General features: G+C 33.9%; 46 protein-coding genes (2 of these 46 cut by a window edge). 30 read left to right on the forward strand and 16 right to left on the reverse strand.

Annotated features, from left to right (window positions below):
* From recG to IPO86_12420, 3 genes are all read left to right on the forward strand, one after another.
* Positions 1-198: the 3' portion of an ATP-dependent DNA helicase RecG gene (recG, locus tag IPO86_12410; GenBank protein MBK9728909.1), read on the forward strand. It extends 1,917 nt beyond the left edge of the window; the window shows 198 of its 2,115 coding nt (coding positions 1,918-2,115); the start codon falls outside the window, past its left edge; the stop codon is at positions 196-198.
* Positions 199-286: 88 nt separating this feature from the next.
* On the forward strand, positions 287-760 hold the full coding sequence (locus IPO86_12415; protein ID MBK9728910.1) for an ankyrin repeat domain-containing protein: 474 nt from the start codon (positions 287-289) through the stop codon (positions 758-760).
* 77 nt (positions 761-837) lie between these two features.
* Positions 838-1,794, forward strand: coding sequence for a 3-phosphoglycerate dehydrogenase (locus IPO86_12420; GenBank protein ID MBK9728911.1), 957 nt, complete (start codon positions 838-840; stop codon positions 1,792-1,794).
* Between the two features lie 214 nt (positions 1,795-2,008).
* Here IPO86_12420 and IPO86_12425 read toward each other — a convergent pair whose 3' ends face one another.
* Genes IPO86_12425 through IPO86_12440 form a run of 4 tightly spaced genes read right to left on the reverse strand, consistent with a single transcriptional unit; the run spans position 2,009 to position 6,184 of the window.
* A complete protein-coding gene (locus IPO86_12425; GenBank protein MBK9728912.1) occupies positions 2,009-3,364 on the reverse strand; it encodes a hypothetical protein in 1,356 nt (451 codons plus the stop codon).
* Positions 3,361-4,086: a type III pantothenate kinase gene (locus IPO86_12430; GenBank protein ID MBK9728913.1), complete on the reverse strand. Its 726-nt coding sequence runs from the start codon at positions 4,084-4,086 to the stop codon at positions 3,361-3,363. Before IPO86_12430 ends, IPO86_12425 begins: the two co-directional genes overlap by 4 nt.
* Entirely contained in the window at positions 4,086-5,585 is a 1,500-nt protein-coding gene (gene purH / locus IPO86_12435; GenBank protein ID MBK9728914.1) for a bifunctional phosphoribosylaminoimidazolecarboxamide formyltransferase/IMP cyclohydrolase, read from the reverse strand. The genes IPO86_12430 and purH overlap by 1 nt, the downstream gene beginning before the upstream one ends.
* Before the next feature lie 14 nt (positions 5,586-5,599).
* On the reverse strand, positions 5,600-6,184 hold the full coding sequence (locus IPO86_12440) for a thymidine kinase (protein ID MBK9728915.1): 585 nt from the start codon (positions 6,182-6,184) through the stop codon (positions 5,600-5,602).
* Positions 6,185-6,349: 165 nt separating this feature from the next.
* Between IPO86_12440 and IPO86_12445 the strand changes: the two genes are divergently transcribed.
* Entirely contained in the window at positions 6,350-6,919 is a 570-nt protein-coding gene (locus tag IPO86_12445) for a hypothetical protein (protein MBK9728916.1), read from the forward strand.
* Positions 6,919-7,647: a rhomboid family intramembrane serine protease gene (locus IPO86_12450; GenBank protein ID MBK9728917.1), complete on the forward strand. Its 729-nt coding sequence runs from the start codon at positions 6,919-6,921 to the stop codon at positions 7,645-7,647. The genes IPO86_12445 and IPO86_12450 overlap by 1 nt, the downstream gene beginning before the upstream one ends.
* A 117-nt stretch (positions 7,648-7,764) precedes the next feature.
* Here the strand turns inward: IPO86_12450 and IPO86_12455 are convergent, their stop codons facing one another.
* From IPO86_12455 to IPO86_12465, 3 genes are all read right to left on the reverse strand, one after another.
* Positions 7,765-7,938: a hypothetical protein gene (locus tag IPO86_12455; GenBank protein MBK9728918.1), complete on the reverse strand. Its 174-nt coding sequence runs from the start codon at positions 7,936-7,938 to the stop codon at positions 7,765-7,767.
* 215 nt (positions 7,939-8,153) lie between these two features.
* Complete coding sequence (gene murQ, locus IPO86_12460) at positions 8,154-8,966, reverse strand: N-acetylmuramic acid 6-phosphate etherase (GenBank protein ID MBK9728919.1); 813 nt, start codon at positions 8,964-8,966, stop codon at positions 8,154-8,156.
* A complete protein-coding gene (locus IPO86_12465; protein MBK9728920.1) occupies positions 8,963-10,414 on the reverse strand; it encodes a sodium:solute symporter in 1,452 nt (483 codons plus the stop codon). Before IPO86_12465 ends, murQ begins: the two co-directional genes overlap by 4 nt.
* A gap of 309 nt (positions 10,415-10,723) precedes the next feature.
* Between IPO86_12465 and IPO86_12470 the strand changes: the two genes are divergently transcribed.
* Both IPO86_12470 and IPO86_12475 read left to right on the forward strand, forming a co-directional pair.
* Entirely contained in the window at positions 10,724-11,956 is a 1,233-nt protein-coding gene (locus tag IPO86_12470; protein MBK9728921.1) for an MFS transporter, read from the forward strand.
* Positions 11,957-12,007: 51 nt separating this feature from the next.
* A complete protein-coding gene (locus IPO86_12475) occupies positions 12,008-13,936 on the forward strand; it encodes a glycosyltransferase family 39 protein (protein MBK9728922.1) in 1,929 nt (642 codons plus the stop codon).
* A gap of 286 nt (positions 13,937-14,222) precedes the next feature.
* Here the strand turns inward: IPO86_12475 and IPO86_12480 are convergent, their stop codons facing one another.
* Positions 14,223-15,770 carry a T9SS type A sorting domain-containing protein gene (locus IPO86_12480; GenBank protein ID MBK9728923.1) on the reverse strand — a complete coding sequence of 516 codons (1,548 nt, stop codon included), beginning with the start codon at positions 15,768-15,770 and terminating at the stop codon, positions 14,223-14,225.
* Positions 15,771-15,949: 179 nt separating this feature from the next.
* Here IPO86_12480 and IPO86_12485 point away from each other — a divergent pair, with 179 nt between their 5' ends.
* The 21 genes from IPO86_12485 (at position 15,950) to IPO86_12585 (ending at position 40,075) form a co-directional block, all read left to right on the forward strand.
* Entirely contained in the window at positions 15,950-16,588 is a 639-nt protein-coding gene (locus IPO86_12485) for an outer membrane lipoprotein carrier protein LolA (protein MBK9728924.1), read from the forward strand.
* Positions 16,589-16,629: 41 nt separating this feature from the next.
* A complete protein-coding gene (locus IPO86_12490; protein ID MBK9728925.1) occupies positions 16,630-18,141 on the forward strand; it encodes a GH3 auxin-responsive promoter family protein in 1,512 nt (503 codons plus the stop codon).
* Positions 18,142-18,476: 335 nt separating this feature from the next.
* On the forward strand, positions 18,477-19,310 hold the full coding sequence (gene bamD, locus IPO86_12495) for an outer membrane protein assembly factor BamD (GenBank protein ID MBK9728926.1): 834 nt from the start codon (positions 18,477-18,479) through the stop codon (positions 19,308-19,310).
* Entirely contained in the window at positions 19,276-19,617 is a 342-nt protein-coding gene (locus tag IPO86_12500) for a DNA-directed RNA polymerase subunit omega (GenBank protein ID MBK9728927.1), read from the forward strand. The genes bamD and IPO86_12500 overlap by 35 nt, the downstream gene beginning before the upstream one ends.
* A 35-nt stretch (positions 19,618-19,652) precedes the next feature.
* Positions 19,653-20,855: a bifunctional phosphopantothenoylcysteine decarboxylase/phosphopantothenate--cysteine ligase CoaBC gene (gene coaBC, locus IPO86_12505; protein MBK9728928.1), complete on the forward strand. Its 1,203-nt coding sequence runs from the start codon at positions 19,653-19,655 to the stop codon at positions 20,853-20,855.
* Positions 20,852-21,763 carry a DUF4835 family protein gene (locus IPO86_12510; protein ID MBK9728929.1) on the forward strand — a complete coding sequence of 304 codons (912 nt, stop codon included), beginning with the start codon at positions 20,852-20,854 and terminating at the stop codon, positions 21,761-21,763. The genes coaBC and IPO86_12510 overlap by 4 nt, the downstream gene beginning before the upstream one ends.
* Positions 21,764-21,781: 18 nt before the next feature.
* Positions 21,782-22,366, forward strand: a complete 585-nt coding sequence (locus tag IPO86_12515; protein ID MBK9728930.1) for a phosphoribosylglycinamide formyltransferase — start codon at positions 21,782-21,784, stop codon at positions 22,364-22,366.
* Between the two features lie 11 nt (positions 22,367-22,377).
* Positions 22,378-22,920 (forward strand): carbonic anhydrase, encoded by a 543-nt coding sequence (locus IPO86_12520; GenBank protein ID MBK9728931.1) that lies wholly within the window; start codon positions 22,378-22,380, stop codon positions 22,918-22,920.
* Positions 22,921-23,091: 171 nt separating this feature from the next.
* A complete protein-coding gene (locus IPO86_12525; GenBank protein MBK9728932.1) occupies positions 23,092-26,115 on the forward strand; it encodes a hypothetical protein in 3,024 nt (1,007 codons plus the stop codon).
* A 67-nt stretch (positions 26,116-26,182) separates the two neighbouring features.
* Positions 26,183-26,827 carry a response regulator transcription factor gene (locus IPO86_12530; GenBank protein MBK9728933.1) on the forward strand — a complete coding sequence of 215 codons (645 nt, stop codon included), beginning with the start codon at positions 26,183-26,185 and terminating at the stop codon, positions 26,825-26,827.
* Positions 26,828-26,913: 86 nt separating this feature from the next.
* Positions 26,914-27,351, forward strand: coding sequence for a hypothetical protein (locus IPO86_12535; GenBank protein ID MBK9728934.1), 438 nt, complete (start codon positions 26,914-26,916; stop codon positions 27,349-27,351).
* A gap of 91 nt (positions 27,352-27,442) precedes the next feature.
* Complete coding sequence (locus IPO86_12540; protein ID MBK9728935.1) at positions 27,443-28,159, forward strand: hypothetical protein; 717 nt, start codon at positions 27,443-27,445, stop codon at positions 28,157-28,159.
* Positions 28,160-28,183: 24 nt separating this feature from the next.
* Complete coding sequence (locus tag IPO86_12545) at positions 28,184-28,885, forward strand: hypothetical protein (GenBank protein ID MBK9728936.1); 702 nt, start codon at positions 28,184-28,186, stop codon at positions 28,883-28,885.
* Between the two features lie 41 nt (positions 28,886-28,926).
* Positions 28,927-29,841 (forward strand): hypothetical protein, encoded by a 915-nt coding sequence (locus IPO86_12550; protein MBK9728937.1) that lies wholly within the window; start codon positions 28,927-28,929, stop codon positions 29,839-29,841.
* A 48-nt stretch (positions 29,842-29,889) separates the two neighbouring features.
* Entirely contained in the window at positions 29,890-32,052 is a 2,163-nt protein-coding gene (locus IPO86_12555; GenBank protein MBK9728938.1) for a tail fiber domain-containing protein, read from the forward strand.
* A gap of 10 nt (positions 32,053-32,062) precedes the next feature.
* The gene (locus IPO86_12560; GenBank protein MBK9728939.1) at positions 32,063-32,572 is read left to right on the forward strand and encodes a T9SS type A sorting domain-containing protein; all 510 of its coding nucleotides are present in this window, start codon (positions 32,063-32,065) and stop codon (positions 32,570-32,572) included.
* A 56-nt stretch (positions 32,573-32,628) separates the two neighbouring features.
* Positions 32,629-32,910 carry a hypothetical protein gene (locus IPO86_12565; GenBank protein ID MBK9728940.1) on the forward strand — a complete coding sequence of 94 codons (282 nt, stop codon included), beginning with the start codon at positions 32,629-32,631 and terminating at the stop codon, positions 32,908-32,910.
* Positions 32,911-32,954: 44 nt separating this feature from the next.
* Positions 32,955-34,181 carry a hypothetical protein gene (locus tag IPO86_12570; protein MBK9728941.1) on the forward strand — a complete coding sequence of 409 codons (1,227 nt, stop codon included), beginning with the start codon at positions 32,955-32,957 and terminating at the stop codon, positions 34,179-34,181.
* A 152-nt stretch (positions 34,182-34,333) separates the two neighbouring features.
* Entirely contained in the window at positions 34,334-34,897 is a 564-nt protein-coding gene (locus IPO86_12575; protein MBK9728942.1) for a hypothetical protein, read from the forward strand.
* A 100-nt stretch (positions 34,898-34,997) separates the two neighbouring features.
* Positions 34,998-39,320: a gliding motility-associated C-terminal domain-containing protein gene (locus IPO86_12580; protein ID MBK9728943.1), complete on the forward strand. Its 4,323-nt coding sequence runs from the start codon at positions 34,998-35,000 to the stop codon at positions 39,318-39,320.
* Between the two features lie 41 nt (positions 39,321-39,361).
* Positions 39,362-40,075, forward strand: a complete 714-nt coding sequence (locus tag IPO86_12585) for an RNA pseudouridine synthase (GenBank protein MBK9728944.1) — start codon at positions 39,362-39,364, stop codon at positions 40,073-40,075.
* Positions 40,076-40,148: 73 nt separating this feature from the next.
* On the opposite strand, the gene IPO86_12590 is transcribed toward IPO86_12585, so the two are convergent.
* The 4 genes from IPO86_12590 to IPO86_12605 are packed head-to-tail and all read right to left on the reverse strand — an operon-like array spanning position 40,149 to position 46,511.
* Entirely contained in the window at positions 40,149-42,824 is a 2,676-nt protein-coding gene (locus IPO86_12590) for a prolyl oligopeptidase family serine peptidase (protein MBK9728945.1), read from the reverse strand.
* 53 nt (positions 42,825-42,877) lie between these two features.
* Entirely contained in the window at positions 42,878-44,296 is a 1,419-nt protein-coding gene (locus tag IPO86_12595) for a right-handed parallel beta-helix repeat-containing protein (protein MBK9728946.1), read from the reverse strand.
* A gap of 20 nt (positions 44,297-44,316) precedes the next feature.
* The gene (locus IPO86_12600; protein MBK9728947.1) at positions 44,317-45,513 is read right to left on the reverse strand and encodes an RsmB/NOP family class I SAM-dependent RNA methyltransferase; all 1,197 of its coding nucleotides are present in this window, start codon (positions 45,511-45,513) and stop codon (positions 44,317-44,319) included.
* Positions 45,514-45,515: 2 nt separating this feature from the next.
* A complete protein-coding gene (locus IPO86_12605) occupies positions 45,516-46,511 on the reverse strand; it encodes a galactose mutarotase (GenBank protein MBK9728948.1) in 996 nt (331 codons plus the stop codon).
* 204 nt (positions 46,512-46,715) lie between these two features.
* Here IPO86_12605 and IPO86_12610 point away from each other — a divergent pair, with 204 nt between their 5' ends.
* A complete protein-coding gene (locus IPO86_12610) occupies positions 46,716-48,197 on the forward strand; it encodes an OmpA family protein (protein ID MBK9728949.1) in 1,482 nt (493 codons plus the stop codon).
* 130 nt (positions 48,198-48,327) lie between these two features.
* Entirely contained in the window at positions 48,328-48,732 is a 405-nt protein-coding gene (locus IPO86_12615) for a DUF1761 domain-containing protein (GenBank protein MBK9728950.1), read from the forward strand.
* 158 nt (positions 48,733-48,890) lie between these two features.
* Here the strand turns inward: IPO86_12615 and IPO86_12620 are convergent, their stop codons facing one another.
* The 4 genes from IPO86_12620 to IPO86_12635 all read right to left on the reverse strand — a co-directional run.
* On the reverse strand, positions 48,891-49,100 hold the full coding sequence (locus tag IPO86_12620; GenBank protein MBK9728951.1) for a hypothetical protein: 210 nt from the start codon (positions 49,098-49,100) through the stop codon (positions 48,891-48,893).
* Positions 49,101-49,340: 240 nt separating this feature from the next.
* On the reverse strand, positions 49,341-51,266 hold the full coding sequence (acs, locus tag IPO86_12625) for an acetate--CoA ligase (GenBank protein ID MBK9728952.1): 1,926 nt from the start codon (positions 51,264-51,266) through the stop codon (positions 49,341-49,343).
* 295 nt (positions 51,267-51,561) lie between these two features.
* The gene (locus IPO86_12630; GenBank protein MBK9728953.1) at positions 51,562-56,670 is read right to left on the reverse strand and encodes a hypothetical protein; all 5,109 of its coding nucleotides are present in this window, start codon (positions 56,668-56,670) and stop codon (positions 51,562-51,564) included.
* A 146-nt stretch (positions 56,671-56,816) separates the two neighbouring features.
* A protein-coding gene (locus tag IPO86_12635) for a phosphatase PAP2 family protein (GenBank protein ID MBK9728954.1) crosses the window boundary here: on the reverse strand, positions 56,817-57,671 show its 3' portion. The gene runs 183 nt beyond the window's last position; 855 of the gene's 1,038 nt are visible here — the last part of the coding sequence; the start codon falls outside the window, past its right edge — the gene reads right to left on this strand; its stop codon occupies positions 56,817-56,819.

Here is a 57,671-nt window from a genome sequence, read left to right on the forward strand (position 1 = left end):
GAAGGAAAACAACAAAGTGGCTTAATGCAATTAAAAATTGCCGATATTATGATTGATCAAAAAATTCTGTACGCCGCCCGAAGAATGGCAGAGGCGATATTAAAAAAGGACCCCGAACTAAAGCATCCCTTAAATACAATATTGAAAAACCAAATTGAATTAAATGAACAATTAAGGAATTTGGCAAAAATATCTTAAAATAAATGAAAATATTGTTTCAAAAGGCAGCATTTGGAATAGTTATGGTATCTTAGAGGTGTAGAACAATATCAATTTAAAAACGATTATGAAAAAAATATACTTTAGTTTTATTGCTTTATTAGGGTTTATCCTGGTTGGAAATAGTCAAGAGTCTATCCAAAATGCTATTGATAAAATGGATACCCGATTTGTAAAAGAATGGATTAATTCAGGTCATGATGTAAATAGTGTCATTACTATAAATGATCAAAAAATGACCCCTTTAAGCTATGCAGCACTAAAAGCACAACCAGAAATGGTGAGCTTACTTTTAAATCGGGGAGCTCAGGTCAATGCAAAAGTAGAATTTCAGGATGCACTAATGTTTGCTGCAGTTGGCGGAAATGTTGAAATCATTGAAGCTTTACTGACTGCAGGAGCAAATCCAATGAATGAAAATAAAATGGGTAAATGTGCACGTGACTTAGCAAAAGATAATAATCATGCAGATGCTCATCGTTTATTAGCATCTGAAACTGAAAAAAGAATTGCCATTTTAAGAGCACAACGCAGAAAATAAATAGAAAACAGCATTCTATTGAAAAAGCAATCCATCCTCAACACCTTGGGGATGGATTTCTTTTTTAATTTTGTTCAATGAGTTGGAAGCTGTTAATAAGTGATGGTCTTGAAGAATCTGGAATAAAAGCACTTCAAAATCAAGGTTTTATAGTTGATGTAAAACATTTTAATCCAGAAGAACTTAAAATCAATTTACCATTATATGATGGAATAATCGTGCGAAGTGCCACTAAAGTGCGTGCTGATCTTATGGATTTATGTCCAAAATTAAAGTTTATAGCCAGAGGCGGTGTTGGCCTGGACAATATTGATGTTTCTCATGCTCAAAACCGTGGTATTCTGGTAATTAACACCCCAGCCTCTTCCTCCAGATCAGTAGCTGAACTAGCCATGGCGCATATTTTATGTATCAGCCGAAGTTTACAAATTAGTAACCGTTCCATGATTGATAAAGAGTCTTTTATTGACCTTAAAAAACGATTATCAAATTCCTATGAACTTCAGGGTAGAACCCTTTTATTAATCGGAATGGGACGGATTGGAAGAGAATTAGCAAAGATGGCAATCGGAAATGGGATGCATGTAATTGCCACAGATCCATTTATTGAACGAGCAGAGATAGCATTTAATATTGCAGAACAAGCATTCAAAATCAATATTAAACTTGTTTCCCTGGAGATTGGTTTAAAACAGGCTGATTATATAAGTATCCATTCCCCGTATAATGGAAATAAGATATTAGATGAATTCCAGTTTTTACAAATGAAGAAAGGAGTCTGTATTATAAACACATCACGTGGAGAAAACATTAATGAAATCGCTTTACTACAAGCTATAGATTCAGGTATTGTAAGAGCAGTTGGTCTCGATGTATTTGAAAACGAACCAAATATTAATGCTGAAATCTTAAAAAACCCATTCATCTCCATAAGCCCTCATATTGGGGCTTCCACATTGGATGCTCAACAAAGAATTGCTCAGGAACTAGTGGATAAAATTGTAACATTGAAAGCTGAATTTATACCCTTGTAACACCTTGAATGCTTCAGCAGTTTAGCCTAAAAGCCAAATAATTTGCGATCTTGTATAATAGGTATAATACTCAAAAATAGTTGGTAAAATCAATATATACTTTTGAATATCAGCATATTAAGATATATTTATTGAAAATTATTTTTAAGCATTAGAGAAACGTGAAAAACGATCGTTCATCCATACAATTTAATTCACTTCTAATTCTGGAATTTTAATTATAACGGCGTTTAAGAAACCATTCATTATCATTAATGCTGATTCCAAAATGAATCATAAAGTATGTTTCACTTAAAGGTTTTAATCCTGTTATTTGGTTCTCCAATGTTCGATTTCCTACATCAAAATTTATATGGACCATCGCGTCTTGCCTTAAAAATAAAATAGGATATCCCCAACCCAATGTAAGTCCATAACTTTTTGCTTCATTACTTCCAATCGACCGGTAATCATTTCCTAAATATGCACCAAAGCGATAGATCGACTTCTTTATGAATTTATCGAAATCACTTTGACCAGGCTTATACCAACCTCCAACTAGAAATTGACTAGTGGCTTTTGTCGAACCGAGAATGCCCTCTGTAAATTCTGCAGATTGCCAGTCTTCAAAATTGAATGAACCCATCAGCCCATATTTTTCTTTATGTGTATAATAAACTCCAGCCTTAAAACCAAAGGGTAAGGAACCTTTTTCTTTTCGCTCATTGACATAAAGAACAGTATCAACAACTGCAATATTCTCACTAAATCGGGTCACATGAAGCCCTGAATAATATCCAGTATAATTTGAAGGTAGATTTATAACAAGCCCGGCAGAAAACATCTTTTTTCTAACTGAGTTATCTTTTTCAACTTCTTTTTGATTTATAATTTTCCGATACAAAAATCCAACTGAAGGTTTCCATCCCCGGATATGAACTTTGTCATTCAAATAAGAATCATAAACAGCTGGAATACTTGAAAATAAAACATTTTGATTATAATTTAAATTTCCAAATAAGTAGTTTAATTGCAATCCTATAGCTACATTTTTATACCGATAAGAACCTCCTAGGTTAAAAGAATTAATTAAACCATCTCCTTGTAAAAAACGATCCAAACGATTCGATTTATCAGATGAGTCTACTAACTCAGATCGATAACCAACAGAAGAATATGGGGTCAATCCAAATTGAATTGCATAGGAATGGTTATATTTTTTACGATCCAGAATCTCATTAATGGAATTCCGCAATGGAATCGCCATGCTAATATTATTTAAGCTTCCAGACCAATCTTGAATTTTATGATTATTATTATCTTTTAAACTATTGTACTTTGCAAAAATTCCGAGTTCAAAATCTGTTTGTTTTAAAAAAGACGATGCTGCTGGATTTAAAGGATTGTAAAGTTGGTCGGAGATATACGCAGTTCCAGCATTTGCCATTCCAGACATCCAACCTGTTGACATTGCTTTCAAATCACCAACACCATATCTAGATAGTGGACTATTTTCGGTATTTTGAGCTGATAAACTATTGGTAAAAAATGCAATTATTGCAGTAATTACGAGAACATTAAATTGCTTCATTGATAATTTAAGATAGTGTTTAAGCCTTTCAAAACAAGATAAGGTTCCGCAAAAATGCCAATTTTCAAGTGATTTACCAAAAAAGCTGCATTTCCTCCAGTAATAATACACTTTAATTCAAGATAATTTTTCTTTAATTTGTTATAATAACCTTCGATTTCTAACACAACTCCTTGTAATGCACCATTTTGCATAGCACTTATGGTATCGTAACCTAAAAAAGATGAACCTGGATCGTGAAATTTAATTTCTGGTAGTCGCTCTGTAAACGTGTGCATAGCTTTACAACGCATGTCTAATCCAGGTGCTATATTTCCGCCTACAAATTCTGCATGCTGGTTTACTAAATCATAGGTTATGCAAGTACCGGCATTCACAACGAAAAGAGGCATATTTTCCGAGAATGACATCGCGCCAACCATTGCTGCAACTCTATCCGAACCAAGCGTTTCCGGTGTTTTATAATGAATTTTCAGCGGTGTCTTTACCGCTGCATTTAATTGAAGCAACTCCACATTGGCCGATAATAAATTTAACCAGGGTGGACTGGATTTAATAACCGAAGAGTAAATAGCTTTTTCAAAATTATTTGCACTAATCCATTTTGAAATATCATTGTCTGAATGATCGTTAAAAACGCTAAAATTCTGAACTTTGCCTTCTTCAAAAAGTGCCATTTTGATACGGCTATTACCGATATCAATACATAAGTTTCTTCCCATTAATGTTTAAAGTGTCTGATTCCTGAAAAAACCATCGCTAAACCTTTTTCATTAGCTTTTTGTATACTCTTATCATCATTAACGGAACCTCCTGGTTGAATTATTGCTTTAATCCCCGCTTCTGCTGCTAATTCTACACAATCTGGAAATGGAAAAAAAGCTTCAGAGGCCATTACAGCACCTTCTGGCAAAAATCCCATGACCCTTGCTTTCTCTATCGCTTGTTTGCAGGCATCTACTCTGGAGGTTTGTCCACAACCCATTCCAATTAATTGTTGGTCTTTCACAAGGCTAATAGCATTTGATTTTAAATGTTTTGCACAAATAACCGCAAATAAAAGATCATTAAGCTGCTCTTTCGTTGCAGCAATTGTGGTAACTAGTTTTAATTCCTCCTTTTTAGTTATGTGTAAATCCAGCTCTTGCTTGATTTTACCATTAATTGCACTTCGAATTGTGAATTTAACTTCTGGATATTTATTTAATTTTATAAGAATTCGATTCTTTTTAGCACTCAATAACTTCACTACATCAGGATCAAAACCCGGTGCAATCAGAACTTCATAAAAAAGCTCCTGGATTCTTTCTGCAGTTATCAGATCAACGTTTCGATTACAAATTAAAATTCCTCCAAACGCTGAAATAGGGTCTCCTGCTAAAGCATCTGTCCAGGCTTGCAACAGATTTTGGCGAATGGCAATTCCGCAAACATTTGTGTGTTTTAAAATGGCAAAACAAAAGGCGCTATCTTTAAATTCACGCATCAAATTTATTGCAGAATCTACATCTAGTATATTATTATAAGACAATTCCTTGCCTGATAAAATCTCAAGGCACTCTGAAAGATTACCTATAAATGATGCTGATTGATGTGGATTCTCTCCATAACGAAGTGGAGTTTCCTTTTCAAAAGGAGCGCCCGTAAAGTATCCATGAATCCATTGATCATACAAACTACTGATTTCAAATGCCTTAGCTGCAAGGCTTTTGCGTTCATTTAAAGTTGAAATCGCATTATTTTGAATGATTTGATAAAGTACCGGATATTGTTCTGATGAAGGGATCACAACCACATCCTGATAATTTTTAGCTGCTGCCCGAATAAGCGAAATCCCGCCGATATCAATCTTTTCTATGATCTCAGCCTCGTTATCAGAGCGCTCCAAAGTCTCTTTAAAAGGATATAAATCAACCACCACCAAATCCAACATAGGTATTTGAAAATGAGCTAATTGACTTAAATGGTCTTCATTTCGAATTGCCAATATACCACCAAAAACTTTTGGATGTAATGTTTTTACTCTACCGCCTAAGATGGATGGATAATCGGTTATTTCTTCTACGGCTACAACTGGAATTTCTAATGATTCGAGATAATCTTTCGTGCCACCAGTTGAATAAATGACAATGCCAAGTTGGTGCATTAATTTAGCAACAAGATCTAAACCTTCCTTATGATAAACTGAAATTAATGCAGAATGAATTCTCTTCTTTTCCATGAAATGTAGTCAATTTATTTAAAATTCAGGATGGTCCCCATTGAAAAACAGAGTCTACACCTTGGTTCATATTTATCTTTTTCACCTAAAACGATGGTGTCAAATTCTTCGCTTAGACGATAAGAATGGGTTGCCAAATTGCCACAATGAGGACAGATTGCATGCACTTTTGTGATGTATTCAGCCACCGCCATGATTGCTGGCATGGGACCAAAAGGTTGGCCTCTATAATCCATATCTAAACCAGCAATAATCACCCGTTTTCCTTTTAAAGCTAATTCCTGACAGCGCGCCGTTAGGTGCTCATCAAAAAATTGAGCCTCATCAATACCAATAACCTCAGTCTCTTCATGTATTAACAATAATTCCTGAGAATGTGAAACGGGTTTGGATAATAAAGCATTTTCATCGTGAGAGACTACTTTGCGCTCATCATAGCGGGTATCCTTACTCGGTTTAAATATTTCTACTTTCTGATTGGCAATTCGAGCCCGCTTTAATCGGCGAATCAATTCCTCTGTTTTACCACTAAACATGGATCCACAGATGACTTCAATCCATCCGGAACGCTGGGATTTATAGGCTGGTTCTAGAAACATTCCAGCTGCAAATATCTAATTTTTTTATATATAAGCTGGTTTTAATATGAATTGAAAGAATGAAATGGAATACCTTTGACAAATATTATTTAAAACTTTGCCGTTTATAAACTAAATCAGATACAATATATGGAGTTCGGAAATGTCAGGAAATGGATCCTTAAAATGAATAATATCCTAGAAGTATATTCTCATGAAGAGAGTTTTACACAGTCTGAAAAAAACCTTTTATTAGATTATATTCTCAAAATTCGCGAAGCTATTAAAGCTATTAATGTAGAAGATTCAGAGGTCGATGAAGCGCCTGAGGAAATACCACATCCAACAAAACAAGAAACGGATGTAACAAAAAATATAAAAGCTCAAGAATTTGTTGAAGTCGTAGAAGAAATTCCAACGGAATTAAAAATTCAAAAAACAGATTACAACCGCTACAATGAATTATTTCTTTTCAAAAAAGTGGAAGATCTTTCTGAAAAATTAGAATCTACACCGATTACAAATATTCAAAAATCTATGGGTTTAAATGAGAGAATTTTAACTCAAAATGAACTGTTTGGTGGTGAAAAGAGTTCCTTTGATACAGCAGTCCAAAAATTAAATGGATTGGATGATTTCGAACAGGTAAAAACATACCTGTGTGAAGAACTTATCCCAAAATATGATTGGATGGATGAAACTCGTATTAAAAAAGCACAATGGTTTATTAAATTAGTTAAAAGGAAATACTCCTGATGACCGAACTTTCAAAAGAAAAAGAACGTTTTTTTAATTCCTTAAATGTTGCTCTAAGCGTAAGTATTTTATGCATTCTTGTGCATTTGGTATTTCTCATCTTACCCATTCACAAATACGACTGGAGTATTTATCCAAGGGATCTCGGACAATGGTATGGAATATTTACCGGCCAATTCATTCATGCCAGTTGGGGTCATTTGTTTTCAAACTTACCGCCTTTATTTATAACTACATTGGTCTTGTTTTATTTTTACAGAACGATTGGACTTGCAAGTTTTTCACTCCTCTTAATGGCTACAGGTTTCATGGTCTTTTTATTTGGCAGAAACTATTCGCATATTGGTGCCAGCGGGCTCGTATATGGTTTAATATCATTTATTTTCTTTTCAGGAATCTTTAGAAGGAATGTCAAATCCATTGTATTAATGACCATAATGGTAATTATGTACAGTGGTTATTTAGCAGGCTTCTTTCCAACAGATGAACGAGTTTCGTGGGAAGCCCATTTATTTGGTGCTATTGCTGGGTTATGGACAGCTTTCATTTTTAGAAAATATCGGGAATCTGATGAAGAGCCTATAAAATATGATTGGAAAGGTCAGGATAGAACTCCAAAAGAATATTTTCTCCAAAGAAACAGTTTCGAAAAAACGATCTCTGAACGGGAGCAGGAAAATTCGGATTTACAGGATTCGCAGGACTTCCAAAATACTACAAGAGAATAAAAATCGAATCTTATCATACCAGTTATAATCTACTACAGAATATAATTATACGCAATCTGAACCCTCTTATTTTTTTTGAATAAATCCTACGAACCTTGTAAATCTTAATACTGCAGCTTAGAGGTCTGTTACAATATCCTTAAATAGATCTTCCGGTTCTAAAATGTTAGGTGTTTTAATCCATGACAAATGCCGGCGATAACTATCTAACCAACCTGTTTGGGTGTTTGTCTCTGCAGAAAACTGGTCTATCCAAGACTCAGATGGGATGTGTGGTTTTGTCGATCTCATAATAAAGATGTAGTAGGGTTAAAAAATGAATATATACAGTAGACTCTTATTGAAAACAAATTGCTGCTTATCCCGGGTTTTGTTTTCATTAAAAATCATACTGCAAGATAATATAGTTAAAAGTTAGAATACATCAGGGAAAACCCTGAATTTGTATCAGGGTTTTCCCTGATTTTTTATTAAAATTATGTGAAAACTAGAAAAAGGAACGAAAATTAGTGCTTACAGCTAAGTAATGCTGCTCTGACACTCCCAACTTTAAGTAATAATTCCTTCGCTTGAAATTCATTCAAATCTGATTCTTCGACAATCATTCGCACTCCACGTTCAATAAGCTTTTGATTATTAAGTTGCATATCCACCATTTTATGATCTACTACCCTCCCTAAGCCTATCATGATCGTGGTAGAAATCATATTTAGTAAAAGCTTTTGAGCCGTACCACTTTTTAAACGAGAGCTTCCCGTAATAAATTCAGGACCAACTAAAACTTCAATTTTAAAATCGGAGTACTCAGTTATTGGACTACCGGGGTTTGAAGTAATACAAGCCGTTTTAATTTGGTTCTTTTGACATGCTTGCAAACCATAAAGAACATAGGGCGTAGTTCCGCTTGCAGCAATTCCTATAACCAGATCTAGCTTGCTTATTCCAAAATTTTTTAAATCATCCCAAGCTTGTGTTTTGCTGTCTTCTGCAAATTCTACAGCTTTCCGAATAGCCTGGTCACCACCTGCAATGATACCTTGAATCATATCTTGAGAAACACCAAACGTTGGCGGACATTCAGAAGCATCTAAAATTCCTAATCTTCCGCTAGTACCGGCTCCTATATAAAAGAGTCTTCCACCCTCCTTGAGTTTTAATATAGCGCATTCTACAAGTACAGCAACTTCAGGTATACATTTTTCAACTGCGAGGGCAACTTTTTGATCTTCCGCATTCATTAAGCTTAATAATTCAAGAGTAGATTTTTGTTCCAGATTGCGATGCAAAGAAATTTCCTCCGTCCTTTTCTTAAAACTCATGCTTTTGATTTTGAAATTAATAACAATCCTATAAAGGTGATTAAACCGTTTAAGCCCAAGTTTAAATAACCAAAAGAAAAGCCCCCAAACCAAGTCTTAGAATTTAAATCTATAATAAAAACCAATATTGGTGCTATTAAACAAACTAAAATTATTCTAAAATTATCAGGCAGAACACGCTTTGTGAGGATTGCAAAACTAAATAAACCTAATAATGGTCCGTAGGTATATCCTGCAACTTTGAGAATCACATCAATGATTGATTTATTATCTATCCACTTAAATATAAAAACCAAAATTAAAAAAACCAAAGCAAATAAATAATGCACAGTTTTACGAATCTTGATTTTCTGCTCCTCTGTTTTATCTTCCTTTCTATTAAATCCTAATATATCAATACAAAAAGCTGCAGTTAATGCTGTAATAGCACCATCCGCACTTGGAAACAAAGCAGAAATCAAACCGATTATGAATAATAAAGAAAATGCTATTGGCATATGTTGCAATGCTATAGATGGGAATATATCATCTCCAGCTAGTTCTAAATTATATTGCTTTGCAAATAAATATAATAAGCCACCCAAAAACAAAAACAACAAATTCACAAAAATTAATACCACACTAAAGAACATCATATTCTTTTGGGAATCCTTTAAAGTGCGTACGCTAATATTTTTTTGCATCATTTCTTGATCCATTCCAGTCATGCTAATCGTTATTAATGCTCCACCGATAAAATGCTTCCAGAAATTTGATCCACTATTTAGATCTGTGTTAAATATATTCAGGTATGACTTTTGGTTTAATTCCTTGATTGCATTTATCAAACTAATATCAAGAGCATTTAAGATCATCCAAATACAACATACTAAAGCAGTAAGCATAAAAAATGTCTGCAATGTATCTGTCCAAACAATTGTTTTAACACCCCCTTGTAATGTATAAAGCAGGATCATTAACAAGATAAATAGTGCCGTTACATAAAACGAAACACCTAAATCGTTTAATAAAAACAATTGCAACACATTAATAACCAAGTACAATCTTGCAGTAGCTCCTATGGTTCTGGATAGAATAAAATAGGATGCGCCTGTTTTATATGCAATCAAGCCTAATCGCTTTTCCAGAAAATGATAAATGGACGTGAGTTGTAAGGAATAGTAAATTGGCAATAACACATATGCTACCACAACATAACCTATAAAATATCCCAAAACGACTTGAAAATAAAAAAATCCATTTGCCCCTACAGTTCCTGGAACAGAAATAAACGTAACCCCTGAAAGGGAAGTGCCAATCATACCAAAAGCAACTACATACCATTTTGAATTTCTCTTACCTACGAAAAAACTTTCATTGGAATGATCTTTAGAGGTAATTCGGGCAATCCATAATAACAGTCCGAAATAAATTAATAAAATAAAAATTAACCAAGATGATGAAAGCATTATGAATAATTATAAATACAAAGAAACCTAAATTTTCTTAATAAAAGTTAACAACATGAATAGGAATGTACTTAAAAGTTACATCACAGACCAAGCTCATGAAAAGAGCATCGAAATTTGCCTGTCATTTTTGTGATATAGCATTCCAAAGGAGCATACCATATTTATGCATAAAGCATCTAGAAATAAGACAAATCTTGAAAAAATTTAAAAATGCAATTCTCAAAATTCATTCTTCAAGCTTGATAATTTCTTGTTAATCATGCAGTAGAATTCTATTCTCTATTTCATTTCAATTTATTTTGCAACATGCACACGCGTGTAATTAATTTATACAAAGAATCATTTGCTGGTCTGAATGCGAATTCCTGGCTTCTGGCTTTAGTGCAATTGGTAAATCGCGCGGGAACCATGGTCATTCCGTTCATGTCAATGTATATGACCCAACATATTGGTGTGAGTATTACGAAAGCAGGTTTTGTGATGGCTTGTTTTGGTTTAGGTTCCATTGTAGGTGCTTATTTTGGTGGTAAATTAAGTGACAAGTTTGGTTTTTATAATTTGATGCTGTTCTCTTTATTTGCAGGAGGCATCTCCTATATTGTGATCTCATTTTTTGAAAGCTATTATTTAATTTGCTTAGCAACATTCGTTGCCTCTGTGATCAATGAAAGCTTTAGACCTGCTAGCATGGCTGCGATTTCTTCCTATAGTAACCCTGACACCTTAACCCGGAGTGGATCGTTAGTACGTTTGTCTGTAAATTTAGGTTGGGCTTTTGGAGCTGCGGCAGGAGGATGGATTGCTTCCTATAATTACCAATTATTATTTTATGTGGATGGCATCACAAATATGCTTGCTGCTGTTTTAATATATTTTAAACTGCCTCGTAAAGAACCGATTGAGAACCCAAGAAATTTATCTGAGAATTTGAATTCATCTTTATCTCCATACAAAGATAAATTCTATTTGATTTTTATAGTTTTAACATGTTTATTTGGCATTTACTTTTTTCAACTATTTTCAACGCTCCCTATCTATTTTAAAAAAGAACTGCATTTAAATGAAAGTCAAATTGGTTGGATTCTAGGAATGAATGGACTCTTGATTGCTGCGTTTGAAATGGTTGCCGTGTATTCATTAGAAGGGGTAAAAAGATTGCGTTTAATTGCATTAGGCACCTTGATTACTGGATTTTCATTTGTGATCTTTAATATCTTACCATTTGAAGCATTTACTTTAGGCATGATTTCTTCCATCATAATTTCAATTGGTGAAATATTTGCAATGCCCTTTATGCTAAGTTTCTTTATGAAACGAAGCCAGCCCACAAATATTGGCCAATATGCATCTCTATATACAATCGCTTATAGTGTAGCACATATCACTGGTAGTTTTTCTGGAAGCGCCGTAGCAGATCATTTTGGATTTGAGATTTTATGGTGGCTGGTTGGGATTTTATCGGTTTTTGTCGCTTTAGCATTTTTATACATGGATAAAATAGAACCCAAATATCCTGCATTCAAACCTAGCTTAAGCTAAGTTTGATTCCCCTATTCTCTTATCTTTGCGTTTTAAATTACAATTCCTAACATGAATTTCACTGAATCTATAATTAAACTTATACAAAGCAAATGGAATATATATGTCATTCTATTAATTTCTTTTGCAGTCTATGCCAATACCTTATTTCATGATTTTACACTTGACGATAAGGTTGTTTTTACAGAAAATCAATTTGTACAAAACGGAATTAAAGGGATCCCATCCATCGTTTCAAATGAAACATTTGCTGGGTATTTTAAAGATTCAGGAAATAAAAGCACCATAGGTGGTGGTAGATATCGTCCTTTAACCCTATGCTTTTTTTCCATAGAGCATCAATTGGCTGGAAACAATCCAGTGTTTGCACATCTTTTGAATATTTTGATATTTTGCCTTTTGAATTATTTACTTTTCATCACCTTGACTAAACTGCTATCATTTAAATATCCAGAAAAAGCTACAATGATCGCCTTTTTGGGCACCTTGCTTTTTGCAATTCACCCTATCCATACAGAAGTGGTTGCCAATGTTAAAGGTTTAGATGAGATTACATCCATGCTGTTTTCATTTTTAGCGCTCTATTTTCTATTGAAACAAAATGAAAAAGAAAATCTCAATAATTATATAATTGCTGGGATTTTTTATACCCTGGCATTATTCTCAAAAGAAAATGCAGTAGTCTTTCTGGTACTTATTCCACTTTCTTTGTTTTTATTTAATGTTGAAAAAAGAATTGCATTCAAATCCTTCATACCACTCTCAATAGCATCCATTGTATTCTTAGTTTGTAGGATTGCTGTCACTGGAACTACATTTATCACAAATTCAAAGAATTTTTTAGAAAATCCATTTCTTCAATTTCGTGGGGAGCGTGTATTAGAAATGAATCCTGCCGATAAATATGGAACCATTTTTTATACACTCCTGAAGTATGTACAACTGCATATTTTCCCATATCCACTTACACACGATTATGCACCAAAAAGTATTGCAACTATAAATCTATTTTCACCCTTACCAATTTTAGCTGTAGCATTAGCAGCTACCGGAATATTTCTTGCATTCAATTGGATGAAATCAAAACCTCTTTATTCCTGGTCCATACTAATTTTTATGGTAGCCTTATTACCAACTTCCAATTTGTTTTTTTCTATTGGTGCTTATATGGGTGAACGATTTGTATTTGTTTCATCCATTGGCTTTTGTATAGCAATTGCCGGGCTATTTAGTAATCACCTGATTCCAAAATACAAATGGAGTATATTTTTATTTATTGGTATTTTAGTTGCTTTTTCAATTCGTACCGCATCCAGGAATATGGCATGGAAAGATAATCTTACCTTGTTTAATACAGATTATTTCCATTCCCCAAATAGTGCTAAATTAAATTCGTCACTTGGATTTACACTTTTGGAAAAATACCGAAGTTTGGATGATAAAGAAAACAATAAACATCTATTGGGTCAAGCCATTATTCATTTAAATAAAGCGATTGAGATATACCCAAAATATACAGATTGTATATTTTTACTTGGCAACGCAAATTACTTAATTAAAGACTATAAAAATGCAGTTGCATCTTATGAAAATTATATACAACTGAATCCCGCGGATCTTTCAATTATGAAAAACTATCAAAAAGCATTAAGAGAATATGGTAGAATTTTATTTCATGATGATCACAATAATGCACTGGCTAAAGAAATGCTCATTAAATCATTGAAGTTAAATCCAAATGATGATCAGGCATTAGAAGTATTAGGAAGTGCCGAAGCAGAATTAGGCTATTTATTAAAATCACTTCAGTATTTACTTAAATCTGTAGAAATTAATCCAAATTCTGCAAGCACCTGGGCAAATTTATATATAACATATACTCGACTTGGTGACAAAGTAAATGCCCAATTAGCGATAAATAAAGGAATGGAAATTGATAAAGATGTTGTTAAAAAATTGATGTCAGTTAGATCAAAATAGAATTCAACACTTACATTATTTACGTTCGGATACTACGCATAAATCATTGTTTTAATGCATGCTTTGCATACCAGCGAAAGTCCTTAATAAATTCTATTGTCGCCAGGAATAGTAAATACTTCAGGAAGCAATAATATTTCGAACTTGAAATATTTACATGACAATTCAGTCCAAAATCAGAACGTTTATTAGTATGGAATGCTATCCATTAATGCTGATTAAACTTTAAACAAAATAATACCTTGCTGAATTCCATTGAACTCCATGCATTAGTATAAGCTTAAATTTACTTTTTGAAAACTGGTATTATTCCAGTTTGTTTTGAACAATTCCATTTAAGGAAATAACTTCCAGGCTTCCAATGATCCCTCCAGTTTAAGCTTGCTTTGTGGTTTTTAAGGATCAACATTGTGTCATCGATTAAAACTCCCCTTAGATCAAACAGTTGCAACTCTATTTCGCCTTCCATGTTTTCAGTATTCAGAATTAATTCCTTAGATACTGGATTTGGATAAACATAAACACTTTGAATAATGCCAGGATCATGCTTCGTATTTGTTTGAATATCATTTAAAAATCGAAATACTAAAAAATTAATATTTGTTCCATCTTTATAATTGGCAACCATCACAATTTTCCCATCGTCTTGCATGATAAATCCCGGGGTATTATCTGTCAAAATATTGACCACATCGAGACTTGCAACGCCATTTTTTCCAAAGCCGGTATCCAGACTTCCATCCGAATTAAACCGAACTACAATATAACTATTATGTGTAAGCACGTTGTTTAATCCGCAAACCAGATATTTACCATCGGCTTGTTGAATCATATACAATCCATAATCTACAGGACCTTTAAAATCATAAGTAATCTTGCCTCCTGCGCCAAAACTTAAATCCGGACTTCCATCCGAAAGAAAGCGCGCCAATCCAAAATCATAATTTGTGAGACTATCCCGAACCGTACCAGAAGTAATAAACTTTCCATCCTCCAGCATCAAAGAAGTATACGCAACATCCTGATCCTCTCCGAAATCGGTTTGTGTACTTCCTTTATTTCCAAAACCATCATCCAAAGTACCATCTTCATTCAAACGTAAAAAAGCAAAATTCGCTTTCGGATAAACTCCCGAACAGCCACTTATTAAAATTTTATGGTCTTTTTGAATTACAATATCAAATGGAATATCCTCCCGAGTTATAAAATTAAAATAGGTCCAACCTTTTTTGTTAAAGCTGGAATCTAATTGCCCGTTTGGGTAAAATCGAGTCACCAGCCAATCAATATCAAATGAATCTATTACGGCTACACAGGCAACCACCAATTTGCCGTCTTCTTGAATTGCAACTGCTGAGGGTCCTGTGGATCTGCCATATTTAAAAATTACCTGCCCCTGATTTCCAAAGCTCAAATCCGGACTTCCATCCGGTAAAAGTTGAAATAATATACCTGTTGAATTCGGATTATTATTGGAATATCCACCAATAAGAATTCTTTGATCTGACAGTACTTTTATAAACTCAATATTCTCTTGACTGGAGCCAAAATCTCTGATGATTTTTCCTTGGTCGCCAAATCCCAGATCTAAATTTCCATCAGAAAGATATCTGGCAAGGATAAAATCAAATGCATTGTTTACAACATTGGTACGTCCACCTACTAAGAGTTTGCCATCCTTTTGAATTGCAATAGATCCAGCTTGATCTTTTCCACCAAAATCGGTATGAACCCAACCTTTACCTCCAAAACTAGGATCCAACTGTCCTGCTTGTGAATGCAATTTACCAATTTGAAAACTTATTAAAATTAGAATGAGGATGCTATATTTCATATGAATAAATTAAATCGAAAATTACAATGAATTGAAGACATTTAGCAAAAATCTCTAAACGGAAGATCCTTTATTCGTTCATATGTTCTTTCAAATCCTGCTTATTAACTATTGTTTAACAAGCAATAGAAAATGTATTTCCAGTATTAACTGTTTGAATATGAAATACAAATTCACAGATGAAAACCTTGGTACTTCTATTTGCAACCCAATGTATTCTTTTTGCGCATCCTGATCCAAAAGCAAAAATGCTATTAGACAATGTGCATAAGCAATATAAGAAAATGGGAACCTTAGAAATTTTCTTTAGTTATGAGCAAACGAATGACAAAAAAAATAAAATAAGCAATTCCGGACAATTACTCTCAAAAGGCTCACAATTTAAATTGATATTACCGGATATGGAAATTTATTCTAACGGTAAAATTCAATACACATATTTGAAAAATAACAATGAGGTTCAAATTACTACGCCGGATGAAAAAGAAAATAAATATCATCCAAAATTTTTATCCGCTATTTATTTATCAGGGACTCATAATTTTTCATTGTCAGGAAAAGAAAAATTTGCAGGCAAATTGCTTACTATTGTAGAATTTATACCTATTGATAAAATGGAATCCATTAATAAAATCAGGTTATACATTTCTGAAAAATCAAATTTAATTGAAAAAGTGGAATGGTCAGAAAAGAAAGGAAATAATACCATAGTTACATTTACAAAGACTGCTGCTAACAATTTGATACCTGATACCGCTTTTGAGTTTAACACTAAAAATCTTAAAGGTGTGCATATCGAGGATCTGCGGGAAGAATAATTACCAGCAGATTTAAATATTATATCTTATTTTTGCCAAGTATGAACATTAAAAATAGTCTTATTCATCTTGTTGCCAATAACGTTTGCAATTCTTTGAATGCAGATTATTTAGCAGGTGTACAGATACAGAAGAAAATATTCAAAAAACTCATACAAAAAGCTTCAAAAACAAAATTTGGAAAAGATCATGCGTTTCAAGAGATCCGGAATTACCAGGATTACAAGCGCAATGTAAGGGTCCGAGAATACGAAGATTTCAATCCCTACATTCAAGAAATCCAGGAAGGGAAAAAAGATTTTTTGTGGCCAGGTCTTCCAAAATATTTTGCGAAAACTTCAGGTACTACTTCGGGTCCGAAATATATTCCATTGACAAAAGATAGTATTAAAAATCATATTAATTCTGCTAGAAATGCACTCTTTCAATATTTAAGAAAAAATCCAATTACTAAAATATTTGATGGGAAAATGTTATTTCTATCTGGCACTCCAGCATTAAGCTATGAAAATGGAATTGCAATTGGCAGACTATCAGGCATTGTAAATAATGAAATCCCGAATTGGTTTAAAAAGAATAAGCTACCAGATAATAAGATTAACGCAATACAACCTTGGGAAGCTAAAATTGATACCATGGTACGTGAATTATCAAAATCTGATATTCGTGTAATTGGTGGGATTCCTCCTTGGATTCAAATGTTTTGTGAAACGCTTTTAAATTATACTGGTAAGAATACGGTACTGGATGTTTTTCCAAATTTAGAATTATATATTCATGGCGGAGTTAATTATGCTCCTTATAAACAAAAAATAAATCAATTATTCGGTCAGGAAATTGCTTTGATTGAAACCTATCCTGCAAGTGAAGGATTCATCGCTTACCAAGACAATTATCAGCAAGATGGTATGCAGTTAGTTTTAAATGATGGCATCTTTTATGAGTTTATTCCTAAAGATTCAATTTTGGATCCAAATGCTGAGCGCATTCAATTAGAAGACGTTTCATTACATACAGATTATGCAATTATCCTTACAACAAATGCGGGATTATGGTCTTACCTAATAGGTGATTTGGTGCGTTTTGTGTCATTAAAACCACATAAGATCAAAGTTTCAGGAAGAATCAGCCAGTTTATTTCAGCTTTTGGTGAACATGTGATTTCGAGTGAAATAGACCAAGCCATATCATTTGCTCAAAAAAAGCATCTTTTTGGAGTAGTTGAATTTACGGTAGCACCTCAAGTAAGTCCATTGGATAATCGTCATGCGTACCACGAATGGTTTATAGAATTTTCAGAAATACCTAAAAACCTTCAAGAAATAGCCAATACAATAAATGACCATTTGTGCGAATTAAATAGCTATTACAAAGACTTGATTGAAGGAAAATTATTAGATACTCTAAAAATCAGACCCATCCGTAAAAATGGCTTTCTAGACTATATGCGCAAAGTAGGAAAGCTGGGTGAACAATTTAAAGTACATCGTCTCAGTAATGATCGAAAAATGGCCGATATGCTTTCAAAGGACATCGTAAAAATGAATGCCTAAGGAGTAGGATTTAAGAGCCCGAATTCTAAATTCGATTCCTTAAAACTTCCGATTTTATAAGATTTCCAGGATTGAACATCGAATAATTAAATATTATAAAAAATTTAAACCTGGTCATTTCCTTCAAAGAGCACTGAAATTAAGCCAAATAAAGTCATAAAACATTGATTATCTTAATATTACAAAATATTTTTAAAAAATTTATTTTGCCTTAAAAATGAATCTATACCAAGCTCCAAGGATTCTCCAGTATAAAATAAATCCTTGCTGTTTAATTAAATACCAGATACTTATCTAGCTGAAATTCCGTTTATTGTATTAAATTTGCGCCCTCAATGGTTAAAATACTGGTTAGATTTTCCGTTTTAAGTCTCCTTCTGTTTTCAGCATGCAAATCCAGCTATGAAAAAATAAGGACAAGTGCTGAACCGCAACTTATTTTAAAAGCGGCAGATAAGTATTATGCTAACAAAGAATATTTCAAAGCCCAAACCTTATACGAACTGGTTTTAACATCTTTTAGAGGACAAAAAGAAGCGGAAGAAATTTACTTCAACTATGCTTATACGCATTACTATTTGTCTGAATATGAGTTAGCTTCTCATTTATTTAAAACATTTGCCAATACCTTTATTAATAGTTCCAAAAAGGAAGATGCTGATTTTTTATCAGTATATTCACTTTATAAAACGTCTCCAGTTTATAGATTAGATCAAAGTGGTACAGAAAAAGCCATTGAAGGCTTTCAGCTTTTTGTGAATTCATATCCAAACTCAAGTAAGATCATTGAATGCAATAAATTGATTGATGAGTGCCGTTCAAAATTGGAATTTAAAGCATTTGAAGCTGGAAAGCTTTATTATGATATGCGGAATTACCAGGCGTGTTTAACAAGTCTTCAAAATTTATTGAATGATTTTCCTGAAACTAAAAATGCCAGAGAGATCCGCTATCTCATGTGTAAATCCGCATATCAGTTGGCCGAACGAAGCATTTTTGAAAAACAAAAAGAACGTTTTATAGATGCAAAACAATATGCTGAAGACTTCATAAGACGTTATGTATCTGGTAAATACTTAAATGAAGTAAAGGATTTAAATAAAAAAGCAATTACAAAATTAAAATCTCCTGAATATGATAGATATCAAAACACAAGTGCAAGGAATTAATCCGAACATTAAAGCTCGAAATATTAAAGATTTTACAGCTAAAAGCGGAAACATTTATGAAACCATCAATGTACTTGCTAAAAGGGCTAATCAGTTAACGAATGACATTAAAGAAGAACTTCTTGAAAAATTAGAAGAATTTGCTTCCCATTCAGATACCATCGAGGAAGTACATGAGAATAAAGAGCAAATTGAAATCTCAAAATTCTATGAGAAACTTCCAAATCCAGCTATTATTGCCATTGAAGAATATTTAGAAGGCAAAATAGATTACCACTATAAAAACACGAATCCGGATACTGAATAATTATCAATTTGATACCTGTGCCAAGCCAAAATAATATATTGGAAGGACGCAAAATAATCCTTGGCATCACAGGCAGTATTGCTGCTTATAAGTCTGTTGTCTTATTGCGATTATTAATGAAGGCTGGAGCAGAAGTCCAGGTTATTATGACCGAATCTGCCCATGACTTTATAGGTCCGTTAACGCTTTCAAGTCTTAGCACCAAAGAAGTTTTATCAAAATTAAATTTAGACCAGGAATGGTCTCAACACGTAGCACTCGGCCAATGGGCTGACCTCCTAATGATTGCACCAGCCAGTGCAAATACGATCAGTAAATGTGCTCATGGCATTGTTGATAATCTTTTAACTGCAGTTTATTTATCTGCAAAATGTCCGATAATGATTGCTCCTGCTATGGACCTTGACATGTGGAGACATCCCGCTACTCAGGAAAACATTAGCAAACTTAATTCTTTTGGACATTTCATTGTTCCTGTAGCAGATGGACCATTAGCAAGTGGCTTAACCGGGCCAGGAAGGTTAGCGGAACCAGAAATAATTTTCAAGTTCATTACAAACTACTTCCTGGTTTCAAAGCCATTTGAAGGGATTAAAATACTTATAACTGCAGGACCAACTTATGAAGCAATAGATCCAGTTCGTTTTATTGGGAATCATTCTTCAGGTAAAATGGGTATCCAACTTGCCGAACAAGCGGTTCAAATGGGTGCGGAGGTTGAATTAATTTTAGGCCCTAGTAATGAAGAAATTAAACCACATCCTAAACTCCATATTACCAGAATCATAAGTGCAGAAAATTTGTATCAAGAGGTAAATCATCGTTATCAAGAAGTTCAGGTATTTATACTAGCTGCAGCGGTTGCAGATTTTAAACCAGAACATACTGCTTTGGAAAAAATCAAAAAAGATACGCAATCAAATATGACTTTAAGTTTGGTACCAACCCATGATATTGCAGCATTTCTTGGCCAAAACAAGCGGGAGAATCAATTTCTTTGTGGTTTTGCTTTGGAAACTGAAAATCAAACGCAATTTGCTAAAATAAAAATGAGCAAGAAAAACATGGATATGATCGTTGTTAATTCAACACGAGATGAAGGAGCCACCTTTCATCACGATACAAATAAAATTTCGATTTTGGATAATTCCGGAAATTTAGTTTCCTTTGATTTAAAGTCTAAAAAGGAAGTAGCCATCGATATATTAAAATACATCCTTGAAAGAATCAAAACATGAAAAAAATTATCATTTTTGTAATCTGCCATCTGCATTTTATGGGCTTTATAAAAGCACAGGAATTAAATGCAGTGGTGAGAGTCAATGCTCCAAATTTAGGATTAAGTGATAAATCAATTGTCAATCAATTAGAACGAAATGTCAAAGATTTTTTAAATAATCAGAAATGGACACAAGATGTATTTGAGGGTCAGGAAAAAATAAAATGTAATTTTCAAATCACAATAGCAGCTGATAAAGGGGACAATAATTTATTATTAGATATATCCGTTCAAGCAACCCGGCCTGTTTTTAATGCAAGTTACGAAACCCCATTAATAAGCCTCATCGATAAACAAATACCAATTCAATTTGATCCCTATAAGAATTTAGAAAATTCAAAAGAAACATTTTATGATAACCTATCCTCTGTTCTCACATATTATGCATATTTAATTCTTGCGCTTGATTATGATAGTTACAGTCTCGAAGGCGGCGAAAGTTATTTTCAAATATTGAATACGATGCTCAATACCTTACCTGCGAATGTCAAATCTAATGATGATTCCTGGTCGGCTACTAAAGATAAAAAAAACAATCGATATTACCTGGTAGAAAACTTGATTAATCCCAGGATGAAATCATTTCGCAGAGCTTATTATGAATACCACAGACAATCCTTAGACATTATTTCTAAAGATGTTACAAATGCCCGTTCCACAATGGCCAATGTTATTGCTGATATAGCTCGCGCCAATCAATCTTATCCAGATACCTATTTGATTAAACTTTTTTCGTATTCTAAAAGTAAAGAAATTATAGAAATATTTAAGCAAGGTAGTATTCAAGAGAAACAAAAAGTGCATCAATCCATGATTCAAATGGATCCTGCAAACACAAGTTCATACGAAGTTCTAATAAAATCCTGATCCACTCAACGATTCTTTATGAAAAAAAAGAAAATAGCAATTTTTGCTTCCGGCAACGGAACCAATGCACTTCAATTAATAAAATATTTTAAAACGCATGCCAATATCCAGATCTCTTTAATTGTAACAAATTCAAGTAAAGCTGGGGTCATGAAACTTGCAAAGGAACATGATATTCCAATTTCTGTTGTAAATAAATCATTACTTGCAAATAATGGTTTTATGACTGCATTATTAAATTTATATGATGTTGATTTTATTGTATTAGCTGGATTTTTACTTTTAATGCCTCCATTTCTTGTTAAACAATTTGACCAAAAAATGATCAACATACACCCTGCATTGCTACCAAAACATGGGGGTAAAGGAATGTATGGAAATCATGTTCATCAAGCGGTCATAAATGATGGCGATTTAGAAAGTGGCATAACGATCCATTATGTAAATGAAATGTACGATCGCGGTAAAATAATATTCCAGGCTAAGTGCAAAGTAGAACGACGTGATAATGCAGATAAGCTTTCCAAAAAAGTTCAGGAATTAGAACATAAATATCTTGCTGAATGGACTGAGAAACTTGTTTTGCAAACCCGCTTTATATAGCATTCACTATCATGTCAGCAGATCTAATAAAAATAGACCGTATCGAATGTATTCCTGAAGAATACAAGAATACTCCCATAGGAGAATTATTGGCATATCACAACTTAGGCAAAACATATCAGCAATATCAACAAGCACAATTATTGATTGGGATGTGTATGGATAACCGAAAACATTTATCCATACCGGATAATTTTGCGTATATCATTCGGTCTGGTGGTGCCAATTTAAGGTACAGTGAGTTTCGGGTGTCCTATGCCATTGCTGTTGGTAATGTACGGCATCTTGTTTTAATTGGGCACAACAACTGTGGTATGGTCAATCTTATGGCCCGTAAAGATTTGTTCATTCAAGGCCTGATCACGAACGCAGGATGGACTCGGGAGGAAGCAGAAGACCACTTCTACCATTATGAACCTATCCATGAAATCGGCAATGAAAAACATTTTATCATCAGTGAAACCAAAAGGCTTCGTTTGCGCTATCCAAATGTTATTATTGCACCTTTGATGTATTTGGTAGAAGATAATTTGCTGTATTTGATAGAAGAATAATATTGGCTCTCCTAAAATAATTTTGAAATTCACACGAACGTATGAATTCTATTCTCTGTCTTAAGTATATTGTTTAAGATCTATAAATTATCTTAGCGGGTATAAATTTTATATCTATTGATCTTGAACAATAAATACCTAATCAGTTTATTTATTTCTATATTCCTCCGAATGCTCAATGCACAGTCTCCATTAGCAAATTATAGCTTATTAGACATGGACAATGGACTTTCATCGATCAATTTAACTTCTGTTTGCGTAGATACTAATAATTTTCTGTGGATTGCTTCCGCTAATGGACTTCAGGTTTATGATGGAAATACTTTTTATAAAATACCACAAGGCCTTGGTAAAAAAAATATACTAGGAAACAAAATTCAACTATTAATTAAGCTCAATGGTAAATTTATATTGGCTGGAACCGATAAAGGAATCAGTAAAATAAATACAGAAACCTTTGAAATTGATAATATTCAATTTAATGCTAACAAAGCTCTGGCACAAGCAACCAATCGCATACAGGATATTAAAATTAGAAAGGATTACTCTTTTTGGGTAGTCACTACAACTCATGTTTTTTTACTTTCTCCTGAATTAAAAATAGTCCAATCGTACGCCTTCCCGTTCTGGATGCAACAAAAAGCAATACCATTTCAACCCAATCGAATTATAGAATTTCCAAATCACAAAATTTGGGTAATAGGTCCTGTAACCCAAGTAAAAAATGCAAATGAACAATGCGTTATTTTTGAAATTGACCCAAAACAACATACTATAATTGAAATTGATTCGATTCCATTTAAGGACTACAATCGTTATTTATCGTTTAAACAAATCAATGAGTTTAGTGCATTGGTTGTATATGATTCTTATTGCGGTCTAGCCGAAGCTATTGAATTTGATTTAATTCATCAAAAACAAACAGCAATTCTTCATAAAGCTTTTCAATATGGAGATCATGTTCCTTTTCTCAGCAATGTTTCGAATGATGAAATTGGCATCACCACAAATAATTGGGACGAATACTTAATTTATAATTCAACCAGTGGCAAACTGGAATCAATCGTCCTAAATCCTTCTCTATTTATTAAACAATTGGTACAGCATGAAAACTATTATTTCGCTGCCACAGACAGAGGGTTAATGATAACAACCCCTGTCAATACCTTACTAAATTTTAATGAATGTAGCGGCATCTTTAAAAATTGGACAATCTATCCGACCAGTACTTTTGAAAATGATACCGCACTTTTTCAGTGTTATTTATATACAGGAGTTTCCATGTATAATAAAGTCAGGCAAAGTTGTAGTTTTTATCAACCAATCTCCCCAATCGATAGTCAAACTGAAATTCATAAAATTTTTCTCCTCGATTCCAATAATTGGCTTGTATGCGGAAATCAATGCTTTAAGTTTGATCCTTTTAAAAACAAAGCCAGTTTGATTAGTAAAACAACAACTGAAGTTTATCCATTTGAAAAACATACTTCCAGCGTTTTCCTCGATTCCAGGAATGAATTTTGGTTTGGCACAGTCTATGGAAATGGAATCTTCCGCTACAACCCAAGAACTAAAAATGTAATTCATAAGGATCTTAAATCCATAGATTCTATGGCGCATTTTCTAACCTTTAATACGATTCAAGAGGATAGCTCTGGAAATATTTGGTTTGCATCTGCCTTGGGAAACGGCCTGATAAAATGGACGCGGAAAACGGATCATTATTCACTAATACTTCCTGACAATAAACCAGGCACTTATTTTTATCCGTCCATTTCAAAAATGATTTTGGATCAAAGGGGATATCTCTGGATTGGTACGGAAGGAGGTGGAATATATCGCTTTCATCCAGACAGCATGTACTTTGAAAATTTCACCCAAAAGATTGGATTGCAAGATAATTTTATCACTTCATTAACCATTGATTGTTTGGGTAAGATTTGGGGAAGTAATTTGTCGTATTTATTTAGATATGACCCTATGAATTCTTCTACATATTTTTTTACCAAGAGACATGGCATACCCAGTACTGAAATTACGGTCTCCAGAGTCAATGGACAAAATTGCAAATTACATTTAAAAGGACCTAGATGGAATTATTATTTAGAACCAGAGTCTTTTCAAATTCCTAAACCAATACCCTCCCTTTTTATAAGGACCTTGAAAGTAAATGGAAATGAAATTGAGTACAATAAAAAACTGGAATTAGAGTATGATCAAAACAATCTGGAAATCGAATTTGCACATGCTAATTTATTAGATGGAAACATGGAAAAGTACTATTACCAGATTTCTGATAAAAATAAAGATTGGAACTTCTTTGGAGATAAATCTACACTTCGTCTTGTCGGTATAGGGTATGGATCTTATCATCTCAGCATTCGAACCTGTCAAAATGGAAATGCATGCTTTGACACATCCATACTTAATTTTCAAGTTAAGCGGCCTTTTTGGAAATCCCCTTTTTATTATAGTTTATTAGCTATACTAGTGCTGAGTTTTTTTCTATTTATTATCATTTATGAATACAAGATTAAAATTTCAAAAATAGAAAAGGAACGAGACAAGGAAATTCTTCGCAATAAAATTGCTCAGGACATTCACGATGAAGTGGGGTCCAGCCTTACTAAAATTGCTTTAACAGCACAAGTTGCTTCACGAATTGCCAGTTTATCTCAGGAAGATTTAAAAATTCGATTGAGCCATGTGGCTGAAGATGCTAAAATTGCCTCTTCGCAATTGCGTGAACTGGTATTTTCTATTAATCCGGATTTCGATCATTTTGATGACATGCAAGCATATTTTCAAGAACATGCCAGCCTCTACCTGGAAGATGCAGACATCCAACTTTCTTTTACCCTCCCTAAAAGCAGTTCAAATGAATTGGTGCATCCAGATATCAAAAGACAACTCTTGCTAATATTTAAAGAAGTTCTTAATAACATCTTAAAGCATTCCAGAGCAAAACAGGTTTGGATCCGCCTGGAAGAACAAACCCATAAGATCTATTTGTTAGAAATCAAAGATGATGGAATTGGATTTAATATCAAGCAGGCGGGAAAAAACAGCAATGGATTACGCGGCATGATACAACGAGCCGAATCAATTTTTGCAACATTAAACTATACCAGCATTCAGGGAAGCGGAACTTCCATTCAGGTCACGGGTCCATTAAAACTAAATTATACCCATTAAGAATTTCAAAAAGTTTTCATACGAATGTGGTATTAGATTTTTCAGAAATATTATTGAATCTTGCAGCTTGAAACAAATCAAGGATATAATTAAAGTAGCCCTCGTGGAAGACGATGCGGATATCCGTAAATTGACAGCCAGCCTGATCAATATTTATCCTGATTTGGAATGCATTGGCTCTTTTGCGAGTGCCGAAGAATTTGAATATAGCCTGCAAACGGTTAATCCTGATATCGTGTTGATGGACATAGGTCTTCCCGGAAAATCCGGAATTGATTGCATACGAGATAGTTCATCCATCAAAGAATCTATACAATATTTAGTGTATTCAGATCATCAGGACTCCAGGGAAGTGTATGATGCTTTAGCTGCAGGTGCCAATGGCTATGTATTAAAAGGTACGACCCCGGAAAAACTTGCAGAAGCCATTCGTGAAATGCACCAGGGTGGCTCCCCGATGTCCAGACAAATATCCAGGATGGTTGCCAGTTCGTTTAAAACCAATGAAAAGAAACATCCTGATTTTGAAAAACTAACACCCCAGGAATGGGAAGTTCTTACACGTCTTGAACGCGGCCTAGCTTACAAAGAAATCGCTGCTGAGCGATTCGTTTCAGAACACACCGTTAGATCTCAGGTACGCAGCATTTATGAAAAACTGCATGTGCATACGAGGACGGAGGCGTTGAATAAGTTGTATAATAAACATTAGCAATCAGCCTTTACTTATTTTTTTACTACGAAATAGCTATTGTCAACTACCTAATACCAAAATACATTTGACTAAAATTTAGTTAAATGGTGAATCCTACAATATATTCAATCTTTTCAGTAATAATTATTCTATCTATTACAACCAAATCAAATAATAAACTAATTAATCCTGAACCAGAAAATGTAATTGCAAAATTTTACAAATACGATTCCACCACTAGTACATTTACATTATTGCCAGATTATGTATTTCTATATCCTAATAGCACTAAATACAAATCATATATTGGTTTAAAGCGAGAAAACGGACAGTTAATAAGAAAACATATTTTATTAGATTATAGATGCTGCAAAATTCTTAGAGCATGCACAACTAAACCCTATTTTGAAACACATTCAATCAATCCATTTGTAAGCTGTGTATGTGAATCTGGATCTAATACAAGACTTTATGGTACGATACATTGTTTAAAAGCATACATGAAATCCAATTTTAACATGAGAACATTAGCTAATCAATAAAAAATCCAATTTACATTTTTCATACTAATATGCTATTCCAGATTAAAATAAAATCACAAACCTTTGTCAAATTAAAACATAAAACAAAACTATGAAGCCAAGAATTAGATATTGTATTTTAACAATGTACCTCACCACTCAAATATTATCTGCACAAGTTGATAACACAATTACCCGATCTGGGGTAAAAATGACGTTAAAATCAAAGACCAGTATTGGTAAAAACGCAACATTAGCAAAATATTGCAATAGTAAATCAGGCAAATGCGAGGAATTGATTATTACTTCTGATAAGAAAAGTATGACTATGCCTTTTGCTTCAGGACCAGCTTCAAATATAATTAAGTCAGGAAAAACAACGAATTATTCAGGCTGGACTAAAAAAAAGACTCTTAGAACTAGTTCAAATCAATACTATAATATTAAAGGTAATAAGTATTCAGAAATACATGAAATAAAAAATGGATTTCTAGTAAGCACATTCGACATAATAGGCTCAAATTTAACTACAAATGACATTTTAACTGTTTTTGCTGATAATAGTCAAGCACCTACAGATCCCTCTACAAAAACTTGCGATGAATGTAAAAAAAATCACGAAGATTGTTATGTTGAAAATTCGCTCAATAAAAATCCAAATTGGCCTGGACTATTGGAATATTTAAACCTAGTTTGTGATATAACTCATAAATATTGCCTAAAATCCTGCAAAAGCACGAAAAAAATTGAAATTACAAAAGCTCAATCAATTATTGTCATAAGAAATTCAATTACTGCTAATGACTTTAACTTAGCCATAAAAAATTAATAAAAATACTTTAACCTAATATAAATGAAATCACTAATTATAACATTTACACTTTTATTTTTAATTCATTCTACTTACGGACAAGTAGGCAACTCCATAACCAGAGGAAAAACAACATTAAAGATAAGTTCAAAAGAAAAAGCAGGAGTTGACGGAACTTTGGCAAAATACTGTGACAACAAAGGTGGCAATTGTGAAACACTATTATTTGTGAGAAACAATTCAATCAGCCTACCATTCACCACTGGTCCCCTGATGGACATATTAAAAACAGGATCAATTAAATCTTATAAAGGAATGAATAAAGTAAGCAACTCAAAAGGCAAACTTATACAGTATTATATGAATATTGGCAAGTCACAAATCATTCTTACTAAAAACAGAAATCATACCTTTATAAGCATTATTGAATTTGATCAAAATAAAAATAGTTCCAAAACCCCCACCAGTATATTTAGACGAAAAGGAAGTGATTCACCCTATCCATGCTATTCAGATTGTATTGCAAATTGGCAGGATTGCTATGTTGAAGTTTCATTAAATATACCAGCTGGACCGGAGCTAGATGCTCAGTTATTTATGTGTGATGGAAATTTTAGGCTGTGTTGTCAGATTGCGGCTTTATGTGATGATCCAACTGATATGCCTCCAAAACCAACTAGAGTAAGAAGTATCATGGCGATTCAGAATACTCCAACTAATTTTCAATTGTCAATAGGAAATTAACTTTAAAAATCAATAATCATTACAATTAAATAGATCTTAACATGATAAAATATATTACTCTGGCTGCCATTTTGATACTTGCATTCAACACACTTTATGCTCAAAAACCAACATTTGTGAGACCGGCAAATGTTGGGGATGTACCTGTACAATATATTACAATAAGTTTCCACACTGCCAATTTAAAAGATGCAAATACGGATGATGCAATCACTGTTGCATTATATCCAGGCATGAAACCTTTTAATTTAAATACATCGAATGATAATTTTGAAAGGAATCAAACCGATCAATTTATAATTACCGATCCAAAAATTGTAAAAATAAAAGATATTAAACAACTACTCATTATCAAAAGTGGATCAAATGGTTGGGCATTTGATCTAGTAACAATTGCTGTAAATGGATGTTTGCTATATAAATCAACATTAAATCCTAGATGGTTAGATAATACAAAAGGCTTCAAACTTTCGCATACGTTTGCAGAACGAGAATTATCAAATGGATTTGCAGCAAACTATAAACTTGTACCCGATATCTTTATAGTGTATCCTTTGATTCCAAAAAAATTAATTAAACTTATGATTGAAAGTGTGGTTGGAAACTGTTTAGGAAATAGCCCTGAGTATACCTGGGGAAATAAAACTGGAATTAATACACTTTTCGGTGATGCAACAGAGCTTGTTGTGAGAAATACTCAAACATTGAGTATAGATTTAGATTTACAAATTAGAAGAAATTATGATGCAAATTTTGAATCTGATGAAGATTTTGATATTGTCATAAGTTGCAATCAAGGAAAAGTTGCAGTAGATCTAGTATATACTAATGGAGGTTGCCCACTGTTAACAAATGGAAAACTCAAGAATGCTATAGCTCAGCTTCTTAGTAGAAACTTTAATAGTCCAACTTGTTTAGCCCACTTTGAGTCAAATGGTGATTTAAAATATTATTAATTTATATTCAACTTATTCATCCCATTTATCAACTTGCAAATAATTTATATGAAATACGTTCAACTATTTTTTATCTTTCTATCTCTTTCCATAAATGCTCAAGCTCCCTTAAAATTAAATTACCAAGCAGTAGCTCGTGATAATTCCGGAGCAATTATTTCTTCAAAACAACTTGGATTGCGATTGAGTATACACGATGGCTCGGCAAATGGTTTGGTTCAATATTCAGAAGTGTTTACCGTCACTACCAATCAATTTGGATTATTTACAGTTAATATTGGAGCAGGTGTTCCATTCATTGGCACTTTTAAAGATGTAAGCTGGAATTCTGGCTCAAAATTTTTACAAGTTGAATTGGATCCAAACGGGGGCAATAATTATTTAAATATGGGGACTGATCAATTGCAAAGTGTACCCTATGCTTTAGTTTCTGAAACTGCCAATTCAATTAATGGTGGTGTCCCTTTAAAATCATTAAGAAATGATGGTGCTCAGAATGGTCAGATCATTAAATGGAATGCTACAACGAATCAATGGGAACCTGGTGATGATATTAACGGGACAATGGGCCAAAGTTATACTTCAGGAAATGGTATATCAATAAGTGGCGCCAATGTGATAAGCAATACAGGAGATTTAAATCCAAATGATGATATTAATAATGGCACTTCAGCCAGTGGTGATCTTTCAGGAACTTATCCTGATCCGCAAGTAGTAAAAATCCAAGGAAAGACAATTTCATCTAACAACCCAGTTGATGGAGATGTTTTAAAATGGAATGGTGCTTTAAACCAATGGGAGCCTGGTAAAGACAGCATTGGCACAATCAGTCAAACATACACCGCAGGAAATGGCATTTCCATAAATGGCACAAATGTGATCAGCAACACTGGAGATTTAAATCCAAACGACGACATAACAAATAGTACAATAGCAGGAGGTGATTTGTCCGGAACTTATCCAAATCCACAAATAAATAAAATACAGGGCAAGGTAATTTCTGCATCTAACCCAACCAATAATGAAGTATTAAAATGGAATGGAAATCAATGGAATTCATCGCCAGATTTATTAAGCCTACCTGCAAGTTTTACAGAAAATAGTTTTAGGCAACAGGCAAATCCGAGATATCTCCTGGAAATTAGTCAAACAGGCAGGGATGGAGTACTTGGACTTTTTAATACGAATACTAACACAAACATCCCAACACTATATGCTGAAAGTAATAATTCAGGTACTGCAGGAACTTTCATAAATAAAGGAACAGGTAGCACTTTAAACGTAATTTCTGAAAATTCAAACACATTTTCGCAAACCATGCTTGTTTCATCAGCAAGTTTGGGTGAATTGATTCATGCTATAAACACAAATACAAATAATACAGCTTCTCTTATGTCAATAGAAAACGCTGGCAGAGGAAACGGTATCGGTATTCAAATGAGTTCAAATACTGCTACTGGTTCAGCTCTAAACATTAATACAAATTCAATGGGGAGAGGCCTTATGATAACAAAATCAAACACCAATTCTACATTGCCTGCACTAGAAATTCAATCAAACGGAACAGGTAGTGTTGGAAGAATTATTCAAACAAATGCAACAGCAAGCAATATTGATGCATTTTACGTAGAATCCAGAGGAGTAAATTGGGCAATGCATGCTATCAACACCCATAGTTCAGGAATAGCGGCTAAAATCGAAAATTCAAACAGTTCATCCATAAATGACGCTTTGCAAGTTGTAAATGCAGGTAGTGGTCATGGAATCAGATGCACAGGTACAGCATTAAAAACAGCAGGAGGAAATACATGGGCTGTTCCTTCTGACATTCGACTTAAAAAAGATATTCATGATTTTACAGATGGATTGCAAGTAATTGAAAAAATAAACCCTAAAAGGTTCAGATATAATGGACTTGCAGGGACAAATGATCGCAAAGTCGAAATAGGAATCATAGCTCAAGAAATCCAAAGCATCGCACCCTATACAATTGAATCTAGACTAACCAAACTTCATCCAGATAACAATAGTCCTGATGCAAATTCAGAAGACAATTTAGAGCTCCTTTCATTTAATAGTAGTGCATTGCAATTTGTAACAATAAATGCAATAAAAGAATTGAGTGAATCCATAAAGCAATTAAAGGAAGAGAATAAACAATTGAAGGCTGATATAAAATCAATGAAATATTTAATTGAAAATAAAAAGTAACTAAATATTTATGAAGTATACAATTTGTTTTATAATTTTAAACTTGACAAATTATATTGTAAAATGTCAAACCCTGGAACCAATTGTAATAGCCACGTCCGGAGCATTTTACTCAAATAATTCGATATCACTTTCACAAACAGTAGGTGAAATGTGCTTGGTAAAAACTTTATTTAATAATACAATACTTACTCAAGGATTTCAACAAGCCTATAGTCAAAATTCAACAATTAATACTGATATTGAAAACACGATTAAAGATTTCATAATTTACCCAACGGTAGTCAATGAAAATATTATACTTGAATTTAATTCTAAAAAATCCATGACATTATTTATACGTCTAATAAATATACATGGACAATGCACCTCAGATAATTTTAAACTAATTACGAAATCTGGGCATAATATACATACCATCAATACTTTTGATTTTCCTAAAGGCATGTATTATCTCAACGCCTATGATCTAGACATGAAAACACAAATTACTACTAGGCATTTTGTTAAACAAAACTAGACTTACTTTATCAATTTAAATTTATTTAATAATTAAACTTAATCAACAAATAAATTATGAAAATAACTATCATCATCAATCTTATAATTTGGTTTCTATTTTTTAATGCACACGGACAAATAATTAAGCCGGAAAAACTCTACACCAAATCCTGTGACACCGTAAGCATCGACAGCATGATTTGCATTAAATGCACAAATGCAGCTTTGACTTTGGGTTGTAAAAAGTATGCGTGTGATTTTAAAAATCACTGCATCCCAATGCCGGTTGTTCCACCTAAAAATAAATCAAAGGATATTAAAACAACCTTGCCGGGTGGAACACAAAAGAAAGGATGATCGGATGTTCTTAAACACTCTTTTTCAAAAAAAATAATAATCGTATGATTAAATTTTTTAAACTCAGATTGTTTGCTCTCGGTATATTACATACCACATCATTGCTCCTATTTGTGAATACTGCAATGGCACAAGCTGAAAACCAAATTGAAGAACAAACGGCCAATTATCTCAGTTACGCTCCGGAGTTTTCCATTCCGGTTTCCCCTGCATTTGATTTGTTGGGGGTCAATCCATGTCTGGTTCCTAAACCTTCAAATCTGCGCAATTTTAAAGTGGATTGGTCTTTTAAAAGTTATGGGCTGACTCCTAATCTGGCGATCCAAACACAACCCATTAATGAGATTTATTTTAATACCCCTAAGAAATTAAAAAATTATTATAAACGATCCAAGTTCTTGAAGCAATTGGCCAGTTTAGATCTTTCTGCCGGCACCGTTGATGGAAACACCGAACTTGAAACAAAATCAGTCACATTTAAAGATATTGAAGGTATTGACTCGATTGTCAACATCGAAAACAATTGGCGAATCCGAAGCTTTTCATATGCAGTTAAACTAAACTTGTACAAAGAATATGAACCCTTAAATGATAAACTGATTTTCCGCAATGTCATGAAGGAGTATGATGAGAAAAAGTCTGATTTGAAAACACAAATCGGACTACAGAAAAAATCTCTTACCCAAACCAATGATCAGGAAGAAAAATACCAGATCAAGGAAGCCATTAAATCCTATGAAATGGAACTAAATGGCTTGGATAATACATTTATCGATCGAATGAAAAAAATAGTAGATCTTTATAAGGCCGAAAAATGGAATTCCAGTTATATCGATTTAGCATTTGGACAGGCTTTTGATTATGATAGTCGCGATAGTAGTTTACTTAAATTTAAAAATCTACATAAAGTGAGAACCCTATGGGGTCTTTGGATAAATGGAAGCAAAGGCTTTGGGAAAAATGTTTTGCTTAGTGGTATTGCGCGTGTAACAAGTGATAAGAATATTTTGGTCAATGAAAAATTTTATCAATTAGATTGTGGACTCAACTTCCGATATGGCAATTACCGTTATAATTTTTTCACCGAAATATTTATGCCGATCCATTTCAATCAGCCCGTTCTTGAAGGTAATAAATTTATCGCCTTCGGTGGCGACTGGCGCTTTAGCCGGAATGTCATTTTGAATTATGCGATGCGCGCTTCATATGATGATGCAGGTAAACTTGAAAATATTATACCTGTGGTGAGTGTGTCTTGTATTATGCGTTAATTTAGTATATTAACTATGAACGACTTCCATTTCAATTTTCAACAGTAGAACATAATGGCAATGCAGTTTATTAATTGGCTTATTTCGTAATTTATGACCGGAGTGATCACAATGAAAACTACAATAATAAATTTAGTCATACTATAATACTTATGTTCCAATATTATTTTGCAGTAATTGCAACTTGGATTTTATTTAGTCAATGTGAAGATGTAAATTCCAATCCTATAGAAACGCCTATTTTCAATTTACTCTTCGAAAATAAAATTGCAATAGACACGGTAACTCAAGCAGCAACTACCTGGGAATACGGTTTTAAATTTCAGTCTCTGGTTAATGGCAAACTATCTAAACTTGGAATACTTGTTCCAGATACAGGGTTTTATAAAATTAGACTTTATAATCTCAGCACATACCAACTGCTCCTGGAAAAGCTCATTGAATCTAAATTGAGCAGTATAGAAAACTATATCAGCATTCCTTCCATTGAAATTACTGCTGGTACCGATTTTGGTGTCAGCTTAGTGGCTGATGTATTTTTCAATGTTCGCAACCTCAACGGACAAGTTTTTAATTTTCCCATAACTAAAGGAAATATCAGCATCCGTTCATTTAATGAAGATCCTTGTGGCACGAACGGTTGTCCGTTCTTTCCAACTACATCGGTCAATACGCTCATTGCTCCTTGCGTTAACATCGGTTTTACAGCAGATTAACCACAAGCAGCTAAAAGCAATACAGTAATTTAGTTATAATTTCTCAAGAACCGTATCTTAGTGTTTGCATAGACAAACCACCAAGGAGATGAGCTTAAGCGTGAAATATTTACATATTGCTTTTTTTATAGTATTTGCAATTTTTCAAGGATCATCCCAATGTACCGGCTTATCAGCTGACGCAGGTCCTGATTTATTTACTTGCGACCCAACTATGCCCGTCCAGTTAATGGGAAGCTTTAATGGGTCTCCAATGAAGACCTACTGGACACCAACTACCTATTTAAGTGATCCAAATATTTTAGATCCAATCGTAAATGCACCTGCTGGAAAATATAAATATACCTTAACTGTGGAAGCTGTATCCACAACAAATCTTGTTTCCAATGGCGACTTTGAATCTGGAAGCGGTGGGTTCACACATGAATACAACTATGGTAGCCCCGGAGGACCTTTTAGTCCAGGTTGGTTGAGTGTTGGGACGAATCCTTTTTTATACAATGGAGGGTTCGCAAATTGTGGAGATCACACTACTGGGTCCGGAAATCAATTGATCGTTGATGGACATACCACTCCTAATTCAAAAGTATGGTGTCAAAATATAACGGTAACCGCTGGTAGAACCTATCTATTCAGGTTTTTTGTTCAAACTGTATTTCCTGTTTCTCCCGCTGTTTTGAGTGCTACGGCAAATAATGTCTCTTTTGGTACCGTAACTGCGGGTGCAAATTGCGACTGGCAAATGTTTGAAGCTTGTTTTACAGCAACTTCAAGTTCCGTTGAAATGTGTATCCGGGAAACCACAGGCGTTAGCTTCGGAAATGATTTTGCAATTGACGATATTGAAATGTTTGAAAAATGCATGGACTCAGATGAAGTGATGGTGGAAGTGGTAGATTTAAAAGCAAAAATTGATGCGCCAAGACTTCCAAAATGCGCCTCTGATATTTTTGATTTAAATGCAATAGGATCTTCTGCTGGTCCAAATGTGAGCTATGAATGGAGGTCAGAAGGAGGTAAAATTATTTCAAATATCGGCTTAAGTGCAAAAGGAAAAGGGAGTGGTAAATATATTATTAAAGTTATTTATAAAAATGGCAATGTACTTTGTGAAAAAGAAGCCGAAATAGACATCACTGCTTCCGATGATCTTGAAGCTACCTTGGAAGTGGAAGGTATTGCAAATTGCAATTCCGATACTATTATACTACGCGCCAAACCAACAAATGGAAGTGGAAATTTTAGCTTTAATTGGATCCCTGCAAATAAAATTCATCGCGGTAAAATGGATTCAATAGCCTTTGTAACAGATGCCGGACTCTATAAGGTTGTTATTATAGATATGGATTCTGGTTGTGAAATAGAAATTCAAGATGTGGTTGTTTCTGATACAAGTACCCCTAAAATACAATTAAAAGGAGATACTTTAATCAGCTGTTTGAATAAAAATGCAAGTTTAATTGGCGGTCCCTTTGATACCACTAAATATAATTATCAATGGTTACTACCTGACCTTAGTATCATATTAAATAAGGATAGTATTTTCACATCCGCAGCAGGTAACTATTCACTCAAAGTTATTGATAAAGCCAATAAATGTTATTCGGAAAAATTATTAACTATAAAAATTGATACCACTAAACCAATTCTTGAAATTGGAATGGATGCAACACTTGATTGTATCCAACCGGAAGTAACTATTAATCCAAGCGCAAATAATCCAAATCAAACAATTAATTATTTTTGGCAACTTCCATCCGGTAATTTGCCTGTTGAATCAAACTTGCAAATTAAAAAAGAAAATAAAGCTGGAGTCGTCATCCTCAATTTAGTCAATATAAAAAATGGATGCCAGGTAAGCGATAGTTTAATAATTACAGATATTCGCAAATTTCCAATTGCAGAAGCAGGTATTGGAGATACTTTAACGTGTATTGTAAATGATATAACTTTAAATGGATTGGGAACCCAAATAGATTCTGCAAAATATTCCTGGACTACTAAAACAGGAAATATTATTTCCGGAAATAATACTTTGAATCCCAAAATAAACGCCTTGGGATGGTACTATCTTTTAGTAGAAGATACTACCAACCATTGTACTAATATGGATTCGGTATTTATTGATCAAAATAAAATAATTCCAAAAGCAATATTAGGTCCAGATAAGATTTTTACTTGCGCAGATACCGTATTGACAATAGATGGTTCACTTTCATCACAAGATCCACAAATAAAATATAAATGGTCAACGTTAAATGGCAGTATATCAAATAGACTTGGAAGTCCATTCATTGAAATTAAATCAGCTGGGTTATATACACTTGTTGTATTAGATACTATTAACGGATGTTCAGATACCACTCAAATTACAGTACACCCAGATTTAAATGCCCCGCTCGCAACCATTGCAAATGCAGATACAATCACCTGTAAAAATCCTATTGTAACTTTAAAAGCAACTGCTTCTTCACCTGCAGGAAATCCTATTCAATATAACTGGACGGCAATAAACGGGCAAATTATTCAAAATCCAAACACCTTAAATCCATCCGTATCAGAAGCTGGCAATTATGTCTTATTTGTCAAAGATCAAATGAATGGATGCAGCACAACGGTATTAATAAATGTAGCAATTGATACTCTAAAACCAATAGCAAATGCAGGTTTGGATGAAGTATGGAATTGCAAATCAACGCAAATTATATTGGATGGATCTGCTTCTTCCGGAGATCCAAATCTTTTATATAATTGGACAACTTCAGATGGCATGATTTCTGGAAATAATCAGCTCAACAAAATTATTGCCATGGGGCCTGGAACATATTTTCTGCGCGTAACAGACCCAACCAATGGATGTGAATCATTCGACCAAATTGAAATACAAAAAGATTTAACGGTACCCATAGCGGTTATTAATCCGGCAGATACTTTGACTTGTATAAAAACAAATATTTTTCTGGATGGACAAGGGTCCAGTAATGGAAATCGTTTTCTATACACCTGGTCAACTACCAATGGCCAGATACAAGGTGCTACTGACCAACTGAATATTCAAATCACAAAACCAGGACAGTACCAACTCATCGTTACGGATACCATAAATCATTGCACAGACTTAAAATCAGTTTTAGTTTTCGAAGATAAGATTAAACCAATCGTAGATGCAGGAAATCCAAAGGAACTGCTTTGTGAAATTTTAGATCTCTTCTTGACAGGTACTAGCAATACCGTTAATTCAAACGTAACTTGGTTTACAAATCAAGGTAATATTATTGGTAAATCTGACTCCAGCCAAATTAAAATAAATAAACCAGGTCTTTATTACTTCCAGGTAACAAATTCTTTTAATGGATGTACAGCCATAGATTCTGTCTTCGTTACACAAAGAAATAATTTAATCGTTGAAGCAGGAAAAACAACAGAACTCACCTGTCAAGTTAAAGACGCAACACTCTTTGGAAGTATACTAAATGCAGCTGGAAATGAAACCATTCTCTGGTCTACTAATCAGGGTAATTTTATTGGGAATATAAATACTATTCAAACTAAAGTAAATCGCCCGGGCGTATATTATTTCCAGGTAACAAATCCAATAAATGGATGTAATGGAATAGATTCGGTTTTGATTTCTGAAAATACAAATATTCCAACTGGGTTAACGATTGATTTAAAACAAGCAAAATGTCCTGGAGATCTCTGGGAGGCAAGTCTCAACAACATTATGGGCGGTGAATTGCCATTGCAATATTTTTTAAATAATAATCAAGTGAATGGAACAAACTTGAGTGGTCGTTTGGCTGGAGTTCAAACAGTAACCATTATAGACAAAAATGGATGCGTATTAAATGGATCCTTTACAACCATCGATCCACTACCTATTGATGTTCAAATGACCCCATTAGTAAGACTTCAATCAGGTGAAAGTTATCAGTTAAAACCATTGTATTCAATACCTGATGACTCCATTGCATGGACTTTATGGAGCCCTCCAGATTTTTTAAATTGCACTGATTGTCCATATCCTCAAATTAATAGTATTACCAGAGAAACAGAATATTTTTTAACTTATGCAAATCATAATGGATGTATTGCAACTGCACGTATAAAAATAGAAATTATAGATAGAGGCGTTTGGACACCCAATTCGTTTAGTCCAAATGGAGACAACATAAATGATCGATTTTATCCAGTTGTTACTGAAGATTCTTATAATGAAATACGAACTATGAAAATTTTTGATCGTTGGGGAAATCAATTATTCGAATCCAATCACTTTCCACCAAATGATCCATCCTATGGATGGAATGGAAATACAAATAATCAACATGCAGCACCTGGAGTTTATGTTTATTTTATAGAATTAGAATGGAAGAATGGAGAAATCCAAAAGCTTTTTGGTGACCTAAATCTGATTCGATAAATTAAACTAAAGCGTCTTAAACTTACTATAAAATATTCAGCTTGCAAGTATCAGATTTAATCTACTTTGAAAATGCGGATTATATAATTGCTAAAAAACCAAGTGGTTTGCTATCTGAAGAAGATGCTACAGGATCCAGGAATTTGCGACAAGAACTTGAAAACTATATTCGAACAAAATATCCCTGGAAAAAACAACTTATATGTCAGCTTGCAAACCGACTTGACAAACCTGTGGGTGGTCTTTTATTTTGTGCTAAAAAGCAAAGTATTTTAAAAGATATACAATATAAGTTTTACATGAGAAATGTAAAAAAATTATACTTTGCTGTGGTGGAAGGAAGCCCTGAAAAGAAGAAGGCAACCCTTGAAAATTATTTATTAAAATCATCTTCAGAATTTAGAGCATTGCCAGCAAATGCAGAAACAAAGGATGCTAAACTTGCAAAATTAAGTTATACTACCCTAGCCTCCCATTCAAATTTAAGCTTATTACAAATTCGATTATTAACCGGAAAATTTCACCAAATACGCTTTCAGTTGTCTCAGCTAGGACACCCTATTTGGAATGATGAATGGTATGGCGCCCGGCGGATTATGGTTGAACAACGGCTAGGATTATACAGTTACTATTTAGGATTTATAGAACCCAACACTGGCATTCAAAAGCACTTTAATTGTGCTCCACCAGAAATCGAACCCTGGATTCTATTTAATAATGAAATTCAATCTGCGCTTAAAGCAATTGAATCTTAACGTTCAACAAAACAGCTTTAAATAAAATGAAAACTCCATTTTATTGCCTGATTTGAATTCCAATAAAATATGCTTACTTCAATTCTGCTTTCATCGTTGAACCATTAAATTCAGGTAAGGTCATTTCATATTTAAGCGGGGTCGGATCTTCTCCTTTAGAAATCCAAATAATAATTTCACCTGGATCCCCATTTGCAGGAATCAATTTAACTTTATAACAGGCTTGATTTTTTACAGATTCTGTGGCAATTACCTCCAATGCATAAATCTTTTCTGTTAGCATTTGAAGATCTATGTTTCTTAATAAGGTTGTATAATTTTCTGTTAAAGGCAGCGTTGCAATTACAAAAAAACCTCCTGGACCATCTGTTTTGCAGACTCCTGTAGTAGTAATATTTAACGGACTTTTCTTTCCATTCATATTCATTCTGCCATTGACCAGTTTTTCTTCATAATTCAGTTCTATATAAATTGGTCCCTGATCAATCTTTCTAGTAATAGGATTCAAATTTTCTTTATTCAAACTAAGCTTATCAACAATTTCTCCCATTGGCATTTTCATTTCATCAGAAATTTTCCAGATAGATCCTGAATCTTCAATGGTTGTTATTTGTTCAAATTCCATAGCTTCCCCCATCATATCTAAACTTACATTGTAAATATATTTTCCTGGTTTTAAAGTAATGGTTGCCATTCCAGAATCTTGTTTTACTTCCGCTTCTTTAATCTCAATTTTTTTAGGCAATGTAACAGATACTGGATTTACTGTAATTTCTTTTAATCTCTTTGAAATTTCAGGACTCATACTTTCCTGATAACGGCCTCCTAAATGATCTGCAAAAAACTTTTCGGCAGCAGCAAGAAAAGCCATATTATTAATAGGCCTTGCAAAACCATGTCCTTCGTCCGGCGCACAGATATATTCTACATCTAATTTAGATTGATTCATTGCATAAACAATCTGATCAGATTCTGCTTTTTTTACCCTTGGATCATTAGCACCTTGTACAATCATTAATGGTGTTTTGATTTGATCCACATGAAATAATGGGGACTGCCTTCTTAATTGAGCTTCCCCTTCTGGTGTTGTAGGATCCCCCATGCGCAAATGAAAAATTTTTCTACCAGCTTCCCAATAAGGCGGAATCGAAGCTAATAAAGTCAACAAACTAGATGGTCCAACAATTGAAATAGCTGCAGAATATAAATCTGGAGTATAGGTAACACCCGCTAAGGTTGCATAACCTCCATAGCTGCCTCCCATAATTCCAATACGTTTAGGATCTGCAATACCTTTCGAAATTAAATATTTAACCCCCCAGGTAATATCATCCTGCATTTTATCTCCCCATTGACGATTTCCTGCATCAATAAATTTCTTTCCATATCCAGTGGATCCTCTGAAATTCATTTGGAGAACAGCATAACCGCGATTCGCTAGAAACTGAACGTATGGATTAAAACCCCAACTATCTTTAGCCCATGGTCCTCCATGAGGATTTACAATTAATGGAAGATTTTTAGCAGTGATACCTTTTGGCAACGTCAAATAAGCAGGAATCTCCAAACCATCTGAAGATTTATAGGTGATTGGTTTCATTGAAGCCAAATCCGTATTTGTCAATTTTGGTCTTGGACGGTATTGAAATTTTGTCTTTTTAGATATGCGGTCAAAGGAGTAAACGGATCCATTATCTGTATCACTATAAACTGCGATTAACCACATTTTTTCATCTTTGGTAGATGAGGTAAATGCTACTTCTAATCCATTAAATGCTTTCTTTAGGGCTTTATAATCTGTCTCAAAACTTTTATCCTTCCAATAAATTCTTGTTTTTTCATCATCATAATAAGTAGCAATCATACGGTTGTCTATATCTGAAAATGAAACACTTCCAAAATCAACTCGCTTTTTAGGATCTGATTCTATAGGTTCTTCTTTTTGACTTGTGATATTAAACAAAACCAATTTTGAAAGATTATTCTTTTCACCTTTGTTGGTAACAAGATAAATACGTTGACCATCTTCATGAAAATTAACTGCATTCGCAGACTCTAAAGGTCCCACTGAATAAATTTTAACAAAGCCTTTCGGGTCTACTCTGAGTAAATCTGTTGAGCCATCATCATTTGTCCGTTCGGCAATTTTTAATTTATCTCTGCGGTCAAATACCCAACCTGTAATCCGGTCTGTATTTTTACGCAATAATTTTAATTCACCTGTTGATATTTTCAATTCGTATAAATCATGCCACGATGCATCCCGGTCATTCAAGCCTATAAAAATAACATCCGGTAAGGTTTTAGGTACAGCGTATATATAAACTCTTGTATTTTCTTTATTTGTCAAATTTCTAGAAACTGGAACGTCCTTCCCTTCTTCTGGTTTTTCTGTTGGGCTGACAGCATAAACCTGGAAATTCTCATTACCGCCTTTGTCCTGAACATATAAAATATACTTGCCATTTCTTGACCAGAAATAAGAAGTTATAGGTCGTTTTTCATCAGCTGTTAGCGGTTTGGCAGTTTCAAAAGCTGCATCAGTTTTTTTAACCCAAATATTTCGGGTACCATTAAAAGGCTTAATAAAACTCATAAATTTACCATCCGGAGAAAGTTGGCCGCCGGAGATTTCAGGATCCCCAAAAAAGATTTCTCTGTCAATCAATGGTGGTAATTGTTTTACTTGCTTTTGAGCTGTTAAACCCGTCATCATACTAAACATCATAAGAATAATAAATAACTTCATAATAATTGGAATAAAATCAATGATAAAATGGAACTAAATATCGGTATAGGCAATTAATCAGTAACAACAAATAATCCTGAAATTAGTTGATTTCCAATTTGGATCTTGTAAATGTACAGATTTGGATTCAATGCTGGCAATTCGATAGTCGCTTGATGAATTCGCATCTGACGTTTAATGCATTTTACACCATTCATATTAAAAAGTTCCAATGTTAATTCCAGTGGAAATTGGAATGCTTCAGATTCTGCAAATCGCAATTGATTTACCTTGGGTAAAAAATACAAGCGTGCGTTATTCTGAAATCCTTGTTCAGCATCTAATGTTTTCTGGAACTCATAACATCCAATATCGGGTTTTGCATCCGCGATTCTTATTTTATTTGCAAGCGGATGAACGTACTCAAAGCCAGGATTTAATGCAATATTTAAAAAACTTTGCTTTAAAATAAGAGCGCTGTCTTTGCCTGGTGAATCTTGAGTCAAGTGGTAATCATATGGATCTGATAGTCTGAAATTAAATTTTGAAATATCTGTATTTAAAATATTATGGGAGTTAAAATAGAATTTTGGGATACCACTTAATAAAGTAATATTGCCTGCAATTAAATTATTTGCACAAAACAAAGTATCCATATTAGATTGTACATTTAAGACGATCCCTTTATCTTCATTGTTAACGATGGTATTATAAACAAAAATAAAATTATGAGGACCGGGGTTTGTTAAACCTTCTCTCCCATATGAAATGAACGTGTTATTATCTGAATATTTGCCTTGCTGAATACTATTTCCCATCACTACACATTCACCTCCGTTTGGTAAATCAATTTCATAGCTTGCATCCCCATCTTCATTCGTAATTCTGTTGAATAATATACTATTTTTATATGCTCTGCTTTTTACTTCATGTCCATAATATGCATGATGCACATAATTAAATTGAAAGGTAAATGAACGCAAGTGGTTGATATAAATATTATGTGAAAATCCATCGCCAGCACCATTGCGGCTAAATTCAGAATATTCAACGAGTACATCACTCATGGAGTTATCGCCTGCAAGAATTCCATTTTGATTATTGTGAAAATAACAATGTCTCACAATTAAACTTGTTCCTTCCAAACGTATTCCTGCACCATTTCGATCTACGACTGTGCAATTTGAAAATTCAATATTTTCGATTGTATTGAAATTTCCAGCAATGACCCAAATAGCTTTTCCTCCAAAGGATGTACCTTCTGCATTTAGATGAGCCTTCCCGCCAACACCCAGGAGTTTTAAATTGTGCGCTGTCCATTTACTCACATCCATTTTGTATTCTGCAGCATCTATTAAAACGCTGTCTCCATCTTTTACTAAACTTGCTACTTCACTTGGTTTTGCATATTGTTTTCCAGGACCAACCAACCAGGTTTTTGCATCTGTCAACAATGGGGATAAAATCAAGAATAAGATACTTGTTACTTTCATATCGGTTAATTTAAGGGTTTTTAGCTTTTTAAGAGGCGGGCCATGTAAAACCCATCGAATCCGCTTTCAGCAGGACTGATAAATGATTCCTCTTCTAATTGAAAATGGGCTTGCTCAGTGCAAAAGTAAGCAATTTGTTTTGAATTTTCAGATGGTAAAATGCTGCAGGTAGCATATACTAGTTTGCCTCCGGGTTTTAACATTTCTGAATATTGCATTAGGATTTGCTTTTGCAGCAATTTGACCTTCTCGATATAGGCTCGGTCCACCTTCCATTTAGCATCCGGATTTCTTCTTAACACTCCAAGTCCACTGCATGGAACATCCAATAATAAACGATCGCAACGCTGAAATAATCGCTTAATTGTTTTATTATTCAGGATGGGTCGGGTCTCGATAATATCAACCCGATTTCTTTTAGCCCGCTTCCTTAATTCTTCGAGTTTCCAGGATTCCGTATCCAGGCATAGGACTTTTCCCTTGTTTTTCATTAAGGAAGCAATATGGAGTGATTTTCCACCAGCGCCTGCACATGCATCAATAACTTGCATTCCTGGCGCTAAGTCCAGAAAAGTGGCAACTTTTTGTGAAGAAGCATCCTGAATTTCAAAATATCCTTGAGAAAATAAAGGATCTCTAAAAACATTAAATTTATCTTTTATTAAAATCGCATCTTCATGTCCTTTGATTGTTGTTCCAATAATTTCTCGGGATGCTAATAAAGAAATTAAGGTATCCTTTGTAGTCACTAAAGTATTCGTTCGCAAGATTAAATCTGCTTTCTGATTTAATGCAATTAATTCTGCTTCATAAGAATCCGGTAATTCCGATTTCACTAAATCCAGTAAATCATCCGGATAAGAATGCAGAATAGCAAAATGCTTTTTAGCTTTTTCAAAATTTAACTTTACCGTATTGCTTTGTATTCCTTGAAATAAATCCCAATCAGGCAATTGAATATGCTTCAGCATAAAGTAGGCTGAAACCAAATCTTGCATTTTATTAGATTCAGCAACACAATAATGCAGCAGTCTGAAATTGCGAATGATATCATAAGATGATTCTGCAATAAAACTGCGGTCTCTTGCTCCCCAGGTTTTATTCGACTTTAATGTACGTTCGATTACTTTATCTGCATATGCTCCTTCCAACATACAGGAATTGATTACATCAATAACAGCTACTACTAAATTGCGATGAAATTTGAATACACTCATAGTTAAACAACTGAAAAAATAAATTTTGAACGATGGCTATAGGATTCTCCAGCTAATAAAACAGTAGATGGAAAATGTTCATGGTTTGGACTATCTGGAAAATGCTGAGGTTCCAAACAAACAAATGAATGATTTTTGTACAATTTATTGCTTTTTCCCCGATCTGTTTCTTTATCCCAATTACAGGTATAGAATTGAATTCCAGGTTGTGTGGTATAAATTTCCATCTTTATTCCCGACTCAGGACTATATAAAATTGCCGCAGGAACATCCATAGAACCCTTATTATTCAGGATAAAATTATGATCATATCCATTCCCATATTGCAATTGCATTTCCTGATTGAAAAGATCTTTTCCAATTTTTTTAGGTTTTCTAAAATCAAATGCTGTATTTTCAACAGAAATATAATTACCAGTTGGCACACAATCTGAATCGATTTCAGTTATTGCATCTGCATTTATAAACAATAGATGATCTAGAATAGAATCTGAATCTGCTAAATTAAAATATGCATGGAATGCCAAATTTATGATTGTGTCCTGATCAGAAATAGCATTATAGATCAAATTTAATTCATGTTCATTTTCAATTTGATATGTGAAATGAATCTTAAGATTTCCTGGATAACCCATTTCGCCATCTTGAGAATACAAATTATAACACATTGCATGCTCCGCTAATTGTTGATCCCTCCAAATCTTCGAATGAAACCCATCATTGCCTCCGTGCAGATGATGTGGGAATAAATTTTGATCTAATTGATAATGGATTCCATTCAAACTAAATCTTCCATTTCGAATTCGATTTGCATATCGGCCACACAGGGTTCCATAATAAAACCCAGCTTTTTTATACAACATTGGATCGTCATAACCGGCAATAATATCAATCAGTTTATCATTTCTATCCGGAACTCGCAAATACATCATCCGAGCCCCATAGTTCAATAAACCGATCTCCATCCGATTTCCATACCTGAGTAAAGCTTCTAACACAATGTTATATTATATTTTTTTAAAACTTAAATTAGTCTAAATATCAACCAATTATATATATATTAAAGTACATTTTATGAATTGGTATTAATTTTGTATTCAATGACCAAAAATTACGCCAGAGTCTGCCATAATTGGTTACTTTGCAAGATAATTGTACAATTTTTTAATCGAAAATTTATTTATTTAAACAAAATTTGAATCATGAAACAACTATTAATGTGTTTGGTAGTTTTTTTAGTCTTTTTTGAAACGGTAAGTTATAGTCAAGAAAGTCTAACTGCAAATAATCTAACTGTCAAGGCAGTCTGGTTTAATTATCATTCTCCAAATAATGATAATAAAAAACTTTTTAATGATCTGGATAATGGAATTGAACTAGGATATACTCGAAATCTTAGCAATTTATTAAGTTTAAGCGTACCAGTTCGATTTGGTGCTGCCAGATTTCCAATTTATAATGAAAGTACAAAAGATGTTACAAGCTATACAAGACGCAAAATATATGCAGGTTTAGATGCATTATTAGGATTGCATTTCTATAAAGGTAAAGCAATATCGCCTTTTATTTATGCAGGTATTGGGGCTTCTGCACCCTCTTTTGATTTTGACAATCTGCACGGTCAGGCTCCATTTGGATTTGGATTAGACATTAAATTAAGCGACAGAATGGGACTTATAGCTCAAACCGATTATCGCTTTGCTTTTAAAGATGGGTATGATAACTGGCAGCATGCACTCGGCTTCAGAATTTGCCTTTGTGAAGGGGATCGCGATAAAGATGGATATGCCGATAGCAAAGATGATTGTCCGGATGACGCAGGAACGATTAGTGGATGTCCTGATAGAGATAATGATAGAATTCGAGATTTGGATGATAAATGCCCTGAAGAAGCTGGAGTTGTTGAAAATTATGGTTGTCCTGCAGATATGGATAAAGATGGTGTTTATGACCGCGATGATGATTGTCCGAAAGTAGCAGGAACCATTAAAGGTTGTCCTGATAAAGATAAAGATGGTGTTGCCGATAAAGATGATCGCTGCCCAGATGTTGCAGGAACCATTAAAGGTTGCCCTGATACTGATAAAGATGGGGTTGTTGATATTGATGATAAATGTCCGAAAGTAGCTGGTCCGGCTAGTAATTTTGGTTGTCCTCCAGATAAAGATAATGATGGTTACCCTGATGCTACAGATCCATGTCCGGATTTAGCTGGCACTATTAATGGATGCCCTGATACAGATGGAGATGGCATCACAGACAATCTGGATAAATGTCCAAATACTAAAGGTATTGCTGCTTTGATGGGTTGTCCTGAAATTAAAATGGAAGACAAAAAAGTACTGGATATTGCCATGCGGGCTGTTCAATTCCAAACTGGTACAGCAGTTATCACTAAATCATCCTACAAAAATTTAAATGATGTATTAGTTGTTCTTAATAAATATCCTGAAATGAACTTAAGTATTGAAGGTCATACAGATAGTGTTGCTGATGATGCTTTAAATCAAAAACTTTCAGAAAAAAGAGCAAAAGCTTGTATGGATTATTTAATTAAAAAAGGAATTAATGTAAGTCGTTTAATGTCTGCTGGCTACGGTGAAACAAAACCAGTTGGCGACAATAAAACAAGAGATGGTAGACAATTAAATCGCCGGACTGAATTTAATCCAGTTTGGCGTTAAAAATAACTGATTATAGAAATTAAAAAGGAGCTGCCAGTGGAATATTAATTTATTCATGGCAGCTTCTTTTTTAGTAACTATAATTTATTGAGTTTTAAATAATATTTAATAAATTAATATTTTCAATAGTATGATATATGTAAATTGGTTGGGTGTAATTTTGGCTTCAATCAGTTCTTTTGTTTTAGCTTATTTTTGGTACAATCAAAAATTCTTTGGAAGAACATGGCAACGTGAAAACAATCTTTCGGATGAACAACTTCGTTCTGGAAACAAAACAAAAATTTATGGAATCTCGTTTCTTATGATATTCGTATATGCATACATGCTTGCAAAAACTATCATACGAACTGATTTTAGTGGCATGGCAGATGGTCTAAAATTCGGATTCATGGTTGGAACTTGTTTTGCAGCAATGAGTTTGGGTATTAATTATCAATTTGCAAGAAAATCAAACTCGCTCTTCTTAATTGATGCTGCTTATATCGTTGTATCTTCCACTATTATGGGAGCCATCATAGGTTGGATGGGATAAAATTCTTTGTTCAACTTATAATTTGAAATTTACCAAATTCAGGAAGTCTACAAAATTCAAATTAACAAAAATCACGAAAGTAGCTTCCTTCAAATAACAATGAAATATGCCCTAGGATATGGACAGTTAAGCTTACATTATTTCAGTCCTGATACCCCTTAATTCCAATTGGAATTTAAAACAACAAATAATATTATAAACAGGCCAATAAATAATAAAGGGATCGCAGGGACAAGCATAAACCCATTTGTAATTTCTTCAAATCCATTCTTTTTGAGGAATAAAGACAAAACAATCAGGCAGGTAAAAACAAACGCTCGTAAATTCACTGTGCTATTATGTGTAGTGCCAAATTGTAGCGTGTACATATCCTAAATTTGATTTGCAATGACTCCCAGTACTGCTAGAATATTAATAACAACTGCAATTTCAAAAACAGAATTTCATACTTTAAAAATTCTTATTGACGTTGTTTAATATAAATTTCTAATTTAATAATAAGTATCTGCTTTGGATTATTTTATAAAATTAGTAAATTTAGGAAGTTCAAACTCAGAATATTTGAATTTTACAAATACCATCCACCATAAAAATGATGGGATTGCATTTTATATTTTTCCAGTTTTTATTTCATGGACTATACCTGGATCTAATAATGTACTGGTATCTCCCAAATGATCCGTTTCTCCTTCTGCAATTTTTCGTAAAATACGACGCATAATTTTTCCACTTCTTGTTTTTGGCAATCCACTTACAAATTGAATTTTATCTGGCTTTGCGATAGGTCCAATTACTTTTGAAACTGTGACTAGAATATCTTGTCTTGTAAGATCTTGATCAGCATGTTCGCTATTGTAAATGACATAGGCATAAATTCCTTGCCCTTTTATATCATGCGGATAACCAACCACTGCACTCTCCACCACACCAACATGCATATTAATTGCATTTTCAATTTCCGCGGTACCTATACGATGTCCACTAATATTTAAAACATCATCAACACGACCTGTAATTCTAAAATTTCCTGCAGTATCTTTTAATGCCCCATCGCCTGTAAAGTATAAATTTTTATAGCTTGCAAAATAATTAAGACGACATCTTTCATGATCCCCGTAGGTCGTTCTAAAAATTCCTGGCCAGGGTGCTTTTATACACAAATTTCCTTTCATGAATCCTTGTTCGTTAGGTTCCGTTACTTCCGTTCCATTTTCATCTACTAATATTGGTTGAACCCCTGGCAATGGCAAGGTAGCCCAACTTGGTTTTGCTGGCGTAACACCTGCTAAATTAGAAATTAAACATCCCCCGGTTTCCGTTTGCCACCAAGTATCTACAATTGGACATCGTTTTTTACCGATGTTCTCAAAATACCATCGCCAGGCTTCTTCATTTATTGGCTCCCCTACAGTACCTAATACTTTTAAAGAAGAAATGTCTTTTCCTTGAATTGGTGAAATTCCAAAACTCATAAGGCTTCTAATTGCAGTAGGCGCTGTATAAATCGTATTTACTTTATGCCGTTCAATAATTTCCCAAAATCGACTCGCCGTTGGCCAAGTCGGAATCCCTTCAAACATTAATGTTGTTGCACCTGCACTTAAGGGCCCGTATAGAATATAACTATGTCCTGTAATCCACCCAATATCTGCAGTACAAAAATGTATATCTTGGGGCGCATATTGAAAAACATTTATGAAAGTATAATTTGTCCAAATCATGTAACCTGCGCAACTATGAACAACTCCTTTTGGTTTACCGGTACTTCCTGAAGTGTATAATATAAAAAGTGGATCTTCTGAATCCATTTCTTCCGCTTCAAAAAATGGGTTTCCCATGGTTTCCACTTTTTTAATTTCATCTTCCCACCAAACATCTCTCCCTTTTATCATAGAAACCGGTGTTCGGGTGCGCGTCAAAACAATTACCTTTTTTACAAATGGACATTGAATCAAAGATTCATCAATCACACTTTTTAATGGAATTTCTTTATTCCCTCTGAATGCACCGTCACAAGTGATAATAAAATTAGCATTTGCATCTTGTAAACGGTCGGCTATACTTTGAGCACTAAATCCACCAAAAATTACAGAATGAATAGCACCTATTCGCGCACAAGCTAAAACGGCAATCGCAAGTTCTGGTACCATGCCCATATAAATACATACCCGATCGCTCTTTTGAACTCCGTTCAATCTTAACACTTGCGCAAATTGCATTACTTTAAAATGTAACTCACGATATGATAATATCCGATGATGCTCTTCCGGATCATTTGATTCCCAAATTAAAGCAGGACAATTGCCAAGTTTTTCAAGATGGCGGTCTAGACAGTTTTCTGTAATATTTAATTTCCCATTAATAAACCATTCAATCTTTGGCTCTTTAAAATTCCATTCCAAAACTTTATCCCATTTTTTACGCCATTGAAAATGAGATGCAATCTCTGCCCAAAAAACATCAGGATCTTCAATACTCTTCTTGTAATCAGTATGATATTGTTCTATTGATTTAATTTGATACGGATATGACATCGTGAATTATTTTAAAAAACAGTCATAAAAATAATGATTCCTGTTCTTGCTAAATTACTTATTTATACTGACTTCTACTTGTAAATTAGAGAACAACACACGATGTTTACTTTACTAATTAAATTATAAGCCATTTCCAAGTTGGTTACGCTTACTTCCATAATTTGGGTATTAAATCAGTAAATAAAAATTATTCAACAAAATGAAGTCAGCTCAAATTTCTTACCTGTAAACCCTTCTTGCGCAACAAATTAGAAATATTCAGAGGGTTTCTTGTAATGTACAGAATCCAAATCTATTCAACCAATAACATCTGCTTGGTTGAAGAGTGTCCTGCTGCATCCAATTGATAGTAAATAATTCCATTTGATTTGAATTCAGATCGGTGAAGTTTCAATTTATTTAATCCTTTGTTTGCTTGCAATTCATATACCTTTAAAACTTTACCTGTAAGATCATAAAAACTAAATTTCGCTGTTCCAGCTTCTGGAAGCCTAAAACTTATGTTTGTTTCTTTTGAAAATGGATTGGGCATATTTTGATACAATTCAAATATACCGCTATTTTGCACTCCATTTTCTGTACGGATTACTAAAATAATATCCCGTGAAATTAATTGGGTATCATATGCTTCCGCAAACGTGATATCACTTGTGATGTCAAGTGCATTGATCAAACTGGTATTTTTATTTGCCCGAAAATTAAGATAATACAAAACTTCATTCGCAGTAAAACTTTGCGGAACTCTATTATTCCAACTACTGGTTATTACTCCATTAGTTACTTGTTGCAATCCAAAATTTGATTCATCCAATTGCAATTTTCCGGCATCTACCCCTGCAAAATTAAAAATTTCAGGATTAAATTTTAATGTAAATTGAAAACCTACTATATCCTTAAAGTCATTAGACCTAAAGGCAATTTTTATCAAATCTCCAGCAACAATATTTTGGTTATTAATTTCAAAATGAAATAATTCTCTAGTCCTTGAATTGCTTGATTTTATATCATGGCCTTTCGCATCATCGGTTACATCCCCTATTTTAATCGCTACAAAATCTTCCTTTCTATCCTTAGCTAATACCATAGGCACTAATACTTCTCTAGGTGCTAACCATGGATTATTTAAATCCATTTTATAGCTTTTAGGAACGAAGGTCCAGGAATCACAATTTGCAAATTCATTCTGAACTCCTAATATTAATTTTCTGATTTCTGTAATATCTGCTGCTGTTATAGAAGCACTATTATTAACATCAGCAGCAATTATTTTATATGGACTATTTAATTTTTCAAATCCAAGGATATGTCTTTGAATTTTAACTATATCTGCCGTAGAAACGCCATTCATTGGTTCGTCAATTCTTCGAGGCTTAACAACATATTCTTTGGACAAACCAAAATCCAGGTCTCCAAATAAATAATATCCATTGGAAGCAGTAGTCATTTCTTTTTCCATCACATTGGATCGAAATAATTGAATAGATGCATGCTCCGTTCCTTCACCATTTAATGTTTTTAACTCGCCAGAAATTTTGCCAAAGCTGCCAACATTAGGACAAATATCATTCGGATCCTGAATCACAACAACCGTACTGCAACAATCTCTATTTCCTTCTTCATCTTCAATACAAATTAACACAGGCACAACGATTTCATCATTTTTCTTTTGACTTATAAATTCATCACAACAAATAGTCAAACTGTCTGAATTATCTTTATCAAAATAGAAATGCAAATTTTCTGAATTTGTACAATTATCATAACTACCAGCATCAAGGTCCTTTGCCCAAACCGTAACACATCCAGACACAGGCATTACGGTGGTAATGATACCAACATGACAATATGGTGTTGGAGCTTTGCAATCTTTAATTTCAAATAACTGACAACTCGTTGCAAGATTTCCACATCCATCTTCAACAAACCAACACACTCTGTGAATTCCGATTGGATAGGTTCCACTAGCATCAAATGGATTAAACTCATTATCGGCGAGTGGATTATGATGCCTTATTGGAACTCGGCCTGAACTTTGCTCCCTACTATTTATAGGTCCTACTGCATAATCAAAACCAGAATGAATCCCTTTCCCATCATTAAATAAATCGATTTTATAATCCGAATTTAACCAATCCACGGGGCTACAATTATCAGTTGCACTTTGCTTGATTTCAATATGTCCAGAACATACTTTTGTTATAGGATCTTTAGTTGCCGGCTCACAATTTCCGATTGTAATTATAATGTTTGGTTTGTCTTTATCAAATACTTTAATAATCTGCAAATATTCCCAACGACCTCTAACCGGATCCAGAAGAGGATCATATTGACACCAATCAATTACGATCCATTTTCGCAATACCTTAAAACAAGCATCCAGTTCAATATTAAAAATTTCATCCACATATTCTGTACTTATTAATGCACATAAATCATCCGCATTATGCTCAATATAAGGTCTACCTAATCTTGGATTATCTGGACTAATATCTGCCCCACATCCCTCAATCACTGTAGGATCACCAGAACAATTTCCTGGCCAAAAAATATCATCTGTAAAATCGCAATCTTGATCTCTGTTTATATAAAATGGATCGCAATCAACAACCCAAATTGTTTGGTTGGCGCTTACACTGATTCCATTTGGACCCTTTGCAATAATTGTCCGATTAATAAAACCTTGACCACATTGTCTACTATCATTTACTAGAATTGAATAATTAGTCCCACAAGTTCCCAACACAACACCATCAAATCCCCAAACCAAATCATAACTTCTATCTAAATGAGAAGTATCAAATAATAAACGATAATAATCACAAGCTTTATTCCATGCCGGAGGATTTGAAGGAGAAGCACCTGGTATAAACCCAGGATAACCTGTAAGTTCATTTCTCAAACAGTAATTGTAACATAGCTGATCCCTGGTAATCACTTTGCGTCTTGCACTTAAGGTATTCACCACACTTCCAAAGGTTTCATCTTGTGGGTCTGTTAACTTTGTAACGTCAAACCAAAAGGAACAACTTACCACAATATTTGGCGGTGGTGTTACGGTAGGAATGCTTTTATCTTGTACCTCAACTTCTACCATACAATCTGTAAAATGACCATACAAATCACCTCCAGGATTCATTCTTGATGGACTTACCGGACCTTTTCCCGGCTCTTTGTCAAAAACCCGAAGTACAATCATTATTTGTTTTCCTACATCACTGCAACAAAACCTTACGTCATCATCAAAATAAATTTGATTTCCATTACTTACAAGATTGTCATCGCTATTTATTGCCGCACAATTGAATCCATCATCTGGTTGATGGGCATTGCTACCATTATTAGTACCTCTAAGTTGTTCCATTCGAATTGCTTTGAAAAACACATGCGGCGAACAATTATCAAAACTATTTTGATCCAAATCTTTTGCAACTATTTTTGTGAAATTCTCTCCCGGACTTTGTGTTCCATTTAAACTAACAATTGTTTTCTGATCACAAACTGCATTGGGTGGCACCAAATCCAACATATTTACAGCAATTCTTTTCTTTGTAATATTACCACAACAATCCTCTGCTATAATAAATGCATTCCAGATTCCACGTTCTATACCAACAACAATATATCCTGCAATTTCATCACCCAACACCGTTCCATTTTCGATTGTTACCTTATAATGTAAATCCAGACTACAATTGTCAGCTAACCAAGGTTTCGGTACAATCCAGGTTCCGGAACAATTCCAAACATCACTATAAACAAGTGTAGAATCCGGATAAATAATTTGAGGACCTATTCGATCTATTACTTTAATAATTTGATTATGACCTGCAATTTCACTTGTGCACCAATCAAATACAGTCCACTGTCGCAATATTTTAAAACAACCTACCAGGCCAGCATTACATCCATTCTTTGCAAGATCAATAAATTCATCTTTGTAAGTCATACCCAGATTCAAACATCCTTTACTGCTTGGATATCCGGTTCCTAGCCAAAGCACAACTTCATCAGGCCCCCAACATAATTGAGAACCAGAATTCCAATCTGGATGTGGTGGATAATAAATGGGCCATGGACTTGGATGACCTTTATAAATTCCGGTATCAATACAATTCCAACCTAAGCTTCTTGGCAATCTCTCACCAGATAGATCGCCTGTGGGACTTGGCAAAAAGCCACCTGTATTAAACCAATGTAAGGAATCTAATAAATAACCATCAACACAATATGGATATGCCAAAAAATGCTTTTTAAAATCAAGGGCTGGATTCCGTTTTTCATCACAAGAAAAAGCAGCTGCATCATAATCATCAAAATTATGTGGTGCATATACGTTTGCAAATGTTACCAAATTTATAGTAATCGTTTGTACACAACTAGATTTATTGTTGTAAGCATCTATTGCAATCCAAGTTCGAATAATTTTTTGTTCGAAACCAGCAATACAGCTACCATAAATCATTTCATCCTTAAAAGTCAACTGATAATCACTACAGTTGTCATAAACGAATGGGATACCCATAAATAAAGGTGAGCTGGGACTTGTACCACAAATTATGCAAGTGTCATTTGCACAAATTATGACTGGAGCAAGTTTGTCTTCAACAGTAGCACGACCCCAACAACTATTTCCGGTAAAAGGATCTTTTATAGTCACTTTAATTTGTCTTCCAATATCCTCCATGCCAATTTGAGCACCTGGAACATTAAGCTCCCGGTCAATTAAATTATTTGAATACCAATCTTTGAGTTCAACGATGTAGTCATCAAAACATCGATAAGGCCCCCATGTGAGAATTTTATCCGCACCGATGGTAGCCGAACAATCCTCATTTAAACTAATTTGAATATCACTATTACAAACAATACTTGCATTCGGATTTGGGATTGGAAGCACGGTCACTTGCATGCAACATGTTGCGGTATTTCCATCTGATGCGGTTGCTATATAACAAATTTCATGCTGACCTATTTTCAGCAATTGACCAAACTTGTATAAACTTGTATCTAAAAGTTGGAGGTCTACAGATAGAGTGCAATTGCCTAAAACTTCAGGCAGAAAATCAAGAGTTGCTCCACATTCACCGCTACCTAAAGTAATCTGTAGGTCTGTGCATTTTAAAGCAGGGCACATAGCATCTGCAGAATTTAGTTCGTTCGAATGCTTTTTCAATAAATTCGAATTTAACGGAATACTGAAACAATGATCTGGAAAAGCAAGCTCCTTTTGTTTTGGATCATCTTTTAAATGGTTCATTTTAGCTTCTAATCTATTGGAAGGATTTCCAAAAGCCAACAAAGACAATGGAAAGTAGAAAGAGCTTAAAAGAAAATAAAGACAGGCTAATTTGAGTGTAAATCGCGCCTTTGGGAGTGGCAGGTTCATACACAGATGGTACATACTCAGAGTAGGTTTAACCAAGTGGTTATTAATAAATATTGACCATAAAGATAATAAATATATAAAATAATTATATATTTTTTTTTACTAATGTGTAATCTTCTGACTTTTTCTGTCTTTTAGTGTTCCCAATACAGGCCTTCAAATCAAATTTTTGAAAACCCTTTCTTGCCCCTATGATTTTTATAAAAAGTGATTCTGGAAGCAATATAACCCAAAGCAAGGGCTAGAGGATAATCGCTAATCCAATGTACATCGGTATTTATCATTGCTAAGCCAGTTAAACCTATAATGCTATAACCTACCGGCTTTATCCATTTTTTTTGCGGGTAATTTAATGTTAAGGTAGTTACGGTAGCCATCATGGTTGCTAAATGTCCACTTGGAAAGGCGTCATATCTGGAAGTATTCGTTTGATATGATTTGAAACTAGGCAGAGGACGCCAGATACCTCCATCTGCTGTGGCTCTGAACGGACTTTCTCTTCCTGTTATTCGTTTTATGATTTGGGTTGATAATCCCATGGTTATAAAAGTTTCGGTTAGATCCAACGCTACCCCAACCGATTTTTTATCATGTGCTAATTTTCCATAAACAAATAATCCGGTTGCCAAAATCATGGAAGTTCCGCCTTCTCCCAATTGATATAAACCACTATTTAAATTTCGTGGAATCCTTATAATTTTTGCTTTACCAATTTTAAGTGGTACCGCAAAATCGGTTTGAGAATATAAATGAATCTGCCGACAAAACTGCTTCAATCCATTGGCTATTTGTTGGTCAAATGGTATTAAAACGGAAGTAGCAGCAACTGTAATTAAAAAACCAGTCATATGCTCCTTTTTAAAAGGGGAACAAAATATTTGTTTTAAATCATCTGGTATATTCGTAATAAACCGATATGGTTTAGGTTTATTGTTAAGATCTTCAAATACAGCACTTGTTTCCAACAATTTTAGAGTGTCTTGTCCTTTAGCAATAAAAGAAATTTGACAAATAAT

The organism is Saprospiraceae bacterium (genome assembly GCA_016717265.1).
Lineage (GTDB): Bacteria > Bacteroidota > Bacteroidia > Chitinophagales > Saprospiraceae > Vicinibacter.

What these genes read in the sequence shown, in the direction of transcription:
- IPO86_12415 (MBK9728910.1), top strand. Translation starts at nt 287, where the DNA reads ATGAAAAAAATATACTTTAGTTTTATTGCTTTATTAGGGTTTATCCTG.
- IPO86_12420 (MBK9728911.1), top strand. Translation starts at nt 838, where the DNA reads ATGAGTTGGAAGCTGTTAATAAGTGATGGTCTTGAAGAATCTGGAATA.
- IPO86_12425 (MBK9728912.1), bottom strand. Translation starts at nt 3,364, where the DNA reads ATGAAGCAATTTAATGTTCTCGTAATTACTGCAATAATTGCATTTTTT.
- IPO86_12430 (MBK9728913.1), bottom strand. Translation starts at nt 4,086, where the DNA reads ATGGGAAGAAACTTATGTATTGATATCGGTAATAGCCGTATCAAAATG.
- purH (MBK9728914.1), bottom strand. Translation starts at nt 5,585, where the DNA reads ATGGAAAAGAAGAGAATTCATTCTGCATTAATTTCAGTTTATCATAAG.
- IPO86_12440 (MBK9728915.1), bottom strand. Translation starts at nt 6,184, where the DNA reads ATGTTTCTAGAACCAGCCTATAAATCCCAGCGTTCCGGATGGATTGAA.
- IPO86_12445 (MBK9728916.1), top strand. Translation starts at nt 6,350, where the DNA reads ATGAATAATATCCTAGAAGTATATTCTCATGAAGAGAGTTTTACACAG.
- IPO86_12450 (MBK9728917.1), top strand. Translation starts at nt 6,919, where the DNA reads ATGACCGAACTTTCAAAAGAAAAAGAACGTTTTTTTAATTCCTTAAAT.
- IPO86_12455 (MBK9728918.1), bottom strand. Translation starts at nt 7,938, where the DNA reads ATGAGATCGACAAAACCACACATCCCATCTGAGTCTTGGATAGACCAG.
- murQ (MBK9728919.1), bottom strand. Translation starts at nt 8,966, where the DNA reads ATGAGTTTTAAGAAAAGGACGGAGGAAATTTCTTTGCATCGCAATCTG.
- IPO86_12465 (MBK9728920.1), bottom strand. Translation starts at nt 10,414, where the DNA reads ATGCTTTCATCATCTTGGTTAATTTTTATTTTATTAATTTATTTCGGA.
- IPO86_12470 (MBK9728921.1), top strand. Translation starts at nt 10,724, where the DNA reads ATGCACACGCGTGTAATTAATTTATACAAAGAATCATTTGCTGGTCTG.
- IPO86_12475 (MBK9728922.1), top strand. Translation starts at nt 12,008, where the DNA reads ATGAATTTCACTGAATCTATAATTAAACTTATACAAAGCAAATGGAAT.
- IPO86_12480 (MBK9728923.1), bottom strand. Translation starts at nt 15,770, where the DNA reads ATGAAATATAGCATCCTCATTCTAATTTTAATAAGTTTTCAAATTGGT.
- IPO86_12485 (MBK9728924.1), top strand. Translation starts at nt 15,950, where the DNA reads ATGAAAACCTTGGTACTTCTATTTGCAACCCAATGTATTCTTTTTGCG.
- IPO86_12490 (MBK9728925.1), top strand. Translation starts at nt 16,630, where the DNA reads ATGAACATTAAAAATAGTCTTATTCATCTTGTTGCCAATAACGTTTGC.
- bamD (MBK9728926.1), top strand. Translation starts at nt 18,477, where the DNA reads ATGGTTAAAATACTGGTTAGATTTTCCGTTTTAAGTCTCCTTCTGTTT.
- IPO86_12500 (MBK9728927.1), top strand. Translation starts at nt 19,276, where the DNA reads ATGATAGATATCAAAACACAAGTGCAAGGAATTAATCCGAACATTAAA.
- IPO86_12510 (MBK9728929.1), top strand. Translation starts at nt 20,852, where the DNA reads ATGAAAAAAATTATCATTTTTGTAATCTGCCATCTGCATTTTATGGGC.
- IPO86_12515 (MBK9728930.1), top strand. Translation starts at nt 21,782, where the DNA reads ATGAAAAAAAAGAAAATAGCAATTTTTGCTTCCGGCAACGGAACCAAT.
- IPO86_12520 (MBK9728931.1), top strand. Translation starts at nt 22,378, where the DNA reads ATGTCAGCAGATCTAATAAAAATAGACCGTATCGAATGTATTCCTGAA.
- IPO86_12525 (MBK9728932.1), top strand. Translation starts at nt 23,092, where the DNA reads ATGCTCAATGCACAGTCTCCATTAGCAAATTATAGCTTATTAGACATG.
- IPO86_12535 (MBK9728934.1), top strand. Translation starts at nt 26,914, where the DNA reads ATGGTGAATCCTACAATATATTCAATCTTTTCAGTAATAATTATTCTA.
- IPO86_12540 (MBK9728935.1), top strand. Translation starts at nt 27,443, where the DNA reads ATGAAGCCAAGAATTAGATATTGTATTTTAACAATGTACCTCACCACT.
- IPO86_12545 (MBK9728936.1), top strand. Translation starts at nt 28,184, where the DNA reads ATGAAATCACTAATTATAACATTTACACTTTTATTTTTAATTCATTCT.
- IPO86_12550 (MBK9728937.1), top strand. Translation starts at nt 28,927, where the DNA reads ATGATAAAATATATTACTCTGGCTGCCATTTTGATACTTGCATTCAAC.
- IPO86_12555 (MBK9728938.1), top strand. Translation starts at nt 29,890, where the DNA reads ATGAAATACGTTCAACTATTTTTTATCTTTCTATCTCTTTCCATAAAT.
- IPO86_12560 (MBK9728939.1), top strand. Translation starts at nt 32,063, where the DNA reads ATGAAGTATACAATTTGTTTTATAATTTTAAACTTGACAAATTATATT.
- IPO86_12565 (MBK9728940.1), top strand. Translation starts at nt 32,629, where the DNA reads ATGAAAATAACTATCATCATCAATCTTATAATTTGGTTTCTATTTTTT.
- IPO86_12570 (MBK9728941.1), top strand. Translation starts at nt 32,955, where the DNA reads ATGATTAAATTTTTTAAACTCAGATTGTTTGCTCTCGGTATATTACAT.
- IPO86_12575 (MBK9728942.1), top strand. Translation starts at nt 34,334, where the DNA reads ATGTTCCAATATTATTTTGCAGTAATTGCAACTTGGATTTTATTTAGT.
- IPO86_12590 (MBK9728945.1), bottom strand. Translation starts at nt 42,824, where the DNA reads ATGAAGTTATTTATTATTCTTATGATGTTTAGTATGATGACGGGTTTA.
- IPO86_12595 (MBK9728946.1), bottom strand. Translation starts at nt 44,296, where the DNA reads ATGAAAGTAACAAGTATCTTATTCTTGATTTTATCCCCATTGTTGACA.
- IPO86_12600 (MBK9728947.1), bottom strand. Translation starts at nt 45,513, where the DNA reads ATGAGTGTATTCAAATTTCATCGCAATTTAGTAGTAGCTGTTATTGAT.
- IPO86_12610 (MBK9728949.1), top strand. Translation starts at nt 46,716, where the DNA reads ATGAAACAACTATTAATGTGTTTGGTAGTTTTTTTAGTCTTTTTTGAA.
- IPO86_12615 (MBK9728950.1), top strand. Translation starts at nt 48,328, where the DNA reads ATGATATATGTAAATTGGTTGGGTGTAATTTTGGCTTCAATCAGTTCT.
- IPO86_12620 (MBK9728951.1), bottom strand. Translation starts at nt 49,100, where the DNA reads ATGTACACGCTACAATTTGGCACTACACATAATAGCACAGTGAATTTA.
- acs (MBK9728952.1), bottom strand. Translation starts at nt 51,266, where the DNA reads ATGTCATATCCGTATCAAATTAAATCAATAGAACAATATCATACTGAT.
- IPO86_12630 (MBK9728953.1), bottom strand. Translation starts at nt 56,670, where the DNA reads ATGTACCATCTGTGTATGAACCTGCCACTCCCAAAGGCGCGATTTACA.